At 63.3% G+C, this 41,734-nt stretch carries 36 protein-coding genes; 32 read left to right on the forward strand and 4 right to left on the reverse strand.

Annotated features, from left to right (window positions below):
• The 13 genes from cheA to AC1DN0_RS27040 all read left to right on the forward strand — a co-directional run.
• Positions 1-1,573, forward strand: a 1,573-nt coding sequence (cheA, locus tag AC1DN0_RS26980; RefSeq protein ID WP_477146143.1) for a chemotaxis protein CheA, incomplete at its 5' end; no start/stop codon positions are given.
• 21 nt (positions 1,574-1,594) lie between these two features.
• Positions 1,595-2,089, forward strand: coding sequence for a chemotaxis protein CheW (cheW, locus tag AC1DN0_RS26985; RefSeq protein ID WP_035866976.1), 495 nt, complete (start codon positions 1,595-1,597; stop codon positions 2,087-2,089).
• 73 nt (positions 2,090-2,162) lie between these two features.
• On the forward strand, positions 2,163-3,065 hold the full coding sequence (locus tag AC1DN0_RS26990) for a CheR family methyltransferase (RefSeq protein ID WP_441637018.1): 903 nt from the start codon (positions 2,163-2,165) through the stop codon (positions 3,063-3,065).
• The gene (cheD, locus tag AC1DN0_RS26995) at positions 3,065-3,721 is read left to right on the forward strand and encodes a chemoreceptor glutamine deamidase CheD (RefSeq protein WP_045235733.1); all 657 of its coding nucleotides are present in this window, start codon (positions 3,065-3,067) and stop codon (positions 3,719-3,721) included. Before AC1DN0_RS26990 ends, cheD begins: the two co-directional genes overlap by 1 nt.
• Before the next feature lie 23 nt (positions 3,722-3,744).
• Positions 3,745-4,821: a protein-glutamate methylesterase/protein-glutamine glutaminase gene (locus AC1DN0_RS27000; protein WP_035866982.1), complete on the forward strand. Its 1,077-nt coding sequence runs from the start codon at positions 3,745-3,747 to the stop codon at positions 4,819-4,821.
• Between the two features lie 88 nt (positions 4,822-4,909).
• On the forward strand, positions 4,910-5,305 hold the full coding sequence (gene cheY / locus AC1DN0_RS27005) for a chemotaxis response regulator CheY (protein ID WP_043357014.1): 396 nt from the start codon (positions 4,910-4,912) through the stop codon (positions 5,303-5,305).
• A 10-nt stretch (positions 5,306-5,315) separates the two neighbouring features.
• Positions 5,316-5,951, forward strand: coding sequence for a protein phosphatase CheZ (gene cheZ / locus AC1DN0_RS27010; RefSeq protein WP_035866991.1), 636 nt, complete (start codon positions 5,316-5,318; stop codon positions 5,949-5,951).
• Positions 5,952-6,208: 257 nt separating this feature from the next.
• Positions 6,209-7,351: a flagellar biosynthesis protein FlhB gene (flhB, locus tag AC1DN0_RS27015; protein WP_441637021.1), complete on the forward strand. Its 1,143-nt coding sequence runs from the start codon at positions 6,209-6,211 to the stop codon at positions 7,349-7,351.
• Positions 7,348-9,435 carry a flagellar biosynthesis protein FlhA gene (gene flhA, locus AC1DN0_RS27020; protein ID WP_035866989.1) on the forward strand — a complete coding sequence of 696 codons (2,088 nt, stop codon included), beginning with the start codon at positions 7,348-7,350 and terminating at the stop codon, positions 9,433-9,435. The genes flhB and flhA overlap by 4 nt, the downstream gene beginning before the upstream one ends.
• A 13-nt stretch (positions 9,436-9,448) precedes the next feature.
• On the forward strand, positions 9,449-11,896 hold the full coding sequence (gene flhF / locus AC1DN0_RS27025; protein ID WP_477111320.1) for a flagellar biosynthesis protein FlhF: 2,448 nt from the start codon (positions 9,449-9,451) through the stop codon (positions 11,894-11,896).
• Between the two features lie 3 nt (positions 11,897-11,899).
• On the forward strand, positions 11,900-12,718 hold the full coding sequence (locus AC1DN0_RS27030; RefSeq protein ID WP_441636780.1) for a MinD/ParA family ATP-binding protein: 819 nt from the start codon (positions 11,900-11,902) through the stop codon (positions 12,716-12,718).
• Positions 12,719-12,757: 39 nt separating this feature from the next.
• Entirely contained in the window at positions 12,758-13,474 is a 717-nt protein-coding gene (locus tag AC1DN0_RS27035; RefSeq protein ID WP_006162649.1) for an RNA polymerase sigma factor FliA, read from the forward strand.
• Positions 13,471-13,899: a flagellar protein FlhE gene (locus tag AC1DN0_RS27040; RefSeq protein ID WP_441636782.1), complete on the forward strand. Its 429-nt coding sequence runs from the start codon at positions 13,471-13,473 to the stop codon at positions 13,897-13,899. Before AC1DN0_RS27035 ends, AC1DN0_RS27040 begins: the two co-directional genes overlap by 4 nt.
• 762 nt (positions 13,900-14,661) lie before the next feature.
• Here the strand turns inward: AC1DN0_RS27040 and AC1DN0_RS27045 are convergent.
• The 3 genes from AC1DN0_RS27045 to flgA form a co-directional block, all read right to left on the reverse strand.
• A complete protein-coding gene (locus tag AC1DN0_RS27045; protein ID WP_441636784.1) occupies positions 14,662-15,120 on the reverse strand; it encodes a flagella synthesis protein FlgN in 459 nt (152 codons plus the stop codon).
• 55 nt (positions 15,121-15,175) lie between these two features.
• The gene (flgM, locus tag AC1DN0_RS27050) at positions 15,176-15,478 is read right to left on the reverse strand and encodes a flagellar biosynthesis anti-sigma factor FlgM (RefSeq protein WP_441636786.1); all 303 of its coding nucleotides are present in this window, start codon (positions 15,476-15,478) and stop codon (positions 15,176-15,178) included.
• A 159-nt stretch (positions 15,479-15,637) separates the two neighbouring features.
• Positions 15,638-16,357 (reverse strand): flagellar basal body P-ring formation chaperone FlgA, encoded by a 720-nt coding sequence (gene flgA, locus AC1DN0_RS27055; RefSeq protein ID WP_441636788.1) that lies wholly within the window; start codon positions 16,355-16,357, stop codon positions 15,638-15,640.
• Between the two features lie 220 nt (positions 16,358-16,577).
• Between flgA and flgB the strand changes: the two genes are divergently transcribed.
• The 11 genes from flgB to flgL all read left to right on the forward strand — a co-directional run bounded on the left by flgB (position 16,578) and on the right by flgL (position 27,292).
• Positions 16,578-16,991, forward strand: a complete 414-nt coding sequence (gene flgB, locus AC1DN0_RS27060) for a flagellar basal body rod protein FlgB (protein WP_035874951.1) — start codon at positions 16,578-16,580, stop codon at positions 16,989-16,991.
• Positions 16,992-16,998: 7 nt separating this feature from the next.
• Positions 16,999-17,406 carry a flagellar basal body rod protein FlgC gene (flgC, locus tag AC1DN0_RS27065; RefSeq protein WP_477146144.1) on the forward strand — a complete coding sequence of 136 codons (408 nt, stop codon included), beginning with the start codon at positions 16,999-17,001 and terminating at the stop codon, positions 17,404-17,406.
• 13 nt (positions 17,407-17,419) lie between these two features.
• Positions 17,420-18,091 (forward strand): flagellar hook assembly protein FlgD, encoded by a 672-nt coding sequence (locus tag AC1DN0_RS27070; protein ID WP_045235724.1) that lies wholly within the window; start codon positions 17,420-17,422, stop codon positions 18,089-18,091.
• 33 nt (positions 18,092-18,124) lie between these two features.
• Positions 18,125-19,366, forward strand: coding sequence for a flagellar hook protein FlgE (gene flgE, locus AC1DN0_RS27075; RefSeq protein WP_477146145.1), 1,242 nt, complete (start codon positions 18,125-18,127; stop codon positions 19,364-19,366).
• 59 nt (positions 19,367-19,425) lie between these two features.
• Positions 19,426-20,169, forward strand: a complete 744-nt coding sequence (gene flgF, locus AC1DN0_RS27080) for a flagellar basal-body rod protein FlgF (RefSeq protein WP_441636793.1) — start codon at positions 19,426-19,428, stop codon at positions 20,167-20,169.
• Positions 20,170-20,219: 50 nt separating this feature from the next.
• Positions 20,220-21,005: a flagellar basal-body rod protein FlgG gene (flgG, locus tag AC1DN0_RS27085; protein WP_035874965.1), complete on the forward strand. Its 786-nt coding sequence runs from the start codon at positions 20,220-20,222 to the stop codon at positions 21,003-21,005.
• A complete protein-coding gene (gene flgH, locus AC1DN0_RS27090; protein ID WP_441636795.1) occupies positions 21,002-21,685 on the forward strand; it encodes a flagellar basal body L-ring protein FlgH in 684 nt (227 codons plus the stop codon). The genes flgG and flgH overlap by 4 nt, the downstream gene beginning before the upstream one ends.
• Positions 21,686-21,699: 14 nt before the next feature.
• Positions 21,700-22,833: a flagellar basal body P-ring protein FlgI gene (locus AC1DN0_RS27095; RefSeq protein ID WP_477146146.1), complete on the forward strand. Its 1,134-nt coding sequence runs from the start codon at positions 21,700-21,702 to the stop codon at positions 22,831-22,833.
• 2 nt (positions 22,834-22,835) lie between these two features.
• Positions 22,836-23,870, forward strand: coding sequence for a flagellar assembly peptidoglycan hydrolase FlgJ (gene flgJ, locus AC1DN0_RS27100; RefSeq protein WP_035874971.1), 1,035 nt, complete (start codon positions 22,836-22,838; stop codon positions 23,868-23,870).
• Between the two features lie 239 nt (positions 23,871-24,109).
• Positions 24,110-26,026: a flagellar hook-associated protein FlgK gene (gene flgK, locus AC1DN0_RS27105; protein WP_477102220.1), complete on the forward strand. Its 1,917-nt coding sequence runs from the start codon at positions 24,110-24,112 to the stop codon at positions 26,024-26,026.
• A gap of 36 nt (positions 26,027-26,062) precedes the next feature.
• Positions 26,063-27,292, forward strand: a complete 1,230-nt coding sequence (gene flgL, locus AC1DN0_RS27110; RefSeq protein WP_477102221.1) for a flagellar hook-associated protein FlgL — start codon at positions 26,063-26,065, stop codon at positions 27,290-27,292.
• A 79-nt stretch (positions 27,293-27,371) separates the two neighbouring features.
• Here flgL and fdhD read toward each other — a convergent pair whose 3' ends face one another.
• Complete coding sequence (gene fdhD / locus AC1DN0_RS27115; RefSeq protein ID WP_477146147.1) at positions 27,372-28,226, reverse strand: formate dehydrogenase accessory sulfurtransferase FdhD; 855 nt, start codon at positions 28,224-28,226, stop codon at positions 27,372-27,374.
• Positions 28,227-28,601: 375 nt separating this feature from the next.
• Here fdhD and AC1DN0_RS27120 point away from each other — a divergent pair, with 375 nt between their 5' ends.
• The 8 genes from AC1DN0_RS27120 to AC1DN0_RS27155 all read left to right on the forward strand — a co-directional run.
• Positions 28,602-30,881 carry an FdhF/YdeP family oxidoreductase gene (locus tag AC1DN0_RS27120; RefSeq protein ID WP_477146148.1) on the forward strand — a complete coding sequence of 760 codons (2,280 nt, stop codon included), beginning with the start codon at positions 28,602-28,604 and terminating at the stop codon, positions 30,879-30,881.
• Positions 30,882-31,358: 477 nt separating this feature from the next.
• Positions 31,359-32,303 carry a bestrophin family protein gene (locus tag AC1DN0_RS27125; RefSeq protein WP_441625035.1) on the forward strand — a complete coding sequence of 315 codons (945 nt, stop codon included), beginning with the start codon at positions 31,359-31,361 and terminating at the stop codon, positions 32,301-32,303.
• A 1,071-nt stretch (positions 32,304-33,374) separates the two neighbouring features.
• A complete protein-coding gene (locus tag AC1DN0_RS27130) occupies positions 33,375-35,687 on the forward strand; it encodes an FdhF/YdeP family oxidoreductase (protein WP_441625037.1) in 2,313 nt (770 codons plus the stop codon).
• Between the two features lie 122 nt (positions 35,688-35,809).
• On the forward strand, positions 35,810-37,207 hold the full coding sequence (locus tag AC1DN0_RS27135; RefSeq protein WP_477102223.1) for a cytochrome ubiquinol oxidase subunit I: 1,398 nt from the start codon (positions 35,810-35,812) through the stop codon (positions 37,205-37,207).
• 47 nt (positions 37,208-37,254) lie between these two features.
• Positions 37,255-38,232, forward strand: coding sequence for a cytochrome d ubiquinol oxidase subunit II (locus AC1DN0_RS27140; protein ID WP_477102224.1), 978 nt, complete (start codon positions 37,255-37,257; stop codon positions 38,230-38,232).
• 162 nt (positions 38,233-38,394) lie between these two features.
• Positions 38,395-38,805: a phosphate-starvation-inducible protein PsiE gene (locus tag AC1DN0_RS27145; protein WP_441625043.1), complete on the forward strand. Its 411-nt coding sequence runs from the start codon at positions 38,395-38,397 to the stop codon at positions 38,803-38,805.
• Between the two features lie 172 nt (positions 38,806-38,977).
• Complete coding sequence (locus tag AC1DN0_RS27150) at positions 38,978-40,393, forward strand: aminotransferase-like domain-containing protein (protein WP_441625045.1); 1,416 nt, start codon at positions 38,978-38,980, stop codon at positions 40,391-40,393.
• Positions 40,394-41,473: 1,080 nt separating this feature from the next.
• Positions 41,474-41,734, forward strand: a 261-nt coding sequence (locus AC1DN0_RS27155) for a formate dehydrogenase accessory sulfurtransferase FdhD (protein WP_477146149.1), incomplete at its 3' end; no start/stop codon positions are given.

The raw sequence follows: 41,734 nt of genomic DNA on the forward strand, positions 1-41,734 counted from the left end.
GCCGGCGCCCGCGCCCGCAGCGGGCGGCGGGTTGAAGGTGACGCTGATCAAGGTATCGCCGTCCGACCAGGCGCTGTTACGCGAAGAGCTCGCCAACCTGGGCGAGATCACGGGCCAGCAGGAAGTGGGCGGCGATCTCACCGTCTGGCTGCAGAGCCAGTGCAGCGCCGACGACATCATCGCCGTGTGCTGCTTCGTCGTCGACGGCGACCAGATCGTGGTGGAAGCGGCAGACGCGCCGGCTGCCCCGGTAGCAGCGGCAGCAGCACCGGCACCGGCTCCCGCTCCGGTTCCGGCTCCCGCAGCCGCCGCACCGGCGGCCGCCTCGGCACCGGCTCCCGCAAAGGAAAAGGCCAAGGCGCAGCCCGCTGCCGCGGCTCACGCACAGGAGTCCGGCTCCATCCGTGTGCCGACCGAAAAGGTCGACCAGATCATCAACCTGGTGGGCGAGCTGGTCATCACGCAATCGATGCTGGCGCAGACGGCCTCGGCGCTCGATCCGGTGCTGTTCGACCGGCTGTTCTCCGGCATGGGTCAGCTTGAGCGCAATGCGCGCGACCTGCAGGAAGCCGTGATGTCGATCCGCATGATGCCGATGGACTACGTGTTCTCGCGCTTCCCGCGCCTGGTGCGCGACCTGGCCGGCAAGCTGGGCAAGCAGATCGACCTGGTCACCTTCGGCAAGGCCACCGAGCTCGACAAGAGCCTGATCGAACGCATCATCGATCCGCTCACCCACCTGGTGCGCAACAGCCTGGACCACGGCATCGAGACACCGGACTTGCGCGTTGCCGCGGGCAAGGAACCCACCGGGCAACTGATCCTGTCGGCGCAGCACCATGGCGGCAACATCGTCATTGAAGTGAGCGACGACGGCGGCGGCTTGCGCCGCGACAAGATCCTCGCCAAGGCGCTGCAGAACGGCCTGCCGGTGTCGGAGAACATCAGCGACGAGGAAGTCTGGCAGTTGATCTTCGCGCCGGGCTTCTCCACCGCCGAAGCGGTGACCGACCTGTCCGGCCGTGGCGTGGGCATGGACGTGGTCAAGCGGAACATCCAGGAAATGGGTGGCCACGTCGAGGTCACGTCGCGCCCCGGCCAGGGCACCACCACCCGCATCGTGCTGCCGCTGACGCTTGCGATCCTGGACGGCATGTCCGTCAAGGTGGGCGCGGAAACCTTCATCCTGCCGCTGAACTGCGTGATGGAGTCGCTGCAGCCCAAGCCGGAAGACGTGCACACGGCTGCCAACAACGACCGCGTCATGCACGTGCGCGGCGAGTACCTGCCGTTGCTGGAACTGCATCGCGTGTTCAACGTGGCCGATGCCGTGCATGAGCCCACCCAGGGCATCGCCGTGATCCTGCAGGCCGAAGGCAAGCGCTTCGCGATGCTGGTGGACCAGCTGATCGGCCAGCACCAGGTCGTGCTGAAGAATCTCGAAACCAACTACCGCAAGGTGCCTTGCATTTCCGCCGCCACCATCCTCGGCGACGGCAGCGTGGCACTGATCGTGGACGTCGGTGCGCTGCAGCGCACCGGTGTGCGCCGCCAAGACCCGGCGCTTGCTTAACGCTCAGGAGAACAAGACATCATGGCCGGCATCGGACACATCGATACCCCGGGGAGCGAAGCCTCCGGGCAGGAATTCCTGGTTTTCACGCTGGGGAGCGAAGAATATGGCATCGACATTCTCAAGGTACAGGAGATCCGCGGCTACGACGCGGTGACCCGCCTGGCGAACGCGCCTGACTTCATCAAGGGCGTGACCAATCTGCGCGGCGTGATCGTGCCGATCGTCGACCTGCGCCTGAAGTTCCGGCTCGGCAACGTGCGCTATGACCACCAGACCGTGGTCATCATCCTCAATATCGCCGGACGTGTCGTCGGCATCGTGGTGGATGGCGTTTCGGATGTGCTGACCCTGACCGGCGAAGCCATCAAGCCCGCACCGGAGTTCGGCGTTTCGGTCTCGAACGAGCACCTGACCGGCCTCGGTACCGTCGACGGCCGCATGCTGATCCTGATCGACATCGAAAAACTGATGACCAGCCCGGAAATGGAACTGGTGGAAGCCGAGTTCGCCTGATCCCGCATTCCGGTACGCGCAAGCACGCAAAAGCGCGCCTTAGCAAGACCACGGCCAACCGCCCTCGCAACACATGACGCAGCCTCGACCAACCGCCTTTGCCGCCGGCCCGCAATCGGCGCAGCCCGCTTCCATGCGGCGCGACGAGCCGCGTGACTTCCTGCTGACCGAGCGCGACTTCGAGAAGATCCGCGCCATGATCCATCGCCGCGCGGGTATCTCGCTCGGCGCCCACAAGCGGGAGATGGTGTACAGCCGGCTGGCCCGGCGCCTGCGCACGCTGCAGCTCGTCGACTTCGGCACCTACCTGGCCATGCTCGATGCCGATGATGGCTCCGACGAGTGGGAGTTCTTTACCAACGCGCTCACCACCAACCTGACATCGTTCTTCCGCGAGGCGCATCATTTCCCCTTGCTGGCGGAGCATGCGAAGAAGATCGGGCGGCCGTACTCCGTATGGTGCTCGGCCGCGTCGACCGGCGAGGAGCCATACTCCATCGCCATCACGCTGGCCGAAGCGCTGGGCGAGCGTGCCGCCACCGTGCTCGCCACGGACATCGATACGCAGGTACTGGCCAAGGCCCGTTCCGGGGTCTATACCACCGAGCAGGTGAACAAGCTCTCGCAGGAAAGGCTCAAACGCTTCTTCCTCAAGGGCACCGGCCAGCGCGCCGGCGCGGTCAAGGTCAAGCCGGACCTGGCAAGCACCATCAGTTTCGAGCCGCTCAACCTGCTGGCGCCGGACTGGGGGATTCGCGAGAAGTTCGACGCGATCTTTTGCCGCAACGTGATGATCTATTTCGACAAGCCCACCCAGGGCAAGATCCTGGAGCGCTTCGTGCCGCTGCTCAAGCCGCACGGGCTGCTGTTCGCGGGCCACTCGGAGAATTTCTCCTACGTGACGCGCGCGTTCCAGCTGCGCGGGCAGACCGTGTATGAACTGGCGCCGCCTTCGGCCCGGCTGGGAGGTTCGTGATGCGCACCCCGCAGTTGCCTGAAGCGATCGCCACCCGCAGCTATTTCGACCGCGAGTTCGGCAAGCAGGCCATCAAGCTGTTGCCGAACGAGTATTACGTGACGCGCGAGGACGTGGTGCTTACCACCGTGCTGGGTTCGTGCGTGGCTGCCTGCATCCGCGACGAGAAGGCCGGGGTGGGGGGCATGAACCACTTCATGCTGCCGGACGACGACGGCGCGGGTGCGGACCGGCTGCTCTCCGCATCGATGCGCTACGGCTCCTACGCCCTGGAAGTGCTGATCAACGAATTGCTGAAGATGGGCGCGCGCCGCGAGCGGCTCGAAGCCAAGGTATTCGGCGGTGGCGCGGTGCTGGCCAATATGACCACGCTGAATATCGGCGATCGCAACGCCGAGTTCGTGCTCAGGTACCTGAAGGCCGAAGAGATACGCGTGGCCGCCCAGGACCTGCGCGGCCCGCATGCGCGCCGCGTCAGCTATTTCCCGCTTACCGGGCTGGCGTTGGTGCGCCGGCTCACACGCCAGGATGACCAGGTGGTGGTCGAGCGCAACGAACGCGCCCTGGCGCGCGCCATTGCCAGCTCCGGCACCGCGCCCGAGAAGGGCGGCGCGGAACTGTTTCCACGGCGCACGCCATCGGCTGCCGTCTCCTGAACCGACAAGGATTTTTTCAAGACATGACCGCGGCCAAGATCAAGGTATTGTGCGTGGACGATTCCGCGCTGATACGCAGCCTGATGACGGAGATCATCAACAGCCAGAGCGATATGGAGGTGGTGGGAACCGCCCCCGATCCGCTTGTGGCTCGCGACCTGATCAAGCGACTGAACCCGGATGTGCTCACGCTTGACGTGGAAATGCCGCGCATGGATGGTCTGGATTTCCTGGAGCGGCTGATGCGGCTGCGGCCAATGCCGGTGCTGATGGTATCGTCGCTGACCGAGCGCGGTTCGGAAATCACGATGCGCGCGCTGGAGCTGGGTGCGGTGGATTTCGTCACCAAGCCAAAGCTCGGTATCCGCGACGGCCTGATGGACTACACCGACACCATCGCCGACAAGATTCGCGCGGCTTCGCGCGCGCGCATCCGCAGCGCCGCGCCGGCCAGCGCGGAGGCGGCAGTGCCTGCGGCCCCGATGCTGCGCAGCCCGTTGCTGTCCACGGAAAAGCTGATCATCGTCGGCGCATCCACCGGCGGCACCGAGGCCATCAAGGAATTCCTGATGCCGATGCCGCCGGATTGTCCGGCGGTGCTGATCGTCCAGCACATGCCGGCCGGCTTTACGCGCTCGTTCGCGCAGCGCCTGGACGGCCTGTGCCGGATCACGGTCAAGGAAGCGGAGCACGGCGAACGCGTGCTGCCCGGCTACGCTTATATCGCGCCGGGAGACTCGCACCTGCTGCTCGCGCGCAGCGGGGCCAACTATGTGGCCCACCTGTCGCAGGAGCCGGCGGTCAACCGCCACCGGCCGTCGGTGGAGGTGCTGTTCGACTCCGCGGCCAAACATGCCGGCAAGAATGCCATCGGCGTGATGCTGACCGGCATGGGCAAGGACGGGGCGCAAGGCATGCTGCGCATGCGCGAGGCCGGCGCCTACAACCTGGCGCAGGACGAAAGCAGTTGCATCGTATTCGGCATGCCCAAGGAGGCGATTGCCGCCGGCGGGGTGCATGAGGTAGTACCGCTGCACGCGATGAGCCAGCGCGTGATGGCGCGCCTGGCCACCTTCGGGACGCGCGCGCAGCGGGTTTGACGGGGCACAAGCGCTTGCCCGGCCGCATACCGGTGGGGCAGGCGCAGGTATTGAAGCAACTTTCCACAACTGTATTGGAGCCGTTAGAGTGGACAAGAACATGAAGATCCTGGTGGTCGATGACTTCCCCACCATGCGTCGCATCATCCGCAACCTGCTTAAGGAACTGGGCTTTGCCAACGTCGAGGAAGCCGAAGACGGCGCCGCCGGCCTGGAGAAGGTCAAGGACGGCAGCTTCCAGTTCGTCATTTCCGACTGGAACATGCCGAACATGGATGGCCTGAGCATGCTGCAGGCGATCCGCGCCGAAGGGCCGCTGGCCAAGCTGCCGGTGCTGATGGTGACSGCCGAGGCCAAGAAGGAAAACATCATCGCCGCGGCGCAAGCCGGCGCGAACGGCTATGTGGTCAAGCCGTTCACGGCAGCGACGCTCGACGAGAAAATCACCAAGATTTTCGAGAAACTGGCGAAGGAAGGGGCATAAGGTGGGCGATATGTCGACGACTCCGACTCTCAGCAACGAATCTGCCGAGCAGCTGTTCCAGCGCATTGGCGCCCTGACACGGATGCTGCGCGACAATATGCGCGAATTGGGGCTCGACAAGGAAATCGAGCGTGCCGCCCAGGCCATCCCCGATGCGCGCGACCGGCTCAGCTATATCGCCTCCATGACCGAGCAGGCTGCCGAGCGCACGCTGACCGCGGTGGAGCTGGCGCAGCCGATCCAGGCCGGCATGGAGAAGCAGGCCGAGGCGCTGGACAAGCGTTGGGAAGCCTGGTTCGACAAGCCGGTGGAGCTGGGCGACGCGCGCGAGCTGGTGCTCGATACCCGTGCCTTCCTGACGGACGTGCCGCAGCAGGCCCGCGCCACCGGCAGCCACCTGCTCGACATCATGATGGCGCAGGACTTCCAGGACCTGACCGGCCAGGTCATCAAGAAGATGATGGACATGATCCATTCCCTGGAGCAGGAATTGCTGCAGGTGCTGATTGATAACGTGCCGGCCGATCGTCGGGTGGAGGCGCCGGCTACGCTGATGAACGGGCCGCAGGTCAACCCGGAAGGCAAGGCCGATGTGGTCTCCGACCAGTCGCAGGTGGACGACCTCCTGGCCAGCCTGGGGTTCTGACCGTCCTGGCCAGGCAGCGGTGGCGCCCTTGCCGCGGCGCCGCGGCGGCCTGGCCGGATTTGCCGGCGCATTGCCGGTAAAGCCTCCGCCGCCATGGCGGAGGGTAGCGCGCCGCATCCGCCCGCGCCGCGCCTGGGGCGACGCCATCCTGCAAACAGCGCCAGAATCCCCGCCCTATTCCCCCTAATGCCCGCCGCTTCCCGCTCCGATAATCGTCCCTGACGAACGGCCGCATGCCGCTTCGTAACGGAGCGGCCATGTCCGAAGAAAGCGATCTCGAGAAAACCGAACCTGCCTCATCGCGGCGCCTGGAAAAGGCGCGCGAGGAGGGGCAGGTCGTGCGTTCGCGGGAACTCGCCACGCTGATCATGCTGATGAGCGGTGTGGCGGGCCTGTCGATGCTGGGCGGCACGCTCGCCAGCAAGCTCGACGCTGTATTGCACGCCGGCCTGGCCTTCGAGCCGGCCGTTGCCTTCGATACGTCGCGCATGATGTCGCACTTTGCCGTGACGGTCTGGGAGGGCCTGCTGGCCTTCCTGCCCCTGCTGCTCCTTTTTGGCGTGGCGGCGCTGGCCGGCCCCATGCTGCTGGGCGGCTGGCTGTTCTCCGCCAAGTCTTTCGCCCCCGACTTTTCCCGGCTCTCGCCGCTCAAGGGGCTGGGCCGGCTGTTCTCCTCGCAATCGCTGGTGGAACTGGCCAAGGCCATCGCCAAGGCATTGCTGGTTGGCAGCGTGGCCGGCTGGGTGCTGTGGCGGCGGCTGCCCGAGGCTGTCGCGCTGATGAGCGCACCGATCCACGAGGCGCTGCTGCACATGCTGGAGATGGTGCTGAGCGCCTGCGCCATGGTGGCGGGTTCGCTGGTGCTGGTGGCGGCGATCGACGTGCCCTGGCAGTACTGGACGTTTTACAAGAAGCTGCGCATGACCAAGGAAGAGGTCAAGCAGGAGCACAAGGAAAGCGAAGGCGACCCGCATATCAAGGCGCGCATCCGCCAGCAGCAGCGCGCCATGGCAAAGCGCCGCATGATGTCCGAGGTGCCCAAGGCTGACGTGGTGGTGACCAACCCCACGCACTTCGCCGTGGCGCTGCGCTATGAAGAAGGCCGCATGAGCGCGCCGCGCGTGGTGGCCAAGGGCAGCGAGGCGATTGCCGCGCGCATTCGCGAGATCGCCGTCGAGAACGGCGTGCCGTTGCTGTCCGCGCCGCCGCTGGCGCGCGCGCTGCACCGTCACGTAGAGCTGGGCCAGGAAATTCCGGCCGGCCTGTACACCTCCGTGGCTGAAGTTCTGGCCTGGGTCTATCAACTGAAGCACTGGCACCACAGCAACGGCCCGCACCCGGAGGCACCCTCCGAGTTGCCGGTGCCTGACGAGTTTGCCGTACCGGAAAGCCAAGCATGAACGCATTGACCTCGCTGTTCAACCTGCCCGGCGGGCGGGGAGGCGGCCAGATGAAGGCCCTGGCCGGCCCGCTGCTGATCATCATGATCCTCGGCATGATGATCCTGCCGCTGCCGCCCTTCGTACTGGACTTGTTGTTTACGTTCAACATCGCCCTGTCGATCATGGTGCTGCTGGTGGGCATGTACACGCAGAAGGCGCTGGATTTCGCCGCCTTCCCGGCGGTGCTGCTGTTCACCACGCTGCTGCGCCTGTCGCTCAACGTGGCCTCGACCCGGGTCGTGCTGATGGAAGGGCACACCGGGCCGGACGCCGCGGGCAAGGTGATCGAGGCCTTCGGCCACTTCCTGGTGGGTGGCAACTTCGCCGTGGGTATCGTGGTGTTCGCCATCCTGGTGGTGATCAACTTCATGGTCATCACCAAGGGTGCGGGGCGTATCGCCGAAGTTGGCGCGCGCTTCATGCTCGATGCCATGCCCGGCAAGCAGATGGCGATCGACGCCGACCTCAACGCCGGCCTGATCAACGAAGACGGCGCCAAGAAGCGCCGCGCCGAGGTATCGCAGGAATCGGACTTCTACGGCGCCATGGACGGTGCCAGCAAGTTCGTGCGCGGCGATGCCGTGGCGGGCCTGATGATCATGTTCATCAACGTTGGCGCCGGCATGGTGGTGGGCATGGTGCAGCACGACCTGGACTTCGCCACCGCGGTGCGCAACTACACCCTGCTGACCATCGGCGACGGCCTGGTGGCGCAGATCCCGGCGCTGGTGATCTCCACCGCCGCCGGTGTGATCGTGTCGCGGGTCTCCAACGAGCAGGACGTGGGCCAGCAGCTGACCGGCCAGCTGTTTTCCAATCCGCGCGTGCTGTACCTGACCGGCGCCATCATCGGCATGATGGGCATCATCCCCGGCATGCCGCACTTCGCTTTCCTGGCCTTTGCCGGCGCGCTGGTGTGGTTCGGCCGCTACGTGGCACGGCGTGATGCATCGCAGGCGCAGGAGAAGAAGCGCGAGGACCGCGCTCCCGCGATGGTGCCCGAGTCGACCGAAGCCAGCTGGGACGACGTCAGCCTGGTGGACCCGCTCGGCATGGAAGTGGGCTACCGCCTGATCCCGCTGGTGGACCGCGCGCAGAACGGCGAACTGCTCGGCCGCATTAAGAGCATCCGCAAGAAGGTGGCGCAGGAAATCGGCTTCCTGGTGCCGGTGGTGCATATCCGCGACAACCTGGAACTCAAGCCCAACGCCTACCGCATCACGCTCAAGGGCGTGGAGATCGGCCGCGGCGAAGCGACGCCCGGGCAGTGGATGGCGATCAACCCCGGCCAGGTCTCCGGCCCGTTGCCGGGCACGCCCGGCCAGGACCCGGCATTCGGCCTGCCGGCGGTGTGGATCGAGGGCGGGCTCAAGGAGCAGGCGCAGATCTACGGCTACACCGTGGTGGATGCCAGCACAGTAGTGGCCACTCACCTTAACCACCTGATCCATATGCACGCGGCCGAACTGCTTGGCCGCCAGGAAGTGCAGTCGCTGCTGGACCGCATCGCCAAGGAATCGCCCAAGCTGACTGAAGACCTGGTGCCCAAGGTCATCACCCTCACCGCGCTGCAGAAGATCCTGCAGAACCTGCTGGACGAGAGCGTGCCGATCCGCGACATGCGCACCGTGCTGGACGTGGTGGCCGAGCACGCGCCGAAGATCAGCGATCCCAACGAACTCACGTCGCTGGTGCGCGTGGCGCTGGGGCGTGCCATTACCCAGCAGTGGTTCCCCAACGGCGCTGACCTCCAGGTCATCGGCCTCGACGCCGGGCTGGAACGCGTGCTGTCGCAAGCGCTCACTAACGGCGGCGGCATCGAGCCTGGCCTGGCCGATGCCCTGCTGCAGCAAACGCAAAATGCGGTGAACAGGCAGGAACACCTGGGGCTGGATCCCGTGCTGCTGGTGCCGCATCCGCTGCGCCCGCTGCTGGCGCGCTTCCTGCGCCGGACCATGCCGCAGCTCAAGGTGCTCTCGCATGCCGAGGTGCCGGACAACAGAAATATCAGGATCACCGCCATGATCGGTGGCGCAGCGTGAGGGGTTTCGCAAGATGAGCGTAGCTAAATTCGTGGCGGCCAATGGCCGCGAGGCCTTGCGCCAGGTGCGCGAGGCAATGGGACCGGACGCCGTGGTGCTGTCCAACCGCACCGTCGAGGGGGGCGTGGAGATTGTCGCCATGCGCGACACCGATCTCGGCGCCATCGCCAGCACCGCACCGGTATTCACGCCGCCGCCCGCCGCCGTGGTGGCCGTCGACGGCGCCCTTGGCGACCTGCGCGGCGAACTGCAGACCATGCGCGCCATGATGGAGCGGCAGTTCTCCGGCGTAGGCACCCACAGCCTGCCGTCGCTGGGCGGCGATCCGCTGCGCGATTCGCTGTTTACCTGGTTAGTGACTGCTGGCTTCTCCGGACAGCTTGCGCGATCGCTGCTCGGCCACCTGCCGCTGGGTCATGACCGGCCCGCCGCCATGACCTGGATCCGCCAGGAGCTGGCGCGCAAGGTCCCGGTGCTCAACGACGAAGATGCGCTGTTCGCGCAGGGCGGCGTGCTGGCGCTGGTCGGCCCCACCGGCGTGGGCAAGACCACCACCACGGCTAAGCTGGCAGCGCGCTTCGTGCTCAAGCACGGCCCGGAACGCCTGGCCTTGCTGACCACCGACACTTTCCGTATTGGTGCGCACGAGCAACTGCGCATCTACGGCGACATCCTGGGCGTGCCTGTGCACGCGGTCAAGGATGCGGCCGACCTGCGCTTCGCGCTGGCGGCGCTGACCGATAAGCACCTGGTGATCATCGACACCGTCGGCATGAGTCAGCGCGACCGCAACCTGTCGGAGCAGATCGCCATGCTGGCCGGCGTGCAGGCGCCGGTGCAGCGCATCCTGTTGCTCAACGGCGCCAGCCACGGCGACACCCTCAACGAAGTCGTGCACGCCTACCGCCACGATGCCACGCCCGACGGCGGCATCGACGGCTGTATCGTCAGCAAGCTGGATGAAGCCACGCACCTGGGCTCCGTGCTCGACGTGGTGATCCGGCACCGCCTGCCGGTCTACTACGCCTCCACCGGCCAGCGCGTGCCCGAGCACCTTGAACTCGCCAACGGCGTGTCGCTGGTCGAGCGCGCGTTCCAGACGCCGCGCCGCGGCTCCGTATTCGCCGACGCGGAAGCCGCGCGCCGTGCCATGCCCGCGCAGGACGATGGCGACGCCACCCGCGCGACCAGCGCCGGCGGCGCCGACGGCATGCTGCGCTCGCTGACCGACAACGCCAACGCGGTGGGCGATTGCGTCCAGCAGCTGAACGCTGGCAGCTACAGCTTCGAGCTGGTCCGCTCGCTCTGGCAGCAGCGCACCGAGAACGCGCCCTCGCCGCGCCTGATGGCGCAGCAGGTGCGCGAAGCCGCCTGCCGCGACCTGAGCCGCCATTGCGATCGTTTCGTGCTTTCGCTCAGCGCCACGGTCGCCGCGCCGGTGGCAGGGCGCCGCGCGCCGCGCCCCTGGCAACACACGCTCTGGCTGGCTGACCGCGACGGCCTGCCGCTGGCGGCCGCCGCCGCGCCCGCCGGCCGCACCGGCCCGGCGCTGCAAGCCGGGCAAGGCGGATGGGAAGCCGACGCTGCCACCCTGTGCGCCGCCATCGCCGCCGCCCGTACCGTGGTCAATCTGCTGGATGCCATGCCCGCCGCCGCCACGCTGGCGCGCTGGCAGCAAGCCGGCGAGCGCTGGCTTGCCACCGCGCGCAAGACCACGCGCGTGGTCAGCGGTGGCGCGGCCGTCAAGCTCGATGCGCTGGCCGAAACGCTGACCTTCCACGCGGTGGAAGATATGGACTATCGCGGCCGCGACGCCGTGCAGTGGATCGCGCAAACGCCGGTGCGCGTGCTTGAGGGCCAGGCACGTGGCACGCGCGGCGCCGCCGAGAGCGGCATCGAGGCCGGCCTGCTGGTGTCGCGCGTGGTCGATCGCGAGAACGGCCAGACGCTAGCGGTTCACTACCTGCTGTGCGACCCGGCGTTGTCGGCCGAGGGCGTGCAACTGGCCCGCTGGGCCCGCTGGGCTGAAGCCGGCGAAGCGCAACTTCGCACGCTGCGCCACGCAATGGATCACCTGGGGCAGGGCGGGCAGGCAGGCGGCAACGAATCCTCGCTGGCCGAAGCGCAAGCCTGCGCGCGTCTGCTCGCCCTGCAGATGGCGGTAGCCGCGCTGCGGCTGGAGCAAGCGTGCGACGATAGCGCCGCCGCGTTCCTGGCGCGGCTGACCGGCCGCGCGCCCGCCCGCCAGATGCCGGCCGCCGCCGTGCTGGTGGAAGGCCTCGGCCGTTTGCTGGCCTTGCTCGACGTGCTGGAGAACTACCCCGGCCGAGGTGGCCGCGCCACGCCGTCCGCCACCCACGAAGCGCCGCAGGAGGCCTTTCATCCCGGCGACGCCGCCGGCCTGCTCGAAGCGAGCATGAACGGCAGCCGCGTGTTGCAAACGCTGACGCAGGGAGAATAAGACGTGACTTCACTCGCCTCCGACCAGGCGGAAAGCTTGCGGCGCATGCTGGCGCCCCGCGCCACGCGCCGCATCGCGGTGGTCGCGAGCGATGCCGGTGCCGGCGCCACCACGGTGGCCCTGGGGCTGGCCAACGCACTCGCCATGCAAGGCGAGCGCGTCCTGCTCATCGATGAAGACCGCTTCGGCGCCCGCGCGACCCGCCTTGCCGGCGCCATGCCGGAAGGCACCCTGGCCGCCGTGCTGGGCGGCGCCGTGACGCTGGAAGCCGCGCTGGGCAAGCGCCCGGCCGGCACCATCGCGGTGTTGCCCGGCAGTCCGCAGGCCGGTGGCGGGCTGCAGGCGCTGAATGGCTTTCGCACTGTGCTCACCGATGCCCGCAGCGACGCGGACGGCGGCTTGTCGCAGGTAGCCGGCACGGCGCACAACCTCGTTGTGGTGCTGCGCGCGGAGCCGGCCTCGATCAAGGCCGCCTATGCCTGCATCAAGCGGCTCAATCACCTGTACGCCTGCCGGCGCTTCCACCTGGTGATCAACGCCGCCGCCAGCGATGCCGCCGCGAGTGCCGTGCTGGGCAACCTGGCGCGCACCGCCAGCCAGTATCTCGGCGTCGAGGCGAGCCCCGCCGGCAGCCTGCCGTACGACCCGCTGGTGGAACGCAGCGTGGCACTAGGCCGCTGCGTGGTGGAGGCCTTTCCCGCGGCGCCCGCTACCGCCGCGCTACGCCGCATCGCCACGGGCATTGCCAACTGGCCCTTGTCCACCGATTCCCGTTCAACCCCGACGGCGCCGCTGGCGCCGTCAGCCCCGGCCCTGGCTTAAACGCCTGGGCCTGCAGCCAGGACTCACGAGAATTCCACCATGTACACGATTCAGGGAAAGCTCGAACAGACCGACACCGTGACGGCGCATGCCTCGCTGGTGCGTCGTATCGCCCTGCAACTGGCAGCCAAGCTGCCTGCCAGCGTGCAGCTCGATGACTTGATCCAGGCTGGCATGATCGGCTTGCTCGATGCCGCCAAGCGTTACGAGGACACCCACGGTGCGCGTTTCGAGACCTATGCCAGCCAGCGCATCCGCGGCGCCATGCTTGACGAGGTGCGCGCCAATGACTGGCAGTCGCGCAGCCTGCGCCAGTTCACCCGGCGCATCGAACGCACCGTGCGCGGCCTGGAGCAAACGCTGGGCCGCGCGCCGCTCGACTCCGAAGTGGCGCAGGAGCTTGAGCTGCCGCTCGACGAATACCAGACACTGCTCAATGAAGTCTATGGCTGCCAGCTGCTGCACTACGAGGACTTCGAGCGCTCCGGCGAAGAGGACTTCCTGGACCGGCACCTGAGCGTCAGCGACGATGGCAACCCGCTCACTGTGCTGATGGAAAGCGGCATGCGCGAAGCGCTGATCCGTGCCATCGAGCGGCTGCCGGAGCGGGAAAAGCTGGTGCTGTCGTTGTGCTACGACCAGGAGCTCAATTTGCGTGAGATCGGGGCGGTGCTGGAGGTGACGGAGTCGCGGGTCTGCCAGATTCGCAGCCAGGCTATTACGCGGCTTCGTTCGCAGCTGCGCGGCTTGCTATGAGGGGCTGGTGCCATCGTCTTGGCGCTGCGGTGCTGGCCGCGGCCTGCTGCGCGGCCTGGGCCGCGCCCGCCGGGCCGCTGCATTCCTGGTCGGCTTCCGTGAACGGGCCTGCGCTGCATGGCAAAGGGTTGCGTACGGTGTCGCCGCCGATCTTGCCTACCGGTTACTTGCCGCAGGCGGAGGGGGCTATTACTACCGTGCGGTGGCGATATAGTTTTGCTAGTACGCCGCCCAATGAGCTGCAGGCTTATTTGTGCAATGCGCAGCGTTGTGTGTTGTTGCCGGGGGCGGAGGGGCTTACCGAGGCGTTTAGCGGGGATGATGCGGCCAAGGGGTTTGTGTTTGCGTTTCAGGTGCCTGGGCGGGGGGCGCTGATGCCGGTATTGTTGGGGCAGTCGAATCAGGTTACGGTTAGTTTTAGGTGATGTTGCTGTTGCTGGCGGCGGTGGGTTATAAAAACATAAATTCAAAAGCTTAACGTCAAAGGCTTAAAGTCAAAGGCGGTTTTACCCCCTGCGGGGGGCGACCTACTTTCTTGTCTTGCCAAGAAAGTAGGCAAAGAAGCGCGCCGGATGGGGCGACACCCCCTCGGGATCCGGCGAAAAGAGCGGCCGGGACCCAAACTCGCATCGCCTTAAGGCGATACTCAAACATGGGTACCTCTTTTCCGCTCTTTTCGCCGGATCCCGAGGCGCCCCATACGGCCTGGTAAACCTTGACGGCTCGCTTCGCATCGCGTTGGGGTGTGGCCCGCCCCTCGGGCGCTCCCCACGGCTACACCGATCGTGGTTCTGGCGGCATCGCTTCTTCTTGCAATTCCTTCACGGTTTCGAGCCTTAGAGCCTTCGGGGTTTGACGGGGGCGCTGTTGTCCAATGTTGCGCTGGAGCAATCCGGTGTTCGGTGCGCAAGGCCCGGGCTTGTATATCGGGGATCTCGAAGGTACGCCGCTGATTGGCGCATTGACTCGCTTCGCGCAGCACGGTTGCTGCTCGCCGAGCGTTGATACCTGCCGGTGAACGTCAAAGGTGGTTTCACCTCACTGCCCGGGGTGGCCTGAGGGGGATGCGCTGTCGCCTTCTGTTGCCAAGCGGCCTTTGATCCGGGTGGCCCCGAGAACCGCTTCTTGATGTTGCGGACTAACCAGTGGCAGTCCAGGTCGGATCCGGAATCAAGATCCGGAAACCATCAGCCGCTGGCCAGGCTGACCCCTTGCGGCCCAGTCTGCGTCCGTCCGTCCTTCCCGTAGAGCGTCGCATTGTCGCCACGCTGACGCAGCGCCAGGATCGCTTCTTCGGTGAATTCAAGATGCGCGTCCACCACGGCGGAATTGAGCGCATTGGCATCGCGCGCACTGCGCGCGGCAAACACCAGCGTCCGCCATGCGGCTTCAACGCCCGCATCGATCTGCCGCCCGAACAATTGTCCGCCCGCGCCGGTGCGAATGCCCAAAGCCCCCATCTGTGCCTCGCGGGTGCGCGTCAAGGCACTCAGCAAGCCGGCAAGTTCGACCTTGCGTTCCAGCAACCCGGCCAGGGCCTGGTAGTCGCCGGCCTTGATCATGGTTCTTTCCTCGCCGAGCACGGCGGCGAATTCCTGCGCCAGCTCGGTTTCGCGGCGCAGGTTCTGGATCAGGGACTGGCTCATGGCGTGCCTATCTTGGGTATGGGTTGGCTAAACAAATGGCCGCGCAGCAGGGGGATCAGGCGCCGCCGTTCAGCTCACGCAGGGACGCGAGCAGGCCGTCGGCGATCTTGCTGGGGTCGATCCTGATCCGGCCTTCGGCGATGGCCTGGCGGATTTTCTCGACCTTGGCGGTATCGATATCGTCGTCACGATCTTCTACCAGGCGGGCGCCGATCTCGCGCACCTGGGCCGACAGGGGGCTGACGCGCACGCTGGACGTATCCGGGGCCGTGGTCGGCCCGGGGGCGCCGGCCACGCTGCGCGTGGCGCCGTCGATGGCGTCGCCCGCCCTCGACGAGGTGGTCTGATTGATCTTCACGGTAATTCCTTGCTGGGTACCTTTGGCTTATCGGATGGCTCAGGCAAAACTTTAGGGTGAAATGGCGTCGGAAAGCCCCGCTTTCCCGGCCCTGAGCCTGCGCGCCATTGTCTCATGAGACGGTTGCGTAACCCCATGGGCCACGCTTGCCGCGTTCCCCTATTGTTGCAGCACCACCGTGTCGCCGCTGCGCACCAGCGCATTGACTACCTGACCGTTCTTTAGCCGCACCTGCACGTTGTTGCCCACCGGCGCGTCGGCCATCACCTTGCCTTCGCTGCTGAGCTGGAACGATTCGCCTTCCACCACCACGGTCACGTTCTGCCCCTGCCGTACGGCAATGGCCTTCTTCAGCAGATCCATCCGCAACGGCGAGCCCGCGGCGATGCGGTTCGCCGCCACCGCGCCGGTCACTTGCACGGGATCSGTCACCACCGCGCGCGGCAGCGAGGCCAGGTCGCCCTGGCGGACTTCCATGTCGGCCGCGTCGACGGGTTCGCCGGGCATGAGGTTGCGCGCGGCCACATAGTAGTCGGCAACCACCGACACGCGCGCCTGGACATAGCGCGTCCACGGACGCTCGCCCGCGCAGCGCACGCCCACGGAGACGCGACCCCAGGGCGACGCGCCTGGCGGCAGGAAGGGTTCGGGAAGCGGGCAATCCGGCGCGCGCCCGCCCGAAGGCGGCACCACCTGGATGTTGGCCTTGCCTGGCAGGCCGGCGGTCTGGCGTTCAAGGAACTGCTCGACCGCGGTACGCACCGGGTCTTCGGTAAAAGGCGAGGGCGGTGCCGCGCCGGCGCCGCCGGGCAGCGTGCCGCTGGCGGCGAGCACGCAGAGCAGGGCGCGCGCCGCGGCGGCCCGGAAACGAGTGTTCATGTGTGTATCCCGGCAAGAAAACGACGTGGGGCGCGCCGCGGGAGCGGGCGCCACGTGCGTGACAACGGGTCCCATTGTAGGCAGCCCTGCAATCTTGCTCGGGTCGAAATACGCAGGTTTCTTTGCCCTATTCGTGCGATTGGCATGGCGGGGCCGCCCCTAAGATGACACACCTGAAAAGGTCGACCTTCATCGCTCTCCCCTTCAGCGAGACACAGACATGATTGACAGACTCGATGCGGCATTGCGCTTCCAGCAAGAAGCGCTGAGCTTGCGGACCCAGAGGCAATCAGTGATTGCCTCCAATATCGCGCACGCCGATACACCCGGCTACAAGGCGCGCGACTTTGATTTCTCCAGCACGCTGGCGCAGAGCGTCGAGCGGGGCAAGCGCGCCGAAGGCGTTTCGCTGTCCACCACGTCGGTGCGGCATTTGCCGGGCCAGGCGTCGGCGTCGGGGATCGACGAGAGGAACCTCGAGTACCGCATCCCGATGCAGTCGAGTATCGATGGCAATACGGTCGAAATGGATACCGAACGCGTCGCCTTTGCCGACAACGCGGTGCATTTCGAATCCGGGCTCACCGTGATGAGCGCCAAGATCAAGACCATGCTGTCAGCCATCCAGCAGTGAGCGCACCATGCCAGCCATGAACATCTTCGAAGTCACCGGTTCGGCCATGGCTGCGCAGTCGCAGCGCCTGAACGTGACCGCCTCCAACCTCGCCAACGCCGACAGCGCCGTTGGCCCCAATGGCCRGCCTTACCGCGCCAAGCAAGTGGTGTTCGGCCTGGCCGCGACACCAGGCCAGAGCGACATCGGGGGCGTGCAGGTGGAGGGCGTGATGGAGGATCCGTCGCCGCCGCGCATGGTCCACAACCCCACGCATCCGCTGGCGAACGCCGACGGCTACGTGACGATGCCAAACGTCAACCCGGTGGAGGAGATGGTCAACATGATCTCGGCCTCGCGTTCCTACCAGGCCAACGTGGAAGTCCTCAACACCGCCAAGAACATGATGCTCAAGACACTGACCATCGGTCAGTAAACCGGGATACGCAATGACTACGACCTCCGCCACAAGCAACAACACCAGCGCCGCCGGGATTGCCAATACGCTGCAAAGCGGAAGCGCGAGCGCGGCCGACCTGCAGAACAACTTCCTGAAGATGCTGGTCACCCAGATGAACAACCAGGACCCGCTCAACCCGATGGACAACTCGCAGCTGACCACGCAGCTGGCGCAGATCAGCACGGTGAGCGGCATGCAGACCATGAACGCCACGCTGAATACGCTGCTGGGCCAGGTCAGCGCCAGCCGCGCCATGGACTCCGCGGCACTGATCGGCAAGACGGTAATGGTGCCGGGCAGCGCCACGTCGGTGGCGGGCGGCGTGCCGGGCAAGATCGGTGTCGACCTGCCCGCGACCGCGGATGCGGTCACCGTGCAGGTGCTCGACAAGGACGGCAACACCGTGCGCACCATCGACATGAAGGGCCAGGTTGCCGGCGTGCACGACATCGCCTGGGACGGCAAGAACGACGCGGGCGTCGCGGTAGCGGACGGCGACTACAGCTTCAAGGTGACCGCCACCGCCAACGGCAAGGATGTCACGCCGGTGGCGCTGGTGTACGGCAAGGTCAACAGCATCAGCGGTGACTCCACCGGTGTGCTCGTCGATATCGGCAATGACCGCACCGCGTCGGTCGACGACGTTCGCCGCATTCTTTAAGACATCAGCGAATCAGCTAACTAGGGGAATATCATGGGTTTCGGTCAAGGGGTAAGCGGCATCAACGCCGCCGCATCGAATCTGGACGTCATCGGCAATAACATCGCCAACGCCAACACCGTCGGCTACAAGCAATCGACGGCCCAGTTCGCCGACGTGTATGCCGGTACCAAGATTGGCCTCGGTACCACAGTGAACTCGGTGGTGCAGTCATTCAACCAGGGCAATATCGAATCGAGCGGCAGCGCGCTCGATGTGGCGATTACCAACGGCAATGGCTTTTTCCGCCTGACCGACTCGTCGGGCTCAGTCTTTTACTCGCGCAATGGCCAGTTCCAGCGCCAGCAAGACGGCCGCATCACCAATGCGCAGGGCCTTCAACTGAGCGGCTATCCGGCAGGCGCGACCGGCGGCGGTGCGGTGCAGCCGCAACCCCTGGTCGTGCCGAACACCACGATGGCGGCCAAGGCTACGACCACGCTGGGCGTTTCCTTCAACCTGGATTCCGGCAGCAAGGTACCGGGAGCGGCATTCGCCAGCACGCCGGCGGCGCTGCCTACGTCCAATATGTACAACTACAGCTCCGGCGTTACGGTGTACGACTCGCTGGGCAACGCCAGGCAGCTGACGGCGTACTTCTCCACGGGTACCCCCGGCGCGGGCACGTTCCCGGCAGCCGGTGGCGGTGGCACCGACTGGACGATGAACCTGACCGATGCGGCGGGCAATGTCGTCGGCGCGCCGATCACGCTGAAGTTCGACTCGAAGGGCACGCTGCAGGTACCGGGCGCAGGTGCTACCACCACCATCAATATTGCGGCTTCCAACGGCGCGGCTCCGCTGGCCATCGCGATGGACCTGACCGGCACCACGCAGTTCGCCGGCGCCAGCGATACCAAACCGCCTGTCCAGAACGGCTATACCGCCGGCAGCCTGCTCGGCTTCGCGATCCAGCCGGACGGCACGATCCTCGGCAGCTATTCGAACCAGCAAAAGCAGTCGCTGGGCCAGGTCGTGATGGCCGGCTTCGGCAACACGCAGGGCCTGAAGCCCGAAGGCAACAATGTGTGGTCCGAGACGGGCGCGTCGGGTCAGGCGGTGATCGCCGCGCCTGGCGGCAGCCTCGGCCAGCTCAAGTCCAACGCGGTGGAAGCTYCCAACGTGGACTTGTCGGGCCAGCTCGTCAGCCTGATCGTGGCGCAGMGCAACTACCAGGCCAACGCGCAGACCATCAAGGCGCAGGACACGGTCATGCAGACCCTGGTCAACCTGTAATGCGCAGCGTCGGCAGGATAGGCCGGACGAACCGGACGAGCGGGAGTTAAAGGGACGCCATGGACCGCATGATCTATACCGCCCTGTCGGGCGCCAAGCAGACGCTCGACCAGCAGGCCGCGGTGTCCAACAACCTGGCCAACACGTCGACCCCCGGCTTCCGGGCACAGGTCAATATGTTCCGCGCGGTGCCGGTGGTGGGGCAGGCGTCGCCGACGCGCGCCTTCGCGCTGGCCTCCACGCCCGGCGCCGACCTCAAGGCCGGTCCGCTGACCTACACCGAGCGTCCGCTGGACGTGGCGCTGCAGGGCAACGGCTGGCTGACGGTGCAGGCACCGGACGGTAGCGAAGCCTACACCCGCGCGGGCTCGCTGCAGGTGTCGGCGGACGGGCAACTGCAGACCAGCACCGGCCTGCAGGTGATGGGCGACGGTGGCCCGATCGCGGTGCCGCCGGGTGCGGCGGTCAGCATCGGCAGCGACGGCACGATCACGGCGCGCGGCCCCGGGGAAACCTCCGCCGGCCTGGCCCAGATCGGCAAGCTGCGCCTGGTGAATCCGCCGCCCGATTCCATCGCCCGTGGCGACGATGGCCTGTTCCGCCTGCGCCCCGGCGCGCAGCCGCTGCAGGTCGATGCCAACATCCGCGTCATTGCCGGCGCGATCGAGGGCAGCAACGTCAATCCGGTCGAGTCGATGGTCGACATGATCGCCAACGCCCGCCGCTTCGAGATGCAGATGAAGATGATCCAGAGCGCGGATTCCAACGAACAGCGCTCCAACCAGCTGCTCTCGACCAACTGAAATTGAATTGATGTGCCGCCGCGGCTCGCGGCGGCCTTGTGAGGACAAACATGATCCGCTCTCTCTGGATTGCCAAGACCGGCCTCGATGCGCAGCAGACGCAGATGGACGTGATCTCGAACAACCTGGCCAACGTCTCCACCAACGGCTTCAAGCGTGGACGCGCCGTGTTCGAGGAACTGATGTACCAGACCGTACGCCAGCCAGGCGCGCTGTCTTCGGACCAGACCACCCTGCCGTCCGGCCTGCAGCTGGGCACCGGCGTGCGCCCCGTGGCAACCGAGCGCATCCATACCCAGGGCAATCCGCAGCAGACCGGCAACAGCAAGGACGTGGCCATCCTCGGCAACGGCTTCTTCCAGGTGGCACTGCCCGACGGCACCACCGCCTACACGCGTGACGGCTCGTTCCAGAGCGACCAGAACGGCCAGCTGGTGACGTCCAGCGGCTTTGTGATCCAGCCTGCCATCACCCTGCCGGCCAACTACACGTCGCTGACCGTGGCGCGTGACGGCACCGTCTCGGTGACGCAGCCCGGCTCGGCCAACAACGTGCAGGTCGGCCAGCTGCAACTGGCGACCTTCGCCAACCCGGCCGGCCTGGAAAGCCTCGGCGAGAACATGTATGTGCAGACCGACGCATCGGGTGCACCGAACACCACCGTGCCTGGCCTGAACGGCGCCGGCACGCTGCAGCAGAACTACGTGGAAGCGTCCAACGTCAACGTGGTCGAAGAGCTGGTCAGCATGATCCAGACCCAGCGCGCTTACGAGATCAACAGCAAGGCCGTGCAGACGTCCGACCAGATGTTGCAGCGCCTCACCCAGCTCGGATGATCATGATGGCCTCGCTGATTCGCCTGGGCGCGCTTGCCGTGTGCTGCTTCGCGACTGGTTGCGCGATGGTTCCGCGCGAGCCGCTGGTGCAGCTTCCCACCACCGCACGGGCCGAGCCGCGCGCGCTGGCGCGGTCGAGCGGATCGATCTACCAGTCGTCGTATGCCGGCAATCCGCTGTTCGAGGATCGCCGGCCGCGCAACGTGGGCGACATCCTCACCATCGTGATCAGCGAGAACGTCAACGCCAGCAAGAACTCCGGCACCAACGCCAGCCGCACTTCCAACAGCGCGCTGGCGTTCGACGCGGTGCCCAAGGCGCTGGCTGGCCTGTTCAGCAGCAGCCAGAATGCCACGATGAGCGGTGCCAACGCGCTCAAGGCCAGCGGTGGCGCCAGCGCCACCAACACATTCAACGGCACCATCACCGTGACCGTGCTGGAAGTGCTGGCCAACGGCAACCTGATCGTCTCCGGCGAAAAGCAGATGGCGATCAACCAGGGTGCGGAGTTCATCCGCTTCTCCGGCGTGGTCAACCCGCGCACGATTACCGGTGACAACGCGGTGCCCTCCACGCAAGTGGCGGACGCGCGCATCGAGTACACCGCCAAGGGCTATATCGACGAAACGCAGAACATGGGCTGGCTGCAGCGTTTCTTCCTCAATGTTTCACCGTATTGATCACCGACCGCGTCATGTTCCTGTCTTCGCTCCCTGCCTTGYGCTGCCGCTTTGTCCGCGCTCTCTTCCTTGCGCTGACGCTGGGCCTGCTCGCGAGCGCGGCGCACGCGGAACGGCTGAAGAATCTCGCCACCTTCCAGGGCGTGCGTGACAACCCGCTGGTGGGCTACGGCCTCGTGGTGGGACTGGATAACACCGGCGACCAGACCATGCAGACGCCGTTCACCACGCAGAGCTTGACCAATATGCTCTCGCAGCTGGGCATTACCCTGCCCGCCGGCAAGAACATGCAGCTCAAGAATGTGGCGGCGGTCATGGTCACGGCCACGCTGCCGCCGTTTGCGCAGCCGGGCAGCCAGCTCGACGTGGTGGTGTCCTCCATGGGCAATGCCAAGAGCCTGCGTGGCGGCACACTGCTGATGACGCCGCTCAAGGGCGCCGACGGCCAGGTCTACGCGATCGCGCAGGGCAATATGCTGGTGGGTGGCGCGGGCGCGTCGGCCAACGGCAGCAAGGTACAGGTCAACCAGCTGGCGGTGGGCCGGATCGCCAACGGCGGCATCGTCGAGCGCGCGGTGCCGGCGTTCCAGCCGGAAGGCGGCATCCTGAACCTGGAGCTGCGTGAAACCGATTACGGCACGGCCGAGCGTGTGGTCGAGGCGATCAATCGCTCGATGGGCGGCGGCGTAGCCAGTGCGCTGGACGGCCGGGTGGTGCAGGTGCGCACGCCCGCTGCGCCAGGCGCGCGCGTGGGCTTCATGGCCCGCATCGAGAATATCGACGTCACGCGGGCCAAGGCTGCCGCCAAGGTCATCCTCAATGCCCGTACCGGCTCGATCGTGATGAACCAGGCCGTCACCGTGGACGACTGCGCCGTGGCGCACGGCAATCTGTCGGTGGTGATCAATACCCAGCCGGTGATCAGCCAGCCGGCCCCGTTCAGCGGCGGGCAGACCGTGGTGGCGCCAGTGTCGCAGATCAACATGAAGCAGGAGGGCGGCGCGCTGCAGATGGTCAAGGCCGGCGCTTCCCTGGCCGCCGTGGTCAAGGGCCTGAACGCGCTCGGCGCGACCCCGGCCGACCTGCAGACCATCCTTGAGGCGATGCGCGCTGCCGGTGCGCTGCGCGCCGACCTCGAGATCATCTGACCATGTCCAGCAGCCGCCTGGCCGCCCAGGCCGATCTCTCGCAACGCTTCGCGCTCGACACGCAGGGCTTCGAAGGCCTCAAGCAGAATGCGCGCACGGGCGCCAGCCCCGAAACGCTGCGTACCGCCGCCCGGCAGTTCGAGGCGGTGTTCACGCAGATGGTGCTCAAGAGCATGCGCGATGCCACGCCGCAGGATGGCTTGTTCGACAACGAGCAGACCAAGCTGTACATGTCGATGATGGACCAGCAGCTGTCGCAGCAGATGTCCTCGCGCGGCATCGGCCTTGCCGATGTGATGGTGCGCCAGCTTGCGCGGGCCAGCGGCGCGGGCCTTCCGCCCGAGCTTGCCGGCGCCGCCGCGAAGCAGGCGGCCGTGCAGGCCGGCATGGACGACGCGGCTCCCGGCCTGGCGCGCGCGCTGGACATGCGCAACGGCGACGGCGCGGGGGATGCCGACAGGCCGCGCGTCGGCAGCGTGGTGGCCGGCACCAGCTGGAACCCCACGGCGGGCCTGCGCCAGTACCAGCCGCAGGAACCAGGCGCCTGGCAGGGCGGGGCCTCCGTGTTGCCGGAAGACACGCCCGCCCACATCAGCGCCTTCGTCTCGCGCATGGCCGGCCCCGCCCAGTCGGCGGCACGTGCCACCGGCGTGCCGGCGAAGCTGATCCTCGGCCAGGCGGCGCTCGAATCCGGCTGGGGCCGGCGCGAGATCGCGTACCCGGACGGCAGCACCACCTTCAATGTCTTCGGCATCAAGGCGGGCGCCAACTGGAAGGGCCAGGTCGCGGAAATCACCACCACCGAATACATCGACGGCCAGCCGCAAAAGGTGCGCGCGCGCTTCCGCGCCTACGCTTCGTATGACGAAGCCTTCGCCGACTACGGCCGCTTGCTGAGCAACAACCCACGCTACGCCGAGGTGCTGGCCGCGGCGACGCCGGACGACGCGGCGCGCGGCCTGCAGCGGGCCGGCTACGCCACCGATCCGGCTTATGGCGAGAAACTGGTGCGGATCATGCGAAAAGTGCCCGTCTGAGCGCCCGGAACAGGCTGACCGGACGCCGTGCCAGGCGGCTGGCGCGGCCACCGGAGAGCCAGGCGCAAATTCCCCGCGCCGCGCACTAAAGTCTCTTTGTACTTCTGCCGTTACTCACATCATTCACCGCCGTCGATGTCCGGCAGCGGCGACCCGGCATCGAAGGGCCAGCACAGGCGGCCACGGTGCGCGGATCGCCCGGTCAGGCGCGCGGCAGCCACCAGACGCGGGGTTAGAGCATGTCTCTCTTCAATATCGGACTTTCCGGCCTGAACACGGCGCAGAACGCGCTGACCACGGTTGGCCACAACGTCAGCAATGCGGCCACCACGGGCTATACGCGGCAGAACACCATCATTGCCTCCGCGGGCGGCCAGTACACCAGTTCGGGGTTCTATGGCCAGGGCTCCAACGCCACCTCGGTGGTCCGCGTCTATGACGAGTTCCTGACCGGCCAGCTGCGCGGCGCGGTGACCGCCAGCGCGCAACTCTCGACCTACTCTGCCCAGATCAGCCAGATCGACAACCTGCTGGCCGACCAGAAGGGCGGCCTGGCACCGCTGATGCAGAAGTTCTTCGCCGCGGTCCAGGGCGTATCGGACACGCCGGCGGATCCGGCCGCGCGCCAGAACATGCTCAACGCCGGGCAGTCGCTGGTGGGGCAGATGCGTGCCGCCAACTCCTACTTCCAGCAACTGCGCGATGGCGTCAACACCCAGCTGCAAAGTTCGGTGACCCAGGTCAATGCCTACTCCCAGCAGATCGCCAAGCTTAATGACCAGATCACGCGGGCCGTCGCTGCCGGCGGTGGCCAGCAGCCCAACGACCTGCTCGACCAGCGCGACCAGTTGGTCTCCGAACTGACCCAGATAGTCGGCGTCAAGGTCGTGCCGCAGGACAATACCTACAACGTCTTCATCGGCAACGGCCAGCCGCTGGTGATGGGCACCGCCTCCTACGACCTGAAGGCGGTGCAATCGTCCGCGGACCCCTCGCGTACCGCGATCGCCTACACGCAAGGCAACGGCAACGTCGTCGAGATGGACGACAGCACGCTCACCGGCGGCTCCGTCAGCGGCCTGCTCAAGTTCCGCAGCGAGACGCTGGACTCCGCGCAGAACGCCATCGGCCGGCTGTCGGTGACGCTGGCCCAGACCTTCAACGACCAGCACAAGCTCGGCGTGGACCTGACCGGCCAGGTTGGCGGCAACCTGTTCAAGCTGGGCTCGCCGTCGGTACTGCCAAAGAGCACCAATGCCGGCAACTCGCTGGTAACGGCCACCATCAGCGATACGTCGCAGCTGACCACCAGCGACTACACCCTGAGCTACGACGGCACCAACTACAACCTGGTGCGCATGTCGGACAATAAGACCGTTAGCCAGCCGGGCGCCGCCGCCACCTATCCGCTGACACTCTCGCTCGATGGCGTGGACGTGCAGATCCCGACGGCGATGTCGGCCAACGACAGCTACCAGATCCAGCCGACCCGCAACATTGCTTCGGCGATGGACATGGCAATCAAGGATCCGGCCAAGATCGCGGCCGCGAAGGCCCCGCTGACTGGCAGCGCAGGCGCCGCAAACACCGGTACGGGTACCGCGAAGGTCACCAACGTCGCACCGGGCGCCAGTAAGCCGCTCACCGCGATCACGGCCACCTACGACGGAGCCACCGCCAAATACATCTTTACCGACCCGACCGGCGCCGCGGTGCCGTCGACTGGCCCGACTCCGAACGGCAGCGCCCAGGACTACGTGATCAACGGCATCACCGTAAGCTTCAGCGGCACGCCGGCGAACAACGACAAGATTACGCTGACACCCAACGCCAGCGGCGCCTCCGACAACGGGAACGCGCTGGTGCTGGCCAAGCTGCAGAGCGCCAAGACCATCGGCGGCGTGTCGAGCTACAACGACGCCTATGCGCAGCTCGTCAACGACGTTGGCAGCCGCGCCAAATCGATCCAGATCGCGTCGACCTCGCAAGACAGCGTCACCACTCAAGTGACGACGGCGCAACAAGGTGTGTCCGGCGTGAACATGGATGAGGAAACGGTCTCCATGCTGCGCTTCCAGCAGCTCTACCAAGCCAACGCCAAGGTTATCCAGACTGCCACTACCCTGTTCGACACCATCATCGGCATCGGCCGCTGAGCGCCCTGACGAATCGGACCCCGAAAAGGAACAGACATGCGCATCGCAAGCTCCACGCTCTATCAACTCGGCCTGGCCTCGATGAACAGCCAGCAGGGTTCCCTGCTGCATGTGCAGCAGCAGCTCGGCACCGGCCGCCGCATCCTCTCGCCGTCGGACGACCCGGTGGGTGCAACCCGGGCGCTGGTGGTAGCGCAATCCAGCGCGGTTAACGACCAGTACGCTACGTCGCGCAAGCAAGCCAACAGCAATCTCGCGATGGAAGACAGTACGCTCAAGAGCGTGACTACCGCGATCCAGAATATCCAGACGCTGGTGGTACAGGCCGGTGACGGCACCATAAGCGATGCCGATCGCGCCTCCGTCGCCTCGCAGCTTGAAGCCAACTACAACCAGTTGATCGGGCTGGCCAACAGCGATGACGGCAACGGGAATTTCCTGTTCGCTGGCTTCCAGTCGCAGTCGCCGCCGTTCAGCAAGGACAGTGCCGGCGCCGTGCAGTACAGCGGCGATAGCGGTCAGCAGTTGCTGCAGGTCGACGTGGCACGTCAGCTGGCGACCGGCGACAACGGCCGCGACATCTTCCTGAGCGTGCAGAACACGGCCACCTATGTTGCCTCGGCTAACAGCGGCAACACGGGCACGGCAACCTACAGTGCAGTCACGGTGTCGGACCCGACCAACGCACTGTATGGGCACAGTATCTCGATCAACTTCGGCACAGATCCGGCCACCGGCGTTTTGCAGTATCAGCTGAAGGACGAAAGCGCTGTTCCGCCTGCGGCAATCGGCGTGCCAGTGACCTACACGGATGGCGCCGGCATCCAGGTGGCGGGCCTCTCGCTGTCGGTCAAGGGTACGCCGGTCGCTGGCGATCGCATGGACCTGCAACCTGCGCAGCTTGCCGGCACCGATATTTTCAGCAACGTCAAGGATGTCATCAACGCGCTGAAGAAGCCCCTCTCGACCGATGCCGATCATGCGGCACTGGCCAATGTGCTGGCCACCGCCAATCGCAAGATGAGCAATTCGCTGGACAACGTCAGCACGGTCCAGACCAGCGTTGGGGCGCGGATGCAGGAGCTGGACGCGCTCGATACGATTGGCTCGAACCGTAGCCTCAATTACAGCCAGACACTTTCCGGACTGCAGGATCTGGATTACTACTCGGCTATTACTGAGTATTACCAGCGTCAGACTTCGCTGCAGGCGGCGCAGCAATCGTTTATGCAGATCCAGGGGATGAATCTGTTTAAATTTCTGTGATTGGTGGTAGGCGTGCGGCGTGCCGTTGTTGTGTGAGGCGGAAACAAAGTTTGGGGCGGGTAGATTTACAGCTGGACAGTCAGCGTACCTGCGGGRTACGCAGCCGTTCCGGATGCGTGTAGACGACCAGGCTGCCAGTCCGCACAAAGCCGGCCAGCGTTATCGCAGCGGAGTCTGCCAGCCGCACGGCGAGTACCGTTGGACCGGATACCGCGGCAAGGATCCCCGCACCGATCGATGCCGTCTTGAGCACCATCTCGTAGCTGGCCCGGCTGGTGATAATCACCGCGCCGCGCTTGGTATCCTCGTTGGTACTCGCAAGCGCGCCGGCAAGCTTGTCGAGCGCGTTGTGACGACCCACGTCTTCGCGCACAAAGGCCAATGCGCCATCCGCACGCAGCCACGCCGCCGCGTGCGTCGCCCCGGTATCGCGCAGCAGTGCCTGGCGCTTGACCAGGGCGGCAAACGCCGCATCGAAGACAGTCGGATCGAAGATGRCATGGCTATGCACCGGCTGCGGCACGCGCATGATCTCGCCCAGTGACTCGATGCCGCACAGGCCGCATCCGGTACGACCCGCCAGCGCGCGGCGCCGGGTCTTTAGCCTGGCGAAGGCGGCGGTGGCGATCTCCAACTTGACAGTCACGCCGTTCGCACCGGCTTCCACGTCGATGCCATAGATCTGGCTCGCGCTGTCGACAATGCCTTCGCTGAGGCTGAAGCCGATGGCAAAGTCATCGAGATCGGCTGGTGTAGCCAGCATGACCGCATGAGAGATGCCGTTGTACTCGAGCGCGACCGGCAATTCCTCGGCCAAACGGTCTTCCTCGGCCGTCACGGTGCCGTGACGCCAGCGTCTGACTGCGAACGAGCGCTGCGTCGGCACATCTTCAATGCCTGCGCCGCTGTCTTCCACTGGCACATCGCGCCTCATCGGATCTCCGCTGGTGGCCTCAATGCGTTTCCATCCCGGCCGCGGCTATGGACAGCCCGATCAACTCCACGACTAGTCCCATGCCAGCCCAGAATGCGACTAACCATAACAGCTTTGTACGCTGATAAGGTCTTCGATATGCGGGTATACGCCAGGCAAGAGTAGACGTTACGATTTGCATGTCTCGGATGGCTCATATTGAAAATTGAGAACGCGTGTAAGGTTTCAGTCATGCGCTTGACGGCGGCGCCATTTGTAACTGGCACTTGCCGAGCAGGAAGCCGAGGCTATTGTTAGGAAAAGCTCGCCTGGCGGCGACCCTGCGGCAACAACTGCCCCAGGCAGTCTGAGGCGAATGGGCTTCATGGAGCAATCATGGCTACGCGACGGGAAGTGCCCGGCATCAGGCCCTACGACGGGCCCGCTGGCGGCTGGGGCGCGCTTCGTGCGACGACCCAGGCGATCCGCCTGCAAATGGAAACGGTCAAGGCGCCGCTCACACTGATGCGGACCAACCAGCCCGACGGGTTCGATTGCCCCGGGTGCGCGTGGCCCGACAAGGAGCATAAGTCGACGTTCCAGTTCTGCGAGAACGGTGCCAAGGCCGTGACTTGGGAGGCCACGACGAAACGGGTGCGGCCGGATTTTTTCGCGAGCAACACGGTGTCGTCGCTGCTGCAGCGATCCGATTTCGAGTTGGAGGATATGGGTCGCCTGACGCATCCGCTTGTGTATGACCGTTCCACTGACACGTTCCGCGCGGTCGAATGGGGCGATGCGTTTGCCCGGATCGGCGAAATCCTGCAGGCGTTGTCGCCCGACAAGGTGGAGTTCTACACGTCCGGCAGGGCCTCGAACGAGGCTGCTTACCTGTTCCAGCTGTTCGCGCGGGAGTATGGGACGAACAATTTCCCGGATTGTTCGAACATGTGCCACGAACCAACCAGCGTTGGCTTGCCACAGTCGATCGGTATCGGCAAGGGCACCGTGTCATTGGAGGACTTTGACAGCTGTGAGCTGATTATCTCCATCGGCCACAATCCCGGGACCAATCACCCTCGAATGATGGGTACGCTTCATGAAGCGGCCCGGCGAAATGTCCCAATAGTGGTATTCAATCCACTCAGGGAGCGTGCGCTCGAGCGGTTTGCGGATCCCCAGAACTGGTTGGAAATGGCGACATACGGGTCGACCAGGATTGCGTCAACCTATTATCAGGTTGACGCTGGCGGCGACGCTGCCGCGCTCAAGGGCATAATGAAGGTGCTCCTGGATATGGATGCTCAAAATGGGGATGTCCTGGATCGCGATTTTATCGCGGTGCATACAGAAGGTTTCGACGCATTTGCCGCCGACCTGGCTGCGACCTCGTGGGAGGATATCGAGAAGGCAAGCGGACTGACCCGCGCGGATCTTGAGCAAGTCGCAGATCTCTATGCGAAATCGAATGCCACGATTGTCACTTATGGCATGGGTGTGACGCAGCACAGTAAAGGCACCGCCAACGTCCGCCTGATTGCTGATTTGTTGTTCCTGCGTGGAAATTTTGGCAAGCCCGGTGCGGGCATTTGCCCATTGCGCGGCCATTCCAACGTGCAGGGGAACCGCACGGTCGGCATCACCGAGAAGCCGTCGGCCGACTTCCTTCAGCGCATCGAAAACACCGTCGGCTTCAAGCCGCCCACCGGGCACGGACACRATGCCGTGAAGGCGATGCAGGCGATGATTGATGGTTCGTCCAAGGCACTGATCTGCCTGGGCGGGAACTTCGCAGTCGCACTGCCCGATTCCGGGCAATCCTTCCCCGCGATGGCGAAGCTCGATCTGAGCGTGCACATCGGCACCAAGCTGAATCGCTCGCACCTGCTGGTGGCCAAGGAAACGTACGTGCTGCCGTGCCTGGGCCGCACGGAGCTTGACGTGCAGGCTGGCGGGCCACAATCGGTGACGGTCGAGGACTCGATGTCCATGGTCCATGCCTCGGCCGGCAAGCTCACGCCGGCCTCTGAATTCTTGCGTTCCGAGCCGTCGATCGTCGCGGGAATGGCTACCGCGACCTTGCCTGACAGCAAGGTGCCGTGGTCGGACCTGGTTGCCGAGTATGACAAGATCCGCGATCTGATTGAAAAGACAGTGCCGGGATTCGATGATTTCAATGCACGCATCCGCGTCCCCGGCGGATTCCGCCTGCCACTTCCGCCGACCGAACGCAAGTGGACTACGCCATCGGGCAAGGCGGTTTTCTCCGTATATGGCGGCGTGAAGGAAGACGCCGACGTCCTGGGCGGCGAGAATGTTCTGCGTCTCATGACGATCCGCAGTCACGATCAGTACAACACCACCATCTATGCACTGGATGATCGCTATCGAGGCGTATTCGGTCGACGCGATGTGCTATTCATGCACGAAGCCGACATGGCCGCACGAGGCTTGGAACATGGGGACCTGGTGGATATCGAGACCATCGTAACTGGCAGACAGCTAAGTCTAAAAAGGATCACTGCCATCGCCTATGCAAACATCGCACGGGGCTCGGTGGCGGCGTATTACCCCGAAGCGAACGTGCTAGTGCCTCTGGACTACATTGACAAGGAAAGCGGTACGCCCTCGTACAAGAGTATTCCTGTCCGTGTGTTGCGTTCGGAAGTGACATAGCGGAGGGGGCGGGCATGACTTGGCTTGGTGGGGACACCCGCCTCGAATGATATTTGGGCGGGGGTAATACCGGCGTTTTCACATCTCGACTTAGACCCGTCCGCCTGTCGAGGCACCATGGCGTCGATCCAGATGGGGGGGGGCTGGCGAGAAGTAGGGAAGTAGCACGTCAAACGAATCGACGCAAACGTAGTGCTAGCCCCGTCCCTCAGCCCCTTCGCGCTTTGTGCCACTCGCTTCGCGGACGATCCAGGCTTCAGGTTTGCCAGCATTGCGGCGATGAGCACGGAAGCACGTTCTGTTCCGGTGCCGAGCCAACCGGGAGGCTCGGAACTTGGAGTTACGACCATCGGCAGTTGCTGCGCCACCAGGTAGCTGGATTTCCGGCGACTCGGTGTGTGTGTGTGCCTGACCCGACGGGTCTGCAAAACCCGTATGTGGTTCGAGCGGAAATAGGTTCCTGGGCAAGAGAAAATCATGATCGTGCGGCCAAAGCGAAACTGGTTCAGCATGCTGTTTGCGTGGAGCGGGTCAGTATTGCAGACCATCATTCCGCAACTTCTCCTCCTGGCTTTTGTCAGCGGCTTTGCTGTCCTGACCCATGGGCGAATATTGGGTGAAAAGATTCCGCTCAATACGGCTCCCTTTACACTCTTTGGCGTCGCGCTGACCATCTTTCTGGCGTTCAGAAACAATGCTAGCTATGAGCGCTTCAAGGAAGCCCGTCACCTTTGGGGAAGCGTGCTCATCGCCTCGCGTTCGCTTACGTCGCAAATACTGTGCTACTTGCCCGCGGACGGCAGCGAGGATCGTATCCGGCTGGTAAATCGTCTTATCGCCTTTGTCTATTCGCTAAAGCATGATCTGCGCGAGACGGATCCGACGCAGGATCTCGTGCGCCTTCTCGGGGAAGACGCTATGCAGAGGCTGCGTGCGAAGTGCTACGGGCCTACGGCAATTCTTAACGAGATACGCTATAACCTCGCAGAGCTGCAGATGCGTGAGCTGGTCTCGGAAGCCAAGCTCTGGATGCTCGATGCCCAGCTTAATGAGTTGGGGAAAACCGTTGGTGGCTGTGAGCGCATAGCATCCACACCGATTCCGTTTGCGTACGGGGTCTTGCTTCACCGTACCGCATACGCGTACTGCGTGATGCTCCCTTTCGGTCATGTCGATTCGACGGAGCTGTTTACCCCGATTATCTGCGTCTTCGTCGCCTACACCTTGATCGCRCTTGAGGCGATTGCCGATGAGATTTCCGAGCCGTTCAGTATGGCCCCCAACGCGCTGGCGCTGGACGCGATCTCGCGCAATATCGAGCGCTCGGTGACCGATACTGATGCTTCAGCAGTCAGCATCAGGAACGTGAAGCGTTCGGCGCAATGGCCATTAATCAGATATTCCCCGGAGCACCTCCGTTAAAGTCTTCAACTCATCGCTTGAAAATAGCTGGTTCATTGTTATCCAAGGGAATTGCATCCCGCTTCTCGAATCAATGAATGCGATGAGAGCGAGGTCCTTGTCCAGCAGGCATCGAAATATCCTGAATCCCAGCGTTGCATGCGTGATTAGATACTCGGCGCCGTGCCGGAGCGAAAACCCGACCTTCCCTTGCTGAAAGCGGGCGATAGGAGACTGCAAGCCATCGGTTACCCGTTCCGTGAGATGCTCCTCGAGCCAGTCATCGTACCCGAGGTCGGTTTCTCCGCTTGAGGTCTCGCTAAGCCATTGGTCAACACGATTTACGGAGATTTGGCGAGTTGGCGACGAAATATCGATACTATCCGATTCAATTTTCAATTTTCGGCGCAGATTTCTACTGAGTTGGATTCATTACGAGCGGATCTTGGCGGAAGCCCACTAATCCTTCCGTATAAGAATCACGACCACCCAATCTGGCAGTTTGGCCAGCTCGCAATGTAAGTGCATAAAAAGCATTTTTTCCGCGTCTCCGCTGGGGAGGTGGATAAAAGCTCATTTGTGGCGGGAGAGCCTCTCCGCGAGTCGCTTCCAGTGCCAGTGCCTATACACCTCAAGGAAGTGCTGCGGAATTCCTCCGGATTGGAAGCGCCGAGGCGCCTCCACGGATGCGCCGCGTCTGGTATGAAGCCTAGCGGCCGGCGCCGCCCGGGATAAGTACAGTTCGCCAGGTTGCGGCCAAGCACAGTGTGCTGCCCGCCCGGGCACGCCGAATGGCGCTGCCAGTCTCGGCACTCATCCTGAACAGGGCCTCGCGGCAGACATTCCATCCGGATGCCATCTTCCGACAATCCGTCACGCCATGCTCGCCGGTTTCGAGGCGTCGGCCCGGTCGCGTCCGCGATGCAGTCGGCCTACCTGCAGGGCGTGAAAACTGTACTCCCCATCTTGCTCAGAATTTGTGTGCTCCTCGGTTAGCGCGCTCCATCTACTCTTCGCCTACAGATTGCTTCTACTCGCACAGCCCCGATCCCCGGTTGCGGTGCAGCGCCCATCCACATAGGAACCATCGCTATGGACGAGTCTAAAACTCAAGGAAGAATTGAACCATATACCCATCCTGCCGCTGGTTGGGGGGCACTAAAGTATGTCGCCATCAATCTTCTAAAAGAGAGGGTAGCGGGAGGAAAGTATCGGACGCTATTCAAGCAGAATCAGCCGGATGGCTTCGACTGCCCCGGCTGCGCGTGGCCGGACCGGGAGCATGCCTCCACCTTTGAGTTCTGCGAAAACGGTGTGAAGGCGGTCGCTGCCGAAGCCACAAGCAAGCGCGTCACGCCCGATTTCCTGGCCCAGCACACAGTTGCGGAACTGCTGAAACAGTCAGATTTTGAACTGGAGCAGCATGGCAGGTTGACGGACCCGGTGGTCTACGATTCAAAGACTGACAAATACAAGCCGATTGCCTGGGGCGATGCGTTCGCGCTTATCGCCAAACACTTGAATCGGCTTGATGACCCGAATCGTGCAACCTTCTATACGTCGGGTCGGGCCAGCAATGAAGCCGCGTTCCTGTATCAGCTTTTCGTGCGCGCCTACGGGACAAATAACTTCCCCGACTGCTCCAACATGTGCCACGAGGCCACCAGCCGGGGCCTGCCAGGTACGGTCGGGATCGGCAAAGCGACGGTGACGCTTGATGATTTTGAGCACTGCGACACGATCATCGTGTTTGGCCAGAACCCGGCGACCAATCATCCGCGCATGCTCGGCGAACTTCGCGAAGCCGCCAAGCGAGGCGTGACACTCGTATCGGTAAACCCGCTCCGAGAACGCGGACTCGAGCGCTTCACCAGCCCTCAGCATCCCCTGGAGATGCTGACGCTGTCGAGTACGCAGATCTGCTCGACATTCATTCGCCCAACGCTTAGCGGCGACTTCGCACTGCTGAAGGGCGTAGCGAAGCGCGTGGTGGAACTGGATGACGAAGCGCTCGCGAACGGGAAACCACGAGTGCTCGATGTGGACTTCATCAAGGCACATACCTCCGGTTTCAAGCAGTTCGCCGAAGATTTGAGAGCGGAAAGCTGGGCGCTTATCGTCAAGGAGTCCGGCGTACCCTATGAAGAAGTCGATGCACTCGCCAAAATCTATTGCAAGGGTGAGCGTGTCATCGTGACCTGGGGCATGGGCTTGACGCAGCACAAGAACTCCGTCGCCACAATTCACATGCTGTCCAATCTGATGATGATGCGGGGAAACATCGGGCGGGAGGGGGCGGGACTGCTGCCCGTTCGCGGACACTCGAATGTCCAGGGTGACCGGACGATGGGCATCGAAGAGCAGCCTGAGCCAGCATTCCTGGACCGGCTCAAGGAAGTGTTTGGCTTCGAACCGCCTCGCCATCACGGCATGGATGTGGTTGCGACCGTCGACGGCATGCTTGATGGCACGGTTAAGGTCTTTATCGGCCTGGGCGGCAATTTCGCGATGGCAACGCCAGATACGCCTCGCACCTGGGAAGGGCTTCGCGCGTGCGACCTGACGGTGCAAATTGCCACGAAGCTGAATCGCAGCCATCTCATTCATGGCAGGGATGCCCTGATCCTTCCGACCCTGGGGCGCACAGAAATCGACATGCAAGCCGGAGTCGCCCAGGGTGTGACCGTGGAAGACTCGGTCTGCATGGTCCATATCTCGTATGGCATCAACGAGCCGGCCTCGCCCAACCTGATGTCAGAGACCGCTATTGTGGCGAGAATCGCTGAGGCCACCCTCGGCGGCAGCAAAATTGAATGGCTCTGGTATGCCGAAGATTACGCCCGCATCCGGGACGCTATCGAGAAAGTCGTTGAAGGCTTCCATGATTACAACGCCCGTATCGCCGAACCGGGTGGCTTCCACCTCCGGGTTGCGTCTCGCGAGCGTGTCTGGAAGACGCCAAGCGGCACGGCGCAATTCGTAGTCCATGAAATCGAACAGGACACACCGATTCACCGGGCCCGCGCGAAGTACGGCGAGAAATTGATGGTTCTGATGACCACGCGCTCGCACGACCAGTACAACACCACCATCTACGGCCTCGACGACCGTTACCGCGGCGTCTTCGGCCAGCGTCGCGTGATTTTCGCGAATCGGGCGGACATTGACATGCTCGGCTTTGCGCCCGGCGAATTTGTCGACCTGATTGGCGTCTGGGATGACGGCATCTCGCGGCGCGCCGACCGGTTCCTCCTGGTTGAATACGACATTCCGCGCGGTTGCATGGGCGCTTACTACCCGGAAACCAATCCATTGGTTCCGCTTGACAGCTTTGCCGACGTAGCGCGTACCCCTACTTCGAAGTCGATACCGATTCTTCTCGAGCGCTCGGCTCCTGACGCCTAGCGGGGCGCCGGCGGCATCGAGAGTTGGCCACTCCCTTTCGAGGGGTCCGCCGACTCGCCTCGCGCCCGGGGGTTACTCAATCAGGTCGGAAGGTTATTTTTCATTTGAGCGGAGGCACCAAAATGCCAGTTAGTGATGTCCTGAATTTATCAAGGGCCCAGTTTGCCATGACGGCAATCTTCCACATACTGTGGCCGATCTTAACCATTAGCCTTTCAGCATTTCTTCTCGTCGTCGAGACGCTTTGGATCAAGACTGGCAACGTGGCGTATTACCGGCATGCACGGTTCTGGAGCAAGCTGCTGGTGCTGAACTTCGCAGTGGGTGTCGTGAGCGGGATTCCCATGGAGTTTCAGTTCGGGACAAACTGGGCGCCGTTCTCGCAGCATTCCGGGCAGTTCCTGGGGAACATCCTGGGGTTTGAGGGCGCCATGGCCTTCATGCTGGAGGCTGGGTTCGTCGGAGTGATGATGTTCGGGTGGGACCGTGTATCTCGCGGAACGCATCTGTTTGCGACCGGCATGGTCGCATTTGGCTCCACCCTCTCGGCTTTCTGGATCATGGTTGCCAACTCCTGGATGCAGACGCCGGCCGGTGTGACTGTGGTCGATGGAAAGGTTGTGGTTGCCGACTATCTGCGCGCGATCTTCAACCCGGACATGATCTGGGGCGTCACGCACATGTGGGTGGCCGCAATCGAGACCGGCCTGTTTGTGGTCGCCGGCATCTCCGCTTACTACTTGCTAAAGCGCCGGAATCCTGAGTTCTTTGCCCGCTCCTTCAAGCTCGCGCTATGGATCCTGGTGTTCGTTGCCCCGCTGCAGGTTTGGCTGGGCGACTCGAGCGGTGTCGACGTGTTCGAGACGCAACCTGCCAAGGGCGCGGCAATCGAAGGCCACTGGCACACGAATCCGTCGGGACAGGGCGCATCATGGTCACTATTGGCATGGCCGAATCAGGCCAAGCAGGAAAACGATTGGTCCATTGAAGTACCCGGCATGCTGAGTATCCTTGGCACCCATAGCCTGACGGGCAAGGTGACAGGCCTCGCCGATATCGCCCGCGAAGACCAACCCACCATGCTGCCGCTGCTTTACTACGCCTTCCGTGTGATGGCGGGAATCGGCTTCCTCTTTGTGGTACTGGCGTTCTGGACGGCATACGTTTTCCGCAAGACCCGAGGCAGGCTGAGCGCACTGCTTGAGAACCGGATGCTGCTGCTTGCCTGGGTGTTGTGCATTCCTCTGCCCTATATCGCGGTGGAGTGCGGGTGGATCGTCCGCGAAGTGGGTCGTCAACCCTGGATTGTCTACGGACTACTGAGGACCCGGGATGCGGTTTCGGCGGTTCCCGCAAGTGCAGTGTCAGGGAGCATGTTCATGTTCGCCGCATTCTATGTAGTGCTGTTCATTTCCTTCTTTGTCTTTGCGAAGAAGTGGCTGAAGAAGGGGCCGGATCTCACACTCATGCCGCCGGTAGAGCAGGTTCGTGCCGTCCCCGCCGCGCATTCTGGCTATTGATATGGCTTTGAAAGCAGGAAGCTGAAATCTTTACATAGAGGGAAAAAATGAATTCGTCTCCAACCTCCATGCTTACCATTGCGTGGTTCGGTCTTATTGGTTTATTTCTGATATTTTATGTCATTACCGATGGATTCGATCTCGGTGTCGGCATACTGAGTCTTTTCACGAAAAAGGAAGAGCACCGCGACTCCATTTTCGCTTCGATTGCCCACGTCTGGGATGCGAATGAAACGTGGTTGGTCGCACTCGGCGGTGCCCTCTTCGGGGCATTTCCAGGCGCATACGCGATGCTGCTGCAAAGCTTGTACGTGCCAATCATGGTGTTGATCGCGAGTCTCATTCTGCGCGGTGCGGCGATCGAATTTCGGCACGCGGCGCACCGCAAGCGCGGCTGGGACCTCATTTTTGGCATCGGCAGTTTGCTGGCGGCAGTTACCCAGGGTGTCATTCTCGGCAAGGTGATTACAGGCCTTGCACCCGGGATCGGTAGCGAGGGCTTCACCGTGGTTGCTGCTGTGGGCGTAACAGCAGGTTATGCGCTCCTTGGCGCAACGTACCTGGTCAAGAAGGTAAGTGGTCAGCTTGAGCAGATTGCCCGCCGCTACACCGTCATCAGCATGCTCCTCACAGCTGCCTCTGCCATCCTGTTGTCCGCCGGCACCATGCTGTTTAGCCCGATTGTCCAAGCGCGCTGGGCGCAACCTGGCGTATTTCATGTCCTTGTTGCACTGGCTACGCTTGCGATCCTGTCGTTTGTCTACATCGCTTATGCTCTGCGCGTAGGCAGTGTCCGGGGACCTTTCCGGGCATCGGTGCTGATTTTCATCGTTTCGTTCGCGGGCCTGGCGATCAGCCTGTTCCCGAGCCTTATCCCCGGCCAGCTCACCATCACGGCAGCAGCGTCGGAGAATCCCACGTTGGTGTTCATGCTGTTGGGGATTGGTACCGTCCTGCCCATCATGATTGGATACAACCTTTACCAGTACCACGTCTTCCGTGGGAAGGTCGTTGCCCACCACTAGCCCGGCGGAACCGGCATCAAGCCGCATGGCATGGCGCCATGCGGCTTCTGCCGCCAGAAAAGGGTGGCCGTAGAAGACCCCCTGTCGCTTGATTTCAACGTAAATCGGCTGGTTTGTGCAAATTAAAGGATGAGGATGGTGGAAGAGCGAAGGGATTCGTTGATGATTGTTCGAAATCGATTCGAAGGATTCATTGGTGTCGGGGAGCTGGTCGGCTTGATTCTGATCGGATTGGCCACAAGCTTCGCAATGGGGCATGAGGCGTGGAAGGTTGTGGAAATTGGGCAGGTAACGCTGACGGATCTGCTCCTTATGTTTCTCTATCTCGAGGTTCTGGCCATGGTGGCAAGATACCTGAAACTAGGGCAACTCCCGGTCCGCTTTCCGCTCTATATCGCCATGGTTTCGCTGGCCAGAGACCTGATACTCCGCTATAACGAGGCGACCGAGTTGCATCTGCTCGCATCCAGTCTGGGAATCGTATTGCTTGCCCTGGGTGTGCTCATCCTGCGCTTTGGCCAATCCAAGTACCCGAGTAGCGACGACACGGGACCGGAGGAGCCGATACGATAGACCCGAGAATCTCTTGGGCTATTGCCTGATGGTATCCGGTGGGGACGCGCTCGGTGCCAGTCAGGCGTTTGTTCGCTATCGTTCCGGCCATCCTGATGACTATAATGAAAGCCATGCCGAAGTGGCGGCGGATCAACTTCGCTCTTCCTCACGAGCTTGAGGAGATGGCAGCTTGAAACTATATGAGAAACTTGTTGCCGAGATCGAGGCCATGGTCTCGCATGGGGTACTCCTGCCGGGAGAAAAGATACCTTCCGTGAGGCAAACCAGCCTGCACCACCAGGTCAGCATGACGACGGTGATACGTGCCTATGTGCATCTGGAGAGCAAGGGCATTATTGAGAGTCGGCCCCAGTCCGGCTATTTTGTACGACGGCGCGCAGGCGAGCCGGTCGGCATGGAACTGCGAGCATCACAGCCGATTCCGATTTCCGCGGAGGTCGACGTTAGCAGGCTTGTGTTATCCACACTTAGGTCGATACGCGGGCACAACGCCGTTCCCTTTGGTTCTCCCTATCCCGATCCGTCCCTGTTTCCCTGGCGGCGCCTTAATCAATATGCAAGCACGATAGCGCGCCGGCATCCGCACTGGGATGTCATGGATGATTTGCCGCCCGGAAACACGCAATTGATAAGGCAAATTGCCCGGCGGCACCTGGAAAATGGACTTTCTGTCGACCCGAACGAGATAATTGTGACGGTCGGGGCAACCGAGGCTATTAACCTATGCCTGCAAGCGGTGGCGCAGCATGGGGACACTGTGGCCGTCGAGTCGCCGACGTTTTACGCAATGCTGCATGCGATAGAGCGCATGGGGATGAAGGCAATCGAGGTCGCGACCGATCCTCGCGAGGGCATCGATCTGGGTGCGCTTTCGAAGATAATCAGCGGACAGAAGATTGCCGCTTGCATGGTGATGCCAAATTTCCATAATCCTCTTGGCTTTCAGATGCCGGATGAGAAGAAGCGGGCGCTGGTAAAGCTACTTTCCGAACACGATATTCCAGTCATAGAGAACGATGTCTACAACGAGCTTTATTATGGAGAGAGCCATCCCGGTTCGCTGAAGTCCTATGACGAAAAAGGACTGGTTCTATATTGCGCTTCCTTCTCGAAGAGCCTTGCAGTCGCCCATCGCATCGGCTGGGCCATGCCTGGACGGTATCGCGATAAAGTGGAGAAGCTGAAATTCCTAAATACACTGACGACCCCCTCGCTCCCGCAGATGGCAATTGCCGAGTATTTAAAAAATGATGGATATGATCATCATCTTCGAAAGGTGAGGCGTACCTACGCTCAGCAAGCTAGCATCATGGTGTCAATGGTGAATCGCTTTTTCCCCGCCGGAACAAGCACTTCGCACCCCGTGGGCGGCTATGTCCTCTGGGTCGAGCTACCGGACAGCGTAGACTCCATGAAGTTGTATCGCAGCGCCCTCGAACAGGGAATCACGGTCGGACCGGGTTATATGTTCTCCCCATCCAATGGGTTCAAGAATTTCATTCGCCTTAATTATAGCTACGCCTGGACGCCGCAGTTGGAGAGTGCCTTGATCACGCTTGGCAAGATAGTTACCTCTTGCATTTGAGTTTCGATTGGAGCCCGCGCGCCCCCTCCGGCACGCGAATGAATGCGACCAAAGGCGCATTTCGAGTATGATTTGGGCATTGAAAGGCACTTCCATGGCAGCCGGAGCGAGGCGAACTTCCGCGACGCCGCGAGACTGTTATCCCCGCTTCTTCGCGCCCCTGTATGCCCCTCCCAACGCCACTGGCGTCTACTCTTGCAGTGCGTCTCGTCCGTCGATAGCACTCGTGAAATTACTGGATGCGTGCCGTTCGAGAATCGCGGAATCAGTAGCCTGATGCACGTACGGCTCATTGCGCCGCTGCGGTGGTTTGAGTGGGCCGCCAGTCACACAATGCGAGAGGGTGTGGGAATGAACGAAAATTCGGATTCGAACAGATATCTGGTGGCGGTGGAGTTTCTGATCGCGCTTGGTGGCGTTGTCATTTTTATGTGCAGCATCCTGGCTTCTAGCCAAATCTAATCATTTCGAATCATAAGCGACAGCTTGCGCTGTCCCCGCGACGTGCCGGATCTCGACGGTCAGGTGGAACGTGCTGCGGTGCTTCAAACATATTCACAAAGTGTTGGTGCCGGCAGCCCGAGGTGCCTGCGCAGAAGTAAGGCGCACTTGGGCAGAGAGTACCCCAGGGTGTGGTTGCCCTCGCCTGCCATCAGCCGTGACTCCCTCACGCCCAGGACTACATTGCTGGTGTTGTTTCGGCGGTGGGTAAGTGTCGGCCTTGGCACCCTCTTGACCGTCTCATCAGAGGGTAGCGGCCGTGCTGCTTCCCCATTTGCCGGGCACCCTTTCTCTCATATTCCTGGCCTGTCGTCGCCTCGATCGAACAACGATCCCGAGGTGGCTGCGTCCTGTCTCCGCGACAGGGCTGTCTTGATTCACGCAAGCCGCAATGTCGAGCGCCCGGCTGAACCCGGCCTCGCGATCGCTTTTCGACGACTGCATCTGTAGTCCTCGCTTGTTGGCCATTCTGTATCTTCGTGTCCGACAACCGGTTCGTACAATGGCTTCAGTGCAATTCACTTCTACTACGAGTGAGCGGCGATCGTCGCCGCGTTGACTATTTCTAGGGGCAAGCCAATGTACTGCGAAGAACGGAGCGAGYGCAGCGGATTCAGGGAGCGCGAGATCGTACGTCACCGTGGCGTGATACAGACACGGGACAACGATAAGGTGGCCGAGGAGTTTCCAATCGCCTTGGTGTTCAACGGCATCTCACATGCCGTGATGATGGCGACCCCGCGCGATCTGGAGGCCTTTGCAGTTGGATTCGCGCTGACCGAGGGAATTGTCGGCAGTGCCCGCGAGATCTTCGATATCGAGGTGTTCATGCGCGAGGAT

The sequence above is a fragment of the Cupriavidus sp. 05N39 genome, from assembly GCF_056397325.1.

Excerpts from the sequence above, each read along its gene's own strand:
- cheW (WP_035866976.1), top strand. The coding sequence starts at position 1,595 with ATGGCCGGCATCGGACACATCGATACCCCGGGGAGCGAAGCCTCCGGG.
- AC1DN0_RS26990 (WP_441637018.1), top strand. The coding sequence starts at position 2,163 with ATGACGCAGCCTCGACCAACCGCCTTTGCCGCCGGCCCGCAATCGGCG.
- cheD (WP_045235733.1), top strand. The coding sequence starts at position 3,065 with ATGCGCACCCCGCAGTTGCCTGAAGCGATCGCCACCCGCAGCTATTTC.
- AC1DN0_RS27000 (WP_035866982.1), top strand. The coding sequence starts at position 3,745 with ATGACCGCGGCCAAGATCAAGGTATTGTGCGTGGACGATTCCGCGCTG.
- cheZ (WP_035866991.1), top strand. The coding sequence starts at position 5,316 with ATGTCGACGACTCCGACTCTCAGCAACGAATCTGCCGAGCAGCTGTTC.
- flhB (WP_441637021.1), top strand. The coding sequence starts at position 6,209 with ATGTCCGAAGAAAGCGATCTCGAGAAAACCGAACCTGCCTCATCGCGG.
- flhA (WP_035866989.1), top strand. The coding sequence starts at position 7,348 with ATGAACGCATTGACCTCGCTGTTCAACCTGCCCGGCGGGCGGGGAGGC.
- flhF (WP_477111320.1), top strand. The coding sequence starts at position 9,449 with ATGAGCGTAGCTAAATTCGTGGCGGCCAATGGCCGCGAGGCCTTGCGC.
- AC1DN0_RS27035 (WP_006162649.1), top strand. The coding sequence starts at position 12,758 with ATGTACACGATTCAGGGAAAGCTCGAACAGACCGACACCGTGACGGCG.
- AC1DN0_RS27040 (WP_441636782.1), top strand. The coding sequence starts at position 13,471 with ATGAGGGGCTGGTGCCATCGTCTTGGCGCTGCGGTGCTGGCCGCGGCC.
- AC1DN0_RS27045 (WP_441636784.1), bottom strand. The coding sequence starts at position 15,120 with ATGAGCCAGTCCCTGATCCAGAACCTGCGCCGCGAAACCGAGCTGGCG.
- flgB (WP_035874951.1), top strand. The coding sequence starts at position 16,578 with ATGATTGACAGACTCGATGCGGCATTGCGCTTCCAGCAAGAAGCGCTG.
- AC1DN0_RS27070 (WP_045235724.1), top strand. The coding sequence starts at position 17,420 with ATGACTACGACCTCCGCCACAAGCAACAACACCAGCGCCGCCGGGATT.
- flgF (WP_441636793.1), top strand. The coding sequence starts at position 19,426 with ATGGACCGCATGATCTATACCGCCCTGTCGGGCGCCAAGCAGACGCTC.
- flgG (WP_035874965.1), top strand. The coding sequence starts at position 20,220 with ATGATCCGCTCTCTCTGGATTGCCAAGACCGGCCTCGATGCGCAGCAG.
- flgH (WP_441636795.1), top strand. The coding sequence starts at position 21,002 with ATGATCATGATGGCCTCGCTGATTCGCCTGGGCGCGCTTGCCGTGTGC.
- flgJ (WP_035874971.1), top strand. The coding sequence starts at position 22,836 with ATGTCCAGCAGCCGCCTGGCCGCCCAGGCCGATCTCTCGCAACGCTTC.
- flgK (WP_477102220.1), top strand. The coding sequence starts at position 24,110 with ATGTCTCTCTTCAATATCGGACTTTCCGGCCTGAACACGGCGCAGAAC.
- flgL (WP_477102221.1), top strand. The coding sequence starts at position 26,063 with ATGCGCATCGCAAGCTCCACGCTCTATCAACTCGGCCTGGCCTCGATG.
- AC1DN0_RS27130 (WP_441625037.1), top strand. The coding sequence starts at position 33,375 with ATGGACGAGTCTAAAACTCAAGGAAGAATTGAACCATATACCCATCCT.
- AC1DN0_RS27135 (WP_477102223.1), top strand. The coding sequence starts at position 35,810 with ATGCCAGTTAGTGATGTCCTGAATTTATCAAGGGCCCAGTTTGCCATG.
- AC1DN0_RS27140 (WP_477102224.1), top strand. The coding sequence starts at position 37,255 with ATGAATTCGTCTCCAACCTCCATGCTTACCATTGCGTGGTTCGGTCTT.
- AC1DN0_RS27145 (WP_441625043.1), top strand. The coding sequence starts at position 38,395 with ATGATTGTTCGAAATCGATTCGAAGGATTCATTGGTGTCGGGGAGCTG.